Genomic DNA, 54,713 nt, shown 5'->3' on the forward strand with positions numbered 1-54,713 from the left:
CGTCTCGGCCTGACCGGCACGCCGGCCTTCATCATCGGCGACGAGATCGTCTTCGGCGCCGTCGGCCAGGCTGCCCTCAAGGCAAAGATCGATTCGGTGCGCCGCTGCGGCAAGACCGACTGCGCCGGCTGAACCATCGTTTCCATATGCCCAACCGGGCCGGCAGGGTGCTTCAGGCTTCCCCTGCCGGCCTTCAACGTTTAAGAGGGCGGCTCCTGCCGCCCACGCGCGGTGCCGGAATCAACGCCCTCGATGGTCGCCGTCCACGTCCTGAACGGACCCAATCTCAACCTGCTCGGAACGCGCGAGCCCGGAACCTATGGCGCGGTCACCTTGGCCGGCGTCGAGGAACGCCTGCGCCGCAAGGCCGAGGCTGCGGGCGTCGACCTCACCTTCCGCCAGACCAATTTCGAAGGCGAGCTCGTCACCTTCATCCAGCAGGCGGGCCTGGCCGGCGCCGGCATCATCATCAATGCGGGCGCCTATACCCACACCTCGGTGGCCCTGCGCGATGCGATCAAGGGCGTCGATGCGCTGGCGATCGAGGTCCATATCTCGAACGTGCATGCGCGCGAGGAATTCCGGCACCATTCCTACATGGCACCGGTCTGCGTGGGCGTGATCTGCGGCTTCGGCGTCGCGAGCTATGATCTGGCTCTCGACGCGATCGTGCCGCTGCTGGAAAAGCGGGCGGCCAAGGCCGCCTGAACCCTTTTGAACGGGAGCGCGGCCCGATCGTCGCCTCCATCCGAATATCCGAAGAAGACGGTGATACCCGCCATGGCGACCAAGAGCCCGATCGACCCCGAACTTGTCCGCGAGCTCGCCGAGCTCCTGAACCAGACCGATCTCACCGAGATCGAGGTCGAGAAGGGCGACCTGCGCGTCCGCGTCGCCCGCAACATCTCGACGACCGTCCAGGTCCCCGCCGCGGCGCCGATGGTCGCGATGCCGGCCCCGGTCGCCGCAGCCGCCGCTGCGCCCGTCGAGGCCAAGCCGACCGCCGCCCATCCCGGCGCCGTGCCTTCCCCGATGGTCGGCACCGCCTATCGCCGCCCCTCGCCCGATGCCAAGCCCTTCGTCGAGATCGGCAGCGTCGTGAAGCAGGGTGAGCGCATCCTGCTCGTCGAGGCGATGAAGACCTTCAACGACATCGTCGCGCCCCGCGCCGGCAAGGTCACGGCCATCATGGTCGAGGACGGCCAGCCGGTGGAATACGGCGAGCCGCTGCTGGTGATCGAGTGAGCGCGGCGCCTCGCGCTGCCGGGTCCGATTTGGGTTTCAAGATGTTCGACAAGATCCTGATCGCCAATCGTGGAGAGATCGCGCTGCGCGTGCTGCGTGCCGCCAAGGAGCTCGGCATCGCGACCGTCGCGGTGCACTCCACGGCCGACGCCAACGCCATGCATGTGCGCCTCGCCGACGAGAGCGTCTGCATCGGGCCGCCGCCGGCTCGCGAGAGCTATCTCAACATCCCCGCCCTGATCGCCGCCTGCGAGATCACCGGCGCCGATGCGGTCCATCCCGGCTACGGCTTCCTCTCCGAGAACGCCCGCTTCGCTGACATCCTCGACCGCCACAACATCACCTTCATCGGCCCCAAGGCCGAGCATATCCGCTCGATGGGCGACAAGATCGAGGCCAAGCGCACCGCCAAGCGCCTCGGTATCCCCTGCGTGCCGGGTTCCGAGGGCGGCGTCGCCGACGAGGCCGAGGCCATGCGGATCATCCGCGAGATCGGCCTGCCCGTGATCATCAAGGCCGCTTCCGGCGGCGGCGGCAAGGGCATGAAGGTGGTGCGCAACGAGGAGGAGGTTCCCGTCCTGCTCGCCACCGCCCGCAGCGAGGCCAAGGCCAATTTCGGTGACGACGCGGTCTATATCGAGAAGTACCTCGAGAAGCCGCGCCATATCGAGATCCAGGTGCTCGGCGACGGCCGCGGCAACGCCATCCATCTCGGCGAGCGCGACTGCTCGCTGCAGCGCCGCCACCAGAAGGTCTGGGAAGAAGGCCCCTCGCCCGCCCTCAACGCCGGCGAGCGTGACCGGATCGGCGAGATCTGCGCCAAGGCGATGCGCGAGCTGCAATATCGCGGCGCCGGCACGATCGAGTTCCTCTACGAGGACGGCGAGTTCTACTTCATCGAGATGAACACCCGCATCCAGGTCGAGCATCCGGTCACCGAGATGATCACCGGGATCGACCTCGTCAACGAGCAGATCCGCATCGCCGCGGGCGCGCCGCTCTCGCTCAAGCAGTCCGACATCATCATCGAGGGCCATGCCATCGAGTGCCGGGTCAATGCCGAGCATCACGCGACCTTCCGCCCCTCGCCCGGCAAGATCGCCTCGTTCCACACGCCGGGCGGCCTCGGCGTGCGCGTCGATTCGGCGGCCTATCAGGGTTACACGATCCCGCCGCATTACGATTCGCTCGTCGGCAAGCTGATCGTCCATGGCCGCAACCGCGACGAATGCCTGATGCGCCTGCGCCGCTCGCTCGACGAGTTCGTCGTCGACGGCGTCGACACGACGCTGCCGCTGTTCCGCACGCTGGTGCGCAACCAGGACATCCTCAACGGCGACTACAACATCCACTGGCTCGAGAAATTCCTCGCCGCCGGCGGCATGGGCGAGCCGGAGGCCTGAGGCTTCGGCAGCTCCCGAAACGAAAAAGCCCCTCGCGATGCGAGGGGCTTTTTTCTTGTCCGCTGCAATGGGCAGCTCGTTCTCAGATCGTCTCCAGCAGGCCCTTCATCAGCGACTGGCGCGGTGCGATCGAGGAGATGAGCCCGTATTCCTGCAAGGTATGCGCGCCGTCGCCGTCGATGCCGAGCCCGTCGAGGGTGGGCACGCCGAGCGCCGCGGTGAAATTGCCGTCCGAGCCGCCACCCGTCATCGGGCAGTCCTGCAGGTCGAAGCCGACATCGGCCGCAACCTTGCGCGCGAGTTCGAACAAGGCGGCCACCTCCGCCGACTTCTCATAAGGCGGCCGGTTCATGCCGCCGGTGATGCGCAGCGCGACATCGGGATCATGCGGCTTCAGGCTGAGGATGCGGTTCTCCATCATCGTGCCGTCGGCGAGCGTGGTGACGCGGCAATCGACACTGAACCAGGCATGCTGCGGAATGACGTTCGCCGCCGTGCCGCCGCCGACCAGCGCGACGCTGGTGGTGATGCCGCGCGCATAGTCGGTCATGCCCTCGATCGCGAGGATCTGGTGCGCCGCCTCGCGGATGGCGCTGCGCCCGTCGGCATGTTTCGAACCGGCATGGGCCGGACGGCCCTCCAAGCGGACGTCGAAACGGCCGACACCCTTGCGCGCGGTCACGATCTTGCCGCCCTGCCGGGCCGGCTCGGTGACGAGCACCGCCTTCGATCCCTTGCCGATCTCCTCGATCAGCGCGCGGCTGGTCGGCGAGCCGATCTCCTCGTCCGGCGTGAACAGGAAGACCATCGGCCGCTTGGCCGAACCTGCCACCGCGACCTGCTTGAAGGCCTGCAGGGCGAGCCAGGCACCGCCCTTCATGTCGTAGACGCCGGGGCCATAGAGCCGGTCGCCTTCGATCCTGACAGGCAATTCCCTGGCGCTGGTGCCGACCGGGTGCACCGTGTCGAGATGCGACATCACGGCGACGCCAGGCTGGCCGTTGTCGAGCCCGGCACGCAGCATCACCATGTCGCCGAGCCCGTCACGGCCGGGAATGCGCTCGACCGCGATCGGCAGGCCGGCGACCTCCTTCTGGACGAGGTCCATCATGCCGTTCAATCCGGCGGGATGACTGGTGGGGCTCTCAAGCGCGACCCAGACGGAGAGCGCGGCGGCGGCTTCTTGCTGATTCATGGCGCGATGTTCTCCGAAGAAGGCGGTACCGTGCAAGGCAGGCTGCATGCGCCCTATGCAGGGCAGCAGCGCAACCGATATTCGTGTCACGAACGAAAGCGAGCGGAGTTGTGCCCCATGAACGATGGCTGACGACGTTTCTGTGAAGCGTTTCGCATCGACGGTGAATTCTGCTCTTGCCAAGCCGGATCGCATTGATTAGACCCCGGCTCACCAACGCGGCGCTGCACGAAGCGCCCTGTCGTTGGGGGATCGTCTAACGGTAGGACCCCAGACTCTGACTCTGGTTGTCTAGGTTCGAATCCTAGTCCCCCAGCCACTTCCCTAAGTGGTTGATTTTAAAGAGAAATTCAAAAGCGCCGTAACAGCCGTCCGTAACAGTTGGACGTAGCGCGGCCCGGCTGTCGCGGTTTCGCTTGCGACATACTCCCTCCCCTGTAAATTCCAGTCGCTCGTGCGGGGGACTAAAGCGATGCCGTTTTCGACTTTAACTGATCCTGTCGATCTCGCGCGGGCTCAAGCGGCTCTAGAATCAGTTTGGGCTGAGGTGCAGGACGGGGTGCCAGCGGATCGCGTGGCATCCGAACGCATCCGGCTTTCTTACATCATCGCGAACCTCGCCCCGGTCGCTCTCGATGAGGACGAACTTGTGCAAAAGGCGCTGGACCGTTTCCGCACCACTCCCTGAAGCGCCTTGACTCGCACTCGGCTTTTGTTCCTATTTTGTTCTCATAACGAGGACAGAAGTCATGTCAGCGCAGCCGGCCGAGATTGACGACGACAAGGACGCCCTTGAGTGGGAACTGATCGAACTGGTTGAAGAGCATGGCAGCGAGCGTGCGGCGCTTCGGGCGCTTTTGCACGACTTCCATGTGCTGCTTGCCGATGCCGACAAGGCAGTCTCGCGCGGTTTCGTCCGTGGCGTGTTCTCGGAGGGCGCTAGGGCGCCCCACGTTGTCGGGGAGGATCAGTGATGGTCCAGCGGACGAAGCGGTCCCTGCCCCTCGGCAAGATTGAAGAGATGCAGCGCGAGGTAAAGGACTTCGAATGGAAGGTGCGGAGGTGGGCGGCCGAAGTGCCTATCGCGAGCAGCGTCTATCTCGCACTCGATCCACTCAATCACTCACTTCAGTTGATGACGCGCGTCTTGAACGGCGAAAGAGATGGCAGCGGGTTTGAGCGGCGCTATGGGGAGGGAGGCCTTGAGTAGGCCAAGGAACTCCCTGCGAAATCGCTGGGGATAGCTGACTTAGGATCTACGATTAAGTAGCTGCTAGCGTAGATTCAGCTTCATCGGTCGGGGCGAAAGGGCTTTGTATGAACGATATCGTTCCAACCCAATCTGGCCAAGGTATCGGTCCTTGGCTTGGGGAATGGATTGCAAATGGCAAGCTTCCCGGTGCCGTAAAGGCCATCGCGCATGTTGTTGGCGCAACAGGCAACTTGCTAGCGGCCGGAATTGATATCGGCAAAGCGAAGGCTGACCAAATCTCGCAAGGAATTAAGGACGAGACCGAAGCTCGCTCGGTAATGAAAGCAGCGTTGGCACGTCAAGCATCGGAAATGCTTCCCGAACATAAGGAGTTTGCCCATCGCGCTATGCAGCGCTGGTTTGCAGACGAGTTACGGAAGCAATCAAATCGGGAAGCTGTCGCTGAGCTTGCCGCTGAATCGATTGCGAGCGCCCCACCTGAGCAAATCGATCAAGAGCCAAGTGAAGATTGGCTAAATGTCTTCAGTGAGCATGCCGAAAAAGCATCTACAGATAGAGTAAGAACCTTGCTTGGAAAGATACTTGCGGGAGAAATTAGAAAGCCCGGAGAATTTCCTATATCTGCACTGCGGATTCTTGCTTCAACTGATGCGGAAGGCATGATTCTATTCAGTAAAATTTGCTCTGTCACTTCGGAGGCAGGCTATATCATTAGGACGGAATTTTTTAATTCTGGAATTGGATTGGATGATGTCCACGATCTTGAGGCCTATGGCCTTGTTCAGGCCGGCCCTCTTCTAAGTAGAGTTTTTGATTACCAGAAAGGAGACAAATCATTTCTTGTGTATAGTGGCTATTGCATTGCAATAGATGCACTTGTTGATTTCAGAGAGAATATGCCATCTGTATTTCTTACTAAAGCTGGAATGGCTATATATAGGATTATGGACATAGCTCCAGATACAGATGGCGTAAGAGCAGCAGCCGAATTCATTGAAAATAAACTACGTGGAAAAGCTGAAGTGAGCTTTTGTAGTATTCACGAGAGGCGTATACTGGATAGCGTCAAAATCGGGTAATCAGAGAGGCCCGCCGATGTGCACCGGCGGGCTCCATGTCGTAGATCGCCCTGGCCTGCCGGCCGCTATTCGGCCGTCTCGGCATTGAGGGCAGCTCGCATCATCAACAAGAGCTGCCCCTTCGTCGCGTTGTGCAGGCCTCCGCATTCGCTGAGATATTCGCCAATGTGAGCAGCGGTCGGTTCGGCAGCAAGCAGCCCGGCGTCGTCAGCGGGATACTTCGCTGCGGCTTCGGCGACCATCTGGCGAACGGCAGGGTTCAAAGCCATCATTCGCCTTCCTTCAGGTCCGCAGCGATCCAGCCGCGCGCGATGTCGCGCGCCACGAACAGGTTCGCTTCGTCGCTATCGCTAGCCTGAGCCTTTTTCGTCCGCTCGCCATATCGGACTACGATCATCTGACCGTCGCGCTGCCAAGACGCGATGATCTCGCCATATGGCGTCTTCATCTTGAAATGGTTCATTTTCGCTCCTGTGCTGACAGGGGCGTCAGCCTTGGAGCTTATAGCCAAGTCGCGATAGCGAACGCAGTAGATTGCTGACACGCTCCTGCGATTCGCCCTTATTCAAGCCCGCGCGCCCGGCGCCGCTGGCGCTCTTCCAGCCGATCCTCAAGGCACATGATCGGCCAGATATCGGCGTCGCCTAGAATCTCGATGATGGTGCTGCGGAGATCGTAACCGGGATCGACGTGCGCCATTGCGAGGCGGTCAACCAGCGTGCGGTGCGTTTGGTCGGCGAGGTAGGAAGCGTGATTGATCGGGCTCATAGGCTTGTCTCTGGCGCCAGTGATTTGGCAGCCAAAGACTCGCACGGAGGGAACCACTCCGCAATAGCCGCGTATGAAAATTAGCAAATAAAAACAATAACTTAAGTAAGTTCTTACTTACTTTTTTCGCCACGAAAAACCCCTCGCGAGCTTGACCATCGCGAGGGGTTCAATCCGCCATTGCCGGTGAGGACCGGCAATCTGTCTTGGCGGAGTGCCAGCCTCGGCGTTTGAGGGGTGAGGCTGGCGATAACGTTATAGCGCATTCGCCGGTGCGACTGCTGGTGATCGTCAAAACTTTCCGAAGCCCTCGGGCTGGGCTGGCTCGGGCTGGGCCTCCGCCTTCTTCTTCCTGCGCTCGTAACTCGCCTTCGCCCGGTCCCTCGCGGCCTGCTTGTCGGCCTCGATCTGCTCCGGGGTGCTCCGCGCCTCCCGGCGCACGCGCTCGCCCTTCGACTTCGCGGCCTTCTTCTCGGCGCGGCGCTCCGGGGTCTGGCCGCGCTCATAATCGCGAATGGGACGGCCAGCGCTGGCCGCATACGCAATTCGGGAAGCCTCGTTGTTCGCGTCCTTGGTGCCACGCGCCTTGGCGGCTTCGTAAGTGTCCGGGTTGGCGAGGTAAGAACGATGGCGCGCCATTGCCGCGTCAATCGCCGCCTTGAAGCGCCCGGCGGCATGGGAAGCGGCAGCTATCGACTCAGGCTCGTCAAGCTCCGCTGGCTGGGATTCAGGGGCGGCGTCAGGCTGTTCGGCTGGCACCTCAATCGCATCGATCTCCGCAATAATGTCGTTCGGGTCTGCGCGACCAGCATGTTGCGGCCCGGATTCATTCCACATATAATAAACCTATCGCATGGTGAGCGGTGACGGCTGGCAGCCGGAAGAATTCGAAGGCTCCAACGTTCCAGCGTTGGGGCCTTTTCTTTTGTCAGGCCAGCGCCTTTTCGATCTGTCCAACAAGGTCTTCGGCGAGATCAACCGGGAAGCTCGGCGAGTTGTCTAACTTCTGTGCGCCGGTGCCGTAGAACGGGAGCATCAGGCGGATACCTGGTCCCTTCTTCACGACACCGTAGGGGACGGCAGCGAACGGCTCGATGGTGCCGGCGCCGGTGTCGATAGCCGCGCGCAGCGAAGTAACAACCTTCCCCGCCATGTCACGGTCGAGCGCGACAGGCTCGGCGCCGTCGATGGCTATAGTGATGCCGCCTTCCACCTTGCCGATGACGATGCCAGGGATGTCGGCGGGGATCACGCCATTCTCAACGCAAGAGCGAAGCCACTGGCTGATGACGCCGGCAGAAGTCGTATCGATGGCTTCAGCGACGGCCTTCAACTGGGCGAGCCGGCGAGGATCAAGGCGAACGGTGTTTGCGGTCGGAGAATAATGGGCGGTCATGAGTGTCCCTGCTGATTGATGCATCAACATTAACATATACACAAGAGAATATCAATGGCCTCGCAGAATGTCTGCGAGGCCAATTTCCCTTATGTGCTATGAAACAGATTATGAAATACAAGAAGAGGTATATTACCCAAGAAATTGGCCTCGCAGAATTTTGGCCTGAATGATGCGTCGAACACTCGCGCCTACGGCGCTCGCCTGCGCGGCCTTCGGCCTTGCCCGGCCGCTGGCGCGTCCGGAAGGTTCATCCATTTTCTATCCGCAGGAACTCCTCCGGTAGCCGAAGGCGTAGGGTGTGCGGCACCAGATATCCCGTCACCGGATGGAGAGGGCTCCGGTCCGGTCGCTCCGCTCCCGGCCGTCACATATCTCATGGCCGAACGGGACCGTTCCGCCCGGAAGCGTTTAGAGAGTCACCAGCGGGCGCTAGCTTCCGGCCGCCCCTCTGCCACCTGCGCGCGCACGGAGGCGAGTCCTGGGTCTTCCCAAAGACAGCACGGGCCTATCGCGAACGGGTGTTGGCGAAGTTCCCCGGCCGGGTCTGCTTTCTCATCTCATCGGCTACTACCGACCGCATCGTCACCTCAAGTTGTCGCTGCATACGCTTGGCCAAATCGCCGTTCTGCTCCGGTGTGCCGGAAGAGCCGTTGACCGTGATCGGCGCCGAGATGCTGATGGCCTGCACCGGCGCGGCACTGGCGCCTGTAAGTTCCGGCTGGCGAATGGCCGGCGCGCTGCCGACATAGCCGCCGTCCGCGAAGCCGCGCAGGGCTCCCCGGTGCATGGCCTCAAGGTTCTGGACGCCGATGCGGCGGGTCGCGGCCTTGGACATGACGAACTCGCCACGGTGGACGATGCCGGCCGGCTGATACTTCCCGCCGGGCCCGGTGTAACCGCCATCGGCGAAGCCGAAGAGCTTCGGCAGGAAGCCGAACAAGCCGCCGACCGCGCCGTCAGCGCCCTTCGTTCCGAACAGTCCGGCGAGCGGGCCGCTGCCCATAAGCATGGCCTGAAGGGCAGCCTTCAACAGCGCCTTGCCAAGCTGCTGCACAACCTCAGTCGCGTTCTTGCCCTCCACAACCACGTCGATGAAAGAATCGGTGAGCTCGGTCGCGAATAACTTCTGCGCGTCACGGACGCCGTCCATCGCCTCCTTCAGGTCTTCGACCTTCAGCTTCGCGTTGGCATAGCCCTGCGCGGCTTGATCGATCTTCGTCCGCATTTCGTCGGTGACGGTGAGGCCATCGCGCTTCGCGGCCTGCTCAAGCTGAAGGGCGATCTTCGACCGCTCGACTTCCTCGCGGCCCTTGCCGACCATCTGGGCCTCAAGACGCAGGGCTTCGGTGCGGCGCTGGATCGCTTCAAGGTCGCGGTCAAAGCGGCTCTGCTTCTCAGCACCGGAGCCGCCGCCACCACCGCCGCCCTTACCGTCCTCACCGGGGACGGCGTAGTTCTTGAGCGAAACCGGCTTGATATCGCTACCGGCGCCCTTCGGCCGCGCGGGCGGCAGGGTCGTCGTGGTGAGGCGGTTCGAATAGTCGATTTCGGACTGGCGGAAGCCGGCGACGGCCTGCCGGGCGGCAGACTGGGCAGCGGCATCCACGGCAGCCCGCTCGGAGGCCAGCTTTTCGCGGCCACCGGCATTCGCAAGCCCCATCTCGCGGGCCTGCGCCACGCGGGCGGCGCGCTCATCCTGATAAGTCAGCGCGGCGGCGCGCTGGGCGCCGGCATGGGCCTTCGCAAGCTCGCCGACCTTGGCGATAAGCGCCTGCACACCGTTGACGGCGCCGGCAGCGGCCGTGCCGATCCCGCCGATGCTCCCGGCGAGGCCATCAATCGCACCGGCAAGGGCCTGGCTCGCGCCAGTCGCCCGGTCGAACTCGCCAACGGCCTTCGTCATCTCGTTCTGGAAACGCTGCGTCGCCTGCTCGGTCGTCGTCATGGCGCCGGCCAACTGATCCTCGAGAACGGACGACCCAGCGAGGATCGCGCGGAAGAATGCTTCGCTCGAGACCTTGCCGTCCTTCACAAGGGCCGTGAGCTTCGCCACGTCGCCACCCGCTTCGACCAGCCCGGAAGCGGCGGCCTGCAAGAGCGGCCGCATGCCGTCCAGAAGCGAATTGTATTCCTCTGCCTGAATCTTCCCGCCCGCGAGGGCCTGTCCGAGCTGAAGCAAGGCGCCCTGCGCCTCCTTCGCGGACGTTCCGGACACACGAAGGGCCTGTGCGGTGATATCCGTGACCTGCATGACTTCCTGCGAGGAAGCCTTCAACGTGGTCTGGGCAGCAGAGACGCGGCCAAAGAGCGTCGCGAGGGAGTCGAGCGGTGCGGCATTGCGCTGGGCGCTGGCAAACAGCTTATCGAAGGTGCCGGAAAGGTCGGCGTCCTTCACGCCGGCCACCTTCAGCGTGTTCATGACCTTGGTGTATTCGTCGGCGGTCTTCCGAAGCTCGTTCAAGCCGATGCCGGCCGTGATCGCAGCGAACGCCGCGCCGACCTTGCCGGCCGCTGCCCTGCCGAAGCCCTCCAAGCTGCGCGTCATGGCGTTGCTGCTGGTCGCCATGGCGTTTTCGAGGTTACGGCCAGCCCGGCGCGCCCGGCGTTCGATGCCGGTGAAGTTGTCGTTCGCGCTGCGCTGGGCGCGCGCCATGTTCTTTTCGAAGTCCCGGATGCGGGCTTCAAGGGCGACGACAAGCTGTTCGGCGGCTTCGGCCATATCTACTCCTACGCGGCGAGGTCGCGGACCTTGGTCCAGAACTCGGCTCCCTCTTCTTCGGTCATGTCGTGAATGCTGCGGCGGTTGTCGTTCGCAGCGGCGCGGGCAACGGCCATCGCGGCGGCCACAGCACCGTCAATGCGGTCGGTCTTCTTGCCCTTGTGCATACGGACAAGGCCGGTGTCGTTCCGGCTGGCGACGACGCTATCGAAGTGATGGCGAAGAACGGGGTGCCCGCCGTGGCGAAGCAGCCGGCCGTTCACATGGCGCTCAAGGGTGCCGATCGCTGGCCCCATGGTCGTGATGTTCTGGCGCATCTCGACAGCGGGAAAACCATCATCGTGAAGCCGCTGCATCATGGTGCGGGCATGATGCGGGTCGTAAGCGATCTCGCGCACATCGAAGCGGGCGCAAAGCTCGCGGATGTGCTCTTCCACCGTGGCGGGATCGATGATCGGCCCTTCGGTGACGATGATCTCCTTTTCGTCGCGCCAGCGCTCGTAAGGGACGCCGTCACGCTGGGCGCGGCCGATCAGGTCATCGCCGGGGACGAAGAACCAAGGGGCGATAGTGATCCGGCCATCATCATGGCGCCACGCCGCGACAATGGCCGTAAGGTCGCCATTGATGGCCATGTCCACGCCAAGGAAGCACGGCAGCGCCTCAAGCTCGGCGAGGTCCAGCGGGAATGTGCCGGCGTCATAAGTCGCCATATCGAACAGCGGGTCGCGGGAATGCGCCTGCCAGATATTGAGGTTGAACTGAAGGAAAGCGTGCCGGTCGGCAGGCCGATGCTCGGCCTCCTTCGCTGCCGTCCGCAAAGCGTCAAGGTTAGGGAAGCCGTAAGTCAGGCCGGGGTTAACCCGGTGCCAAACGTCCTCATCCTGCCAGTCGCTATCGTTGTCGGCTTCGAAGATGATCGGCAGATAGGCCGGGTTCACGATCTCGCCGCGCGCGACGCGCTGGGCATACTCATACTGCTCGAAACCGATGTTCTCGCTGCCACGCCCGGCTGTAGTCGCAATGACCATGAGCGTGCCGCTGGTCTTGACCATGCCCGACTTCAGGGCCTCCCAAAGGTCGCGGCCCTTCCAAACGTGGATCTCGTCTACAAGAACGAAGCTGGGCGTCTTGCCGTGCTGGGCCGCGCCGTCGCTGGAAATCGCCTGAAGCTCGACGCCCTGCGCCGGATAGGCGATCTTCTTCGCGCTGTTATGGGCGTCGTAAATGCGGGTCGCGCTGACAAGGCGCCTATCCATGCGGACGATGTTCGCGGCTTCCTTGAAGCCAAGGCCGGCCTGCTCGCGATCCGATGCCGCGAAGATGACCTGTCCGGCCGGGACGCGCTCCGGGCCGATGGTGTGAAGCAGGGCGAGCGCAGCCGCGAGGCTGGTCTTCCGGTTCCCGCGCGGGATCATCCAGAAGACAGTTTCCACGATGCGCCGGCCGTCAGTATGGCGCGGGCCGTAGATGCGACGAACAATGCGCTCCTGCCAGTCGTGAAGCTGGAAAGCGTTCTTCGGCGCCGTGCTGTTCGGGTGCTTCAGCGCGCGCAGGAAATCAACGGCGTCTTGCCCATAGCCGAAGGGGTCCGGGATGGGGCTGCCGTCATAAATCCAATGCGGGAACGCGCTCTTGCTCATCGGCGGTTCCTGCCGATCATGAGCGCGTTCGGCTCGTCATCGTCATCAGCCGCGTTGCTGCCAACGCGGGCGCGAGAAACAGGCGACAGGCCGTATTCGGCCGCGAGCTGCCGCGCGGTCTGCATGGCGCGGTTCTGCATTCCGAAAAGCGTCTTATCGAGCGTGCCGGTCGTGGCGAAGCTGCGCTCAATGGCGCGGACGTGCCCGACTGCAACGCAATAGTTCTCGATACCAGTGAGATCGGCCCGCGTGACGATGCGGTCAGCGATCAGGCGCGGCATAATCCGCTTCCACTCGCCGCGCGCGTCCTCGCTCAGCCACTTCGGGACGGGCGGGGTCTTCGTCAGGGGCTCGCGATCAGGGGATAAGGCCGGCTTCACGCCGCGAAGATGGGTCACGACGCCGACGCAACCGCCCTGATTTCGAGGCCAACGCGGCGCCCGATGTCGGCGATTTCCTTGATCTGATACGCCCGGCCGTTGAAGACGATGCGCTCGGCGCCCGTCAGGCCGTCCCGCCAGCGGATACGGAAGATAACGGTGCCCTGCTGGGCTGTGCCGAAGCCGGTGAGAAAGTCGGTAGAGGACGACTTCACCACCTCGGCGCGCGTCGTGGCGATTTCCGTCCAGGCGGATACGGTGCCCCGGCTCGGCGTGCGCGTCTTCGTCTCGCGCTCGATGGTGATGGTGTGGAAGAGAGTGCCGGCCGCGAGCATCAGATGCTCCACCGGATGACGGCTTCCACCGACATGACGCCGTGCCCGTAATCGGGGTTCGGGTCGCGCGGCCAGACAGTGCGGGTGTGCCGGAAAGCGTCGATCTCGAAGCCTACGCCGACAGGCCAGTCCATGAGGCGCCGGGCAACGGCCGCACCGATGGTCTGGGCACGGTCGAGGCCGTCTTCCACTGCCCAGATATGCAGGTCGAGGAACAGGGTCGCGACGAACTGCGCGCCGGATGCGCGACCGTGCATCATGACGTTCCCTGCGCCGAACAGGATCGCCGGAAGCTCCTCGGGGCGGAAGTCGCCGGCCCGGATGTTCTCGGGGTCTACAAGCGCGGTGACGGCCGGGTCAGCGGCGAGATGCGCGCCAAGGGCTTCGCGGAAGGCGATAGTCGGCTCGATCACGGGTTGTTCCACCCGGTGCGGACGGCCTTGCGTCCGTAACGCCTGATGCGGTCCAAGGAACGCCGACGTGCGAAGCGCCAGCCGGGGAAGAAGAATGGGCGCGCCTTCATCTTCGACGTGCCATGCTCGACATGATGCGGATACCGGACATTGCTGTTGCCGGCCGTCACGATGGCCTCAAGCTCGCCGGCCGTCCGGCTGCCACCGGGCTGGGAATAAGGCGGCGTCGTTCCACCGGGCGGCGTGACAGTGATAGAGTCCCGCAAGTCGCCCTCATCCACCGGGGCTAGGCGGCGCTGCATGTCCGCCACCTCGTTCGCGCCCTTCAGGACGGCAGGTGGAAGCATCTCGCGGACGTTCTTAAGCACCGCCGCGAAGCGCCGGTTGAGCCGGTCGAGGTCAGATGTCATCTTCGACTTCCTCGCCGAAGTGCGCCACGCGATGCGAATTCGCGACGTGCTGCACGTCAAAAGGCACCATTCGGACGGCATCGCCGAAGGTAACGCTCTCGCGGACGGCATAGTAGAAGCCGACAAGGTTCAGGATCGCGCGCCGGACATCAGGCGGGACCGGATCGAACTTGGCGAGCTTCCGCCCGGTGAAGTTCTCAAACCAAGCTTCAGCGGCATCGATATAGAGCTGAATCAGCTCGTCCTCGCTGCCGTCATCCACTCGCAAGTGCGCCTTCGCGAGCGAAAGCGTTACGCTACTCATCAGGAATTGGCCTCTTCAGAAAAAGTTATTTCGGGCGTCTCTTGCGCGGTGCTCCCCGCGCCGGTCCCCGAAACAGGCGGAAAATTGGAGACCACCCCCCGGCGCCGCTGCTGGATCGTCGGGACGGTCATGGCCTGCTCTATCGTCCAACCATGGCGGAGGCGTCCGCGCAGGACATTGGCTGGCACGCCAGACATCTCCGCAAGCTCGGCCGTGCTGTAGCGGGTGCCCCGGAAGCTATGCAGTGCGAGGCGCGGCATCAGTGCACCGTCTCAGCGCCGGCCAACTCATCGATGCTCGGTGCGGCAGCGATCAGCTTGATTGCACGCTGGCGAACGGCCTGCGGGTCCAAGCCGGCGAGGTAGCAGACTTCATTGAAGTCCGGGTTGGGCTTGGTGAGGTAGTTGCGTGCGCTCTCGATCTCGCGACGTAGCGAAGATGACGATGTAGAGGTGTTGCGGGTAGTCGCGTCCTTGAGTGTCTGAAGCAACACCTGCGCCCACATATTGCTGAACGCCGATGGCGTCGTAAGATCGTCGCGGTATTCGGCGCTCATTGGCGCGGGTTCCTTTCACGGATGTAGTCGAGGGCGTTGCAGCGACGGCAGCCGGGGCGCCAGTTGGCGGGGCTCATGCGAAGCTCGGGATGCTGGCGGATGCTGATGCGGTGCCGGACAAGGGTGGCGGGTGCGCCGCATTCGCAGCGCTGGTTGCCGGGCTGGCGCAGATAGGCGCGGGCCGTCTCTTCCCACTGGCGATCATAGCCGCGCTGGCGGGCATTCGGGCGGGCACGGTCATGGCGGGCGCCGCGAACGCGATCCTGCTCGCGCTGGCACTGGCAACGGGCGCCATGGGCGACGATGCTACCGCAAGAGCAAAGGCGGGGCGGACGGCGGGTCACTTCTTGCCCCCACCGCCGCCGATGCTACCGCCACCACTTCCGACGATGGAAATGCGCTCGACATCGTAGCCACCGGAGATCATGACGCCGCCGGTGATGACTTCGCCGTAGACCAGCGGAACAGGCACGCCCTGATCGGACGTGTTGCCGGGACCGTTCATGGTGAAGCTGGAATCGTCGCCGTTCTCCTTCTTCTTCTCCTGCGGGGTCAGGAGCGAGGAGACGCCGGCGAGCGCCATGGCGGCGCCGAAAAGGGCAACCTGCGTTCCGGTGATGCCGCCAAGGGCGGTGCTGCTCAGACCAAGGCCGGGGCCGATGGCGCCGGCCAAGGTGCCGCCCGTCAGGGCGAAGGCCGCGCCGATGAGCACGACGCCAAGCACGGTCTTGAGCAAGCCGGCGCGCTTTGAACCGGCAACAACCGGGACGATATGAAGATCGCCGTTGCCGAGATTGAAGCCGGCGATGTCGTCCTTGTCGAGGCTGAAGCCAGTATCGACGTTCTTACCGCGAACGACATGCCAAGCACCGTCGCGGATATCCTTGAGGAAACTGGGGAAGTTCGCACCAAGGGCGCGAACAGCTTCGCCCGCCGTGCGGACATCAAGCTTGAACTTCTTGCCATACTTGCGGCCGATGGCACCGTGAAGGTGGATGGTGCGCATCAGCGCTTTCTCCCATACTTGGCCTTGAGGACCTGAAGGCCAGCGCGATCAAATTCGGGGTCGAGGCCAGCGGCCTCATTGCGGGCGGCCTGCTCGGGATCGTGCTGGCGGCCTTCCGGCTTGTCGTCGGCAGCACCGTGGATCGCCTTCAGCATGTCGAAGTGACCGGACAGGGCGTCGGTTATCTCGGTCGGCGTGGCGTTCCAAGCCTGATCCGGGGACCAGTGAAGCCAGCCGGTCGCACGGCGATACATGTCGCGGTAAAGCTCGCGCAGTGGCACCATCTTGCCCTGCGAGGGCTTGGCGGCGGGGTCAGGCTGGGGAACGAAGCCGATGACAAGGCGGGCAAGCTGGGCCTGCGCGATCTCGGCAAAGCGGCTGATCGGTAGGCGCGACATGGAATTGAGGAAGGCAGCCGCATCCTTCCGGTCGGTCGTAGCCGTCAGGATGATCTCGCGCACGGTTCCGGTGTGGAACTCGGCGAGACGCTGCATGAGCGTGGCGAAGCCGTCATGGCTTCGCTCAAGGGTGCTGGCGGCCCGCAATGAGGGGCGCAGGATCACGGCATGGCTGCCGTGCTCCAAAACGATCTCATCGTATGCGGGCCGCAAGGTCATGGCTTACGAAGTGGCCATCTTCAGCTTGCGGAAGACATCCGTGCGGACGACGCCGGCACCGACGCGACGGCGAGCGTGGAAGCGCACCAGACCTTCGGTTGCGAGCAGATACGGGTTCGGGCGAACCGCAAGCTCGATCCGGTCATAGATACGATAGCCGGCCTTGAAGTCGCCGAAGATGACCGGGAAAGCGTTGGCGGCAACGTCCGGCATGTCGATCAGCTCGACAACCGGGCGGCCAAGGATCGTCTCGGGCTGGCCGGCCTGATAGCTGGGCTGCCACAGATAGTTACCCTGGCCATCCTTCAGCTTGCGGATAGTCGCAAGCGTCGAGCCGTTCATGGCCCAAGTGCCACGGCCACGATAAACGCCCGGCAGGGCATACATGAGCGAGATCAGCGCATCGGCCGAGAGGTTCGTCGCGTGACCATTGAGGGACTGCGCGATGCCGGTTTCGGTCATGAAGCCCTTCGGCTCAGCGGCAGCGCTTCCGTTGACGAGGGCGGCGCCTTCCTTGGCGCCGAAGTCCTCGGCGAGGGCAAGGCGAACCTCGGATTCGACGTTCTGCGCGTCCTCCAGAAGCCAGTTCGAAATATCGACGTGGGTATTCAGCTCCTTGATGGCGATTTCCATCTCGCCGAAGGTCGGCTCGGATGCTTCCGACGCGACGGCTTCGCCCTTCCACTTCGCATTCGTGACCGAAAGGCGCTTCGGCAGGACCACGGTGTGCGAGCCGGCAGACTTCACGTCCGCGATGGCGCGCACCGGGGAGAACTCGACAAGGTTGCGGATGAACTCGCTGCTGGTCTCTTCCGGCGCCAGCACATAGCTCGGGGCGTCGTTCGCGACCGTCAGGGCCTTGCGCTCCGCGCCGTCGCCCGAAATCTGCCCGGTGCGCAGGAAGTCGGTGAACGCCTTGCGCTCGATATTGTCATTCGACTGATTGTCGTTCGAAGCCGGGAGGCGATTGGCCTTGGCCTCGGCCTTGTCGGCGCGGACCTTCAGGGCTTCCACCTGCGCCGCCAGAGCGTCGAACGCCTTCTGATTGGTGACGGCTTCACCCACGGCGACATTGCCGAGGCTGGTATTCTCTACTGCTTCATTCGCCATATCGGGTTCCTCTGTCATGGCCTTTACGATGGTGACGCGGGCGCCCGGATGGACCGGGCTCCTGCAAAGGGAGATTTCGTTGATGGTGATGTCGGTGAATTCGCGCCCGCCGTCCGCGCGTCGCTCGTAAAAGCCGCCCGTCCACGCAATCGAGAGCCCCTTGTAGGAGCCGGACTTCAGATGACGGTGAGCGCTACGGGCGGGGCTGATGCCTTCGACAAAGAGCCGGCCCGAAACCTCAAGGCCGGCATCCGTCTCGGTGAAGTCTTCCCAGACGCCGACAATCTGCCGGCCGTCATGTTCCATCACCATGGGGACGGCCTTGGCGAACTTGAACGCGCCGGGGCGGATGGTGTCGCCGACGCGATCCGGCGAACCGAAAGGCCAAGCAAGCCCCTTCACCGTGCCGGCGTCGTCAAACGAGACATCGGCCTTGATCTCAAGCCGCTCAGACATCGGGCACGTCCGCATAAGCGGCCTTGATCGCGGCGGCGAGATCGCCCTTTGCGGCTGCTCGGTCGATATCGTCGGGCTCGATGTCGTCCTGGCCCTCATCGTTGACGGCCTCGCCGTTCCAGCGGGCGAAGAGGATATCCATGGCGAGGTTCGCCAGCGGCATAAGGGGCTGATCTGGGGTGTAAGCGTCGATAAGGCTCTGGGCCTCGGTCGGGGACGTGCCGCCGCCAATCAGGCCGAGCCGGATGATTTCCACCACGTCGCCGACATGGAACTGAAGGGTGAGCGCGACACGCTGGTAAAGCGCGCCGATACCGATGCCGGTCTTGCGCTCAAGCTCGGCAATCATGGGCATGGTGAGGGCGAAGGTCTTCTCACCGTCCCCGAAATAGGCGACGTGCTTCACCGGCGAGCCTCGGCGAGACTGTTCTTAAGGTCTTCGACCTTGGAATGGGCTTCGCGGAATCCGATGATCGCGTTGCGGAGCGCCGTCTGGAAATTGCGCTCGAAATCGCCAATGCGGCGCTCAAGGCTGGCGATCGGCTTTTCAGTCTCGTCGTTCACGCGGCTTCCTTGTCGGTGTTGGGGTTGTCGTTCGCGCCGGCAGCGGGGCCGGTCGTCGTGTAGGGATTGGCAAGCTCGTCGCCGCCTTCGATGGCCGGCAGATTCATTGCGGACCGAACCTCGTTCGGCGTCATGGCGCGCATGGCGACCAGCTTGCCGAAGATTTCGGCCCGGCCCGCTGCATCGGCGCGCTGAAGGTCGTCAATGACGAACTCGAAATAGAGGCTGTCCTGCTCGTCCTCGTTGAGCAGCACGGTCGCATAGGCGTCCTGCCAGCGGTCGAGCCAAGGCCGAAGGCAAAGCTGAAGGAAGCTCGCGGCCATCTGCTCCGCGTTGCTCCACGTCGCCCGGCTCAGTTCAAACAGCATGGAGGACGGAACGCCGAAGATGCGGGCAATCTCGCGGACCTGCTCAACGCGATGCTCAAGGAACTGAGCATCGGTGCTCTTCATGGTCTGCTGGTCGAGCTTCCAGCCGGCATCAAGGATAAGGGGATCGCTGCTGCTACCGGCGAGCCAGTTGCGGAACGACTTACGGATGTTTCCGATGGTCGTCGCGCCCTGTTCGCCACCCTGCGGCTTCTCATTCGAGAGGACCGAAGCCGGGCGGGCGCCAGAGCCGAAGAACTGCGCAGCGTGACGCTCCAACAGCATCGCAACGCCGATGGCTTCCTTGCCAAGCTGGACCGGGGACGTGTCGCCGAAGGCTGGGACATAGAGCACGTCGCGGAAGGAAAGCTCGCGCCGGACGTTGTTGGCGAAGGTGACGACATAGAACAGCTCGCCATCTTCACGGAAACGGCGCTGGACCGTGCCGGGCTGAAGGCGGTTCATCTCGTAGGGGCGCCCGTCGCTGGTGCGGACGACATGGGCATAGCCAGCGCCGTGAAGCAGGGCGTCGGTCGTGAGCAGGGCGCGGAGATGGCCGGCACTCGTCCAGCCGTTGACGCGGTTATGGGCCAGCCGGTTGCTGGCATGATCCTTCGCAGCTTCCTTGCTGCCGTCAGCGTCGCGATAGAGCTTGCAAGGAAGAGAGCCGATTGTTTCGGCGATCAGGCGCACGGCCTGAAGAACGGCGGGAACGCGAAGCGCGGTGTGCGCAGTAACGGAAACACCGGAAGCAGTCGGCAGCGCGCCGAATAGCTCAGAGATCGAAGGATCAGAAAGGGCGATCGCCTTTTGATCGAGCTGAAATCCGAGTGACTTCCTTACGCTGCCGACTAACTCGCGGAACACAACTCAACCTTCACCTTACGCAACGGTGAAGATTCTCTCACGGCCAGAATCGCGAGGCAAGCAGAAAAAGGAAATTGATCCTATAGAAATAGGATCAATGTCATATCCCTTACTACGAGGCGTCTTCTAAGACGCGCGCCGTAGCGCGGGCAAACGCCAACAAGGCGGTGTCCCGATCAGCCTCTAGCATTGCGCGCGCCAATTCCTCAAAGATGGCGGGGGTCAACCCAACTACTATATGGGAGACACCGCTCCCCGCGGTCACTTCAAGGTCGATGCGTGCACCAGAGAGGACGGGGCTTTTAAGGAGGGTTCGCGGCCACTCGGCACACGAAACTTTGGCGACGCCGGACCACTCCCAACTACCACCGCCCGACTTCCCCGTCCTCCACACATGGCTCTTGTGCTCATCGTTAGCCATCTATTCGTTCCCCGGCTCGCCTGATGTAGAAGGCATCAATCCCTTCAGCCCCAAATCCATAAAGCTGACTTCCTCAACAAGCCGCTTCCGGTGTTCAACGGTGCCCTGCGGCAGTGAACCATACCGGCCGGTGGTCGATTTGAAGCGGTCGCCGTGGCCGAGCACGAAGCCGAACTCATGATCTAGGTGGCCGGCGTTGCGCAGGCGATCCGTGAACAGGTGCCGGAAGCTATGCACGGCCAGCCGCTCGGTCTTCACGCCGATGCGGTCAAGGTAGACGTTCAAGAACTTGGACGGCACGCCACTCATGAACCCGCGCGCGTCCGGCTCGATCTCGGGGAACAGTCGGGCGCCCTCACCCTTCGTCCTGGCCTTGTGGTAATCGAGGAAGCCAAGCGCGACCAATTCGGAATGCACCGGAACGACGCGCCGCGAGCCTACGGTCTTCAAGGTCTTGTCGGGGTCGCCCTCGTCGGTGACATACATCACCCACGTTCCCTCGATCTCCCGCACGTCATTGGTTAGAAGCTGCGCGATCTCGCCAAGGCGCATGCCGGAATAGAGCGCGACCAGTGGAATCCAGTAGCGCCAGTCTCGAATGATGACGTTGCCGGGCTTGTGCTCGACATCATCGGAAAGACAGCCACGGAACAGCGGCGAGGCGAACAGCGCCGTCACCTGATCGTCGGTGAAGGGATCGCGTTTCCGCTCCCGGTCGAGCCGAATATACATCTCGTCTGATATAACAGGCGCCGGAATGTGCCCATTCGACAGGAGCCATTTGAGGAACGGCCCGACAGCAGAGAGATACTTATTGATCGTCTTCGGATCGATCGTCTTCCGGCCAAGCTCCTTGTTCTTGGTGATGATCTCTTTGAATTTCAGGCCTTTTAACTCGCGTATCTGCTTGGCCTTGGCCGGGAGCAGATACAGTTGATCGCGCCAACCGGCGACGTGCTTACGCTCCAACTTGTCGAGCGGCATATCCTCGCCGAAGAACTCCGCGAAAAGCTGGACAATCCCCTCGTTCTGGTCGCGGGTGTCGTCCTTCAGGCCGTTCCCGCGCTGCATAATGAAGAGCTTGTAAAAGTCCATGAGCCGGGAGCCAGCGGGCGCAGCCTTCGGCTTCTCGGCACGCTTGATAAGGGGATCGGTCGGAACACCACCCCAATCCATCACATCGCGCTCATCAGCACGCTTCAACCCCTCGATCTCGGCGCGGGCAACCGCTTCCGCGACCTTCCGATAGACCGGGCTCGTCTTCGGCAGCACGGCGCGATAGGCGGCGACATGCTCGTCAACGCTCTCCGCAACTGCCTCCAGTCTCTTGTTTAGGTCGCCGCTCGTCAGGAGGGACCGCGACCGTTCTCGGAGCTGCCTGTAGGTTTCGATTCGGTCGCGGATTTCGGCAAACGCCTTGTAGGCGCCGATGTCGTATTCGCCGAACTCGGCTTCCATCTCTCGCCAAAGCTGGTCTAGCTGGTCGTCGGTGAGGTTCTGTTCGCGGAACCGCTCGTCGTTCTCGACAAGCTCGGAATAGTGCTTCCATGCGATGGCAGCGACATCGCCCTCAACAATCTCCCTAGCCCGGCGCCGCGCGGCGAACTCGTCCTGTATCGCCATGTAGACGCCGGGCGCCTTCACCTTGGCTTCGGCCGGTGAGGCAGTGCCGAGCGACTTCCAAATCTCAGTGCGGCCGTAGTCCTTGGCGAGGTCCGAAGGCACCGTGACGCGGACGTAGTAGCGGGCCGATCCGGCGCGCTTATGGATGTAGGTTGCGAGGGCCAATTCTCAGATTCCCAGCCGTTCCGTAACACCTCTCCGTAACAGTTCTCCGTAACAGTGCAAGGAGAAATATGCTAAGTAATTGAGGTATTTATGGAGAATTGCCTCTGGGCAGAGAATCCTAGTCCCCCAGCCACTTCTTGGTGGCCCGGCAAATCTAAACCTCACCATTCGGGAACAGATTTAGGCATGCGCTTCTGCGTGCCTGTTAGCCGTCAGCTCGCTCCGGTCTCACCTAGCCTTCGTCGCTGCGCCCTCCAGAAACACCTCCAGGCACAATCGCGCGTGGCGGGCGCGGTCCTCGACCGTCAGCAGCCGGTCGCCGGGAAAGCGCTTGATCAGCACCGAAAAGATCATGTCCATCAACATGCGGGCCAGCGCATCTGCCGGAAAGGCGCGGAGCGCGCCGCGCGCCTGCTGAGCGGAAAGCCAGTCTTCGAGCAGGCGCCGCGCCGGCTCCGCTCCCTCCTGTACGATCAGCTCGCCGATCTCGCTGAAGCGGTCCGAATCGGCCAGGACGAGCCTGACGAAGGCCAGCCGCTCGCGGTTGTCGATCTCGTCGATGTCGAGGCGGAAGATCGCGGCGAGCGCCTCCAAAAGCGGCAGGTCCTCGCCTTCCGGTCGCGGCAGGGCCAGCATGGAACGCCGGTGGTCCGCCATCATCGCGCGAAACAGGTCCGTCTTGGCCGGGAACAGCAGGTAGAGCGTGCGCTTGGAAACGCCGCAGCGCGCCGCAACAGCGTCCATCGTCGTGCCGCCATAGCCGACATCGAGAAAGAGCTCGCGCGCCGAGCGCACGATCCGGTGCCGCTCGGCCTCGTCGGACCGGGTCTTGGGGCGCCCGCGTGTGCGTGCCTGCCGCTCAGCGGTCTCGCCATTTTTATCGCTTGTCATCGTCGCGTCCGTCATCGCGCCGCATTCTTGGATTTGACAGGCAGAGAAATCAAGAGATAAGAAACTCATCAGTTTCCGAAAAGAGAGCCCGCATGCTGGCCGAGCGCGCCCCGTCGTCAACCCGTTACGCCCTGCCGGGCGCCCTCCTCCTTGCGGCGGCCTTAGCCGGCTGCAACTCGGAGAAGGCGGCGGCGCCTCCGCCGCAGGCGCAGCTCCAAGTCAGCGTCGTCTCGCTGCACCCGCAGCCGGTCGCGATCACGGCGGAGTTGCCGGGCCGCGTCTCGGCGAGCCTCACGGCCGAGATCAGGCCGCAGGTCAGCGGCATCATCAAGGCGCGGCTCTATCGCGAGGGCAGCGAGGTCAAGGCCGGCGACGTGCTCTATGAGATCGATCCGGCGCCCTATCAAGCCGCCCTCGACAGCGCGCTGGCCGCCCAGCACAAGGCCGAAGCCGCCGTTGCCAACGCGCAGGTGCGGGCAGACCGGTATCGCGAGCTGCTTCAGCGCAATGCCGGCAGCAAGCAGGATGCCGACGACGCCGCCGCCACGCTTGGCCAGGCCCAGGCCGATGTCGCGGCCGCCAAGGCCAATGTCGAGACGGCCAGGATCAACCTCGCCTATACGAAGGTCACCGCGCCGATCGACGGGCGCATCGACAAGTCGGCGCTGACGCAGGGCGCGCTCGTCACCGCCAACCAGGCGGCTGTCCTGACCACGATCCGCAAGCTCGATCCGATCAATGTCGACGTCACCCAGTCGAGCACCAATCTGCTGAAGTTCCGCAACGACATCGCCTCGGGCCGGCTGAAATTCACCGGCCCCAATGTCGCGGTGAAGCTGAAGCTCGACACTGGCGACGCTTATGCCCAGTCCGGCAAGCTGGAATTCGCCGAGGCCAATATCGACGAGACCACCGGCACCTTCACGGTCCGCGCCGAATTCCCCAATCCGGAGCGAATTCTGCTGCCCGGCATGTTCGTCCGCGCGGTGATCCAGGAAGGCATCGCCGAGAACAATTTCCTGCTGCCGCAGCGCGCTGTCGGCCGCAATACCAAGGGCGAGGCGACGGCCAGGTTCGTCTCGGCTGAAGGCAAGGTCGAGGAGCGCGTGCTCGTTACCCGCCGCAATATCGGCAACAACTGGCTGGTCGACAGCGGCGTCAAGGATGGCGAGCGCATCATCGTCGAAGGCGGCCAGCTCGTGCGCCCCGGCCAGACCGTGACCGCGAACGAGGTCAGCGTCGACGAGGCCACCGGCGAGCTGAAATCGGCCAATCGCCGGGCAGAATTGCCGGCTTCCGGCAACACGGCGAAGAACTGACGCCATGTCGCGCTTCTTCATCGAACGCCCGATCTTCGCCTGGGTCGTCGCCATCGTCATCATGCTGGCGGGGCTCCTGGCCCTGCGCACCCTGCCGATCTCGCAATACCCGCAGATCGCTCCGACGACCGTCCAGATCAGCGCCAATTATCCTGGCGCCGACGCGCAGACCGTCGAAAACTCGGTGACCAAGGTCATCGAGCAGGGCATGACCGGCCTCGACAACCTGCAATACATGACGGCGACCTCGACCTCGACCGGCAACGCCCAGATCACCCTGACCTTCAACAGCCAGGCCGATCCCGACGTCGCGCAGATGCAGGTGCAGAACAAGCTGCAGCTCGTCACGCGGCAGTTGCCTTCGGTGGTGCAGAGCACCGGCATCTCGGTCGCCAAGGCCTCCACCGGCTTCCTGATGGTCGTCGCCTTCGTCTCCAAGGACGGGCGGATGTCGACGACCGATCTCGCCGACTATGTCGACTCGACGCTGAACGACACGCTGAAGCGCGTCGAGGGCGTCGGCACGACCCAGCTCTTCGGCGCCGGCTACGCCATGCGCATCTGGCTCGACCCCGACAAGCTGCGGAAATACGCGCTGATGCCCGCCGATATCGCCGCGGCGATCGAGGCGCAGAACACGCAGGTGTCGGCCGGCCAGCTCGGCGGCTTGCCGCAGGTCAGCGGCCAGCAGCTCAACGCCACCGTAACGGCGCTCTCTCGCCTGCAGACGGTGCAGCAGTTCGAGAACATCATCCTCAAGAGCGGCTCGTCCGGCTCGATCGTGCGCCTGAACGACGTCGCCCGCGTCGAGCTCGGCGCCAAGAGCTACGACACCTCCTCGCGCTATAACGGCCAGCCGACGACCGGCCTCGCGATCAGCCTCGCCACCGGCGCCAACGCGATCGACACCGCCAAGGCGGTGACCGCGACGATCGAGCGGCTGAAGCAGACGCTGCCGGAAGGCGTCGAGGTGACCTACCCCTACGACACCACGCCCTTCGTGACGCTCTCGATCGAGAAGGTCGTGCACACGCTGTTCGAGGCGATCATCCTCGTCTTCATCGTGATGTACGTCTTCCTGCAGAACCTGCGCGCGACCTTCATCCCGATGCTGGCGGTGCCGGTCGTGCTGCTCGGTACCTTCGGCGTGCTGGCGCTCGCCGGCTACTCGATCAATACGCTGACGATGTTCGCGATGGTGCTCGCCATCGGCCTGCTCGTCGACGATGCCATCGTCGTGGTCGAGAATGTCGAGCGCGTGATGCAGGAGGAGAAGCTCTCGCCCAAGGAAGCGACGATCAAGTCGATGGGCGAGATCACCGGCGCGCTGGTCGGCATCGCGACCGTGCTCTCGGCCGTGTTCGTGCCGATGGCCTTCTTCGGCGGCTCGGTCGGCGTGATCTACCGGCAGTTTTCGGTGACGATCGTCACCGCGATGGCGCTCTCCGTCGTCGTCGCGCTGGTACTCACCCCGGCGCTGTGCGCGACGCTGCTGAAACCGGTGGGCGACCATGGTCCACGCAAGGGCTTCTTCGGCTGGTTCAACCGCAATTTCGAGCGCACGACCAACGGGTATCGCTCCGGCGTCGCGGCGATGATAGCCCGGCCGATGCGCTTCCTGATGGTCTTCCTGCTGATCGGCGGCGGCATGGCCTGGCTTTTCGCCCGCATGCCCTCCTCCTTCCTGCCCGACGAGGACCAGGGCATCCTGCTGACCAGCGTGCAATTGCCCGTCGGCGCAACACAGGACCGGACGCTGCGCGTGCTCGATCAGGTGCAGAAGCACTATCTCGAGAACGAGAAGGATCTCGTCGAGGGCGTGCTGACCGTTGCCGGCTTCGGCTTCGGCGGCCAGGGCCAGAATGTCGGCCTCGCTTTCGTGCGCCTCAAGCCCTTCGCCGAGCGCGTCGGCAAGCAGGCGACGGCACAGGCCATCGCCGGCCGCGCCATGGGTGCCTTCCGCAGCATCAAGGACGGCACGGTCTACGCGCTGGCCCCGCCGGCGATCCAGGGCTTTGGCAATACGGCCGGCTTCGACTTCTACCTGCAGGACATTGCCGGCGCCGGCCATACCCGCCTGATGGAGGTTCGCAACCAGCTGCTCGGCCTCGCCGCGCAGAGCAAGCAGCTCACCGGCACGCGCCCGAACGGGCAGGAGGATACGCCGCAATACGCCGTCGAGATCGATCAGGAGAAGGCGAGCGCGCTGACATTGCCGCTGGCGGCGATCAACAACACGCTGTCGACGGCCTGGGGCTCAGCCTATGTCAACGACTTCATCGATCGCGGCCGGGTGAAATCGGTCTATGTCCAGGCCGATGCGCCGTTCCGCATGCAGCCCGGCGATATCGGCCGCTGGTATGTCCGCAACCAGGGCGGCGAGATGGTGCCGTTCACGGCCTTCTCCTCGGGGCGCTGGACCTACGGCTCCCCGCGGCTGGAGCGCTATAACGGCGCTGCGGCGGTCCAGATGCAGGGCGCGGCCGCGGCCGGCGTCAGCTCCGGCGCGGCGATGGAGGAGATCGACCGGCTGGTGGCGCAGCTGCCGACCGGGTTCGGCCATGAATGGACCGGCCTGTCCTTCCAGGAGCGGCTCTCCGGCAGCCAGGCGGTGGCGCTCTACGCCATCTCGATGCTGGTCGTGTTCCTCTGTCTCGCGGCGCTCTACGAGAGTTGGGCTATTCCCTTCGCGGTCATGCTATCGGTGCCGATCGGCATCTTCGGTGCCCTGCTCGCGGCGACGCTCTTCGGCCAGACCAACGACGTCTATTTCAAGGTCGGCCTGCTGACGACGATCGGCCTCGCGGCCAAGAACGCGATCCTGATCGTTGAATTCGCGATCGAGCAGGAAGCCAAGGGCAAGGGCCTCGTCGAGGCGACGCTGGAAGCGGCGCGCCAGCGCCTGCGGCCGATCCTGATGACTTCGCTCGCCTTCGTGCTGGGCGTGACGCCGCTCGCGGTCGCGACCGGCGCGGGTTCGGGCAGCCAGAACTCGATCGGCATCGGCGTGATGGGCGGCATGATCGCCGCGACCGTGATCGGCGTGTTCTTCGTGCCGCTGCTCTATGTCGTGGTGGTGCGCCTCGTACGGCGCTGGCGCCGCGCGGAGCCGGTCCCCGCGACCTCCGCCGAGTGAATGGGCGGGGCGCGGCCGGCGACGGCTGCGCCCTCCCCGCGAAGCTGTTAGACTGGTGTCATGACCGATTTCCCCGACATCATCCGCTCCCCCCTGTCGCAGACCTTTACCCATGACGGCCTGACCGTGCGCGTGGAGATCTACAAGATCGAGGGCACCGACGGCTGGACCCTTGAGCTCATCGACGAGGAAGGCGGCTCGACCGTCTGGCAGGATTCCTTCGCCACCGATGCCGACGCCTTCGCCGAGTTCACCGATGGCGTCGAGCAGCTCGGCCTCGACCGGCTGATCGACCCGGACGACGACGACCTCGCCACCGTGCACTGACCGGCGCCCCGTTTCGCATGCGCTATACCGACGAACTCGATGCGCTTCGCGCCGCCCGCGACGACCTTCGCCACCGGATCGCGGAGCGGCTGGCCCTGGAAGCGGGGGCGCCCTTCGATGGCGCATCCCTCGAAGCCTGGCTGACGGCTGCCGACGAGGCGGTCGAGGCCTGGGAGAACGAGGGCGAGGAAGCGCAGGATTCGCGCGCCTTCCGCCCGATCGGGCCGCTCCAGGACCTGCTGGCGGACCATGCCGCACTCGTCGAGCGGATCGCGGACACGCTCGACCGGCGTCTGTCCTAGCCCAACCCCAGCATCCGCCGCGCCAGCCCGGGATCGCCACCGCCGGCGAAATCGTCGAAGGCGGTCTCGGTCACGCGGATGATGTGGTCGGCGATGAAGCGGGCGCCCTCGCGCGCGCCGTCCTCGGGATGCTTCAGCGCGCATTCCCATTCGAGCACGGCCCAGCCGTCGTAGCCGTATTGTGCTAGCTTGGAGAAAATCGCCTTGAAATCGACCTGCCCGTCGCCGAGCGAGCGGAAGCGCCCGGCCCGGCCGATCCAGGGCGAGAAGCCCGAATAGACGCCTTGCCGGCCATCGGGCCGGAACTCGGCATCCTTCACATGGAAGGCGCTGATGCGCTCGTGATAGATGTCGATGAAGGCGAGATAATCGAGCTGCTGCAGCAGGAAATGCGAGGGATCATAGTTGATCCGGCAGCGCCTGTGCCCGCCGAGCCGGTCGAGGAACAGTTCGAAGGTTGCGCCGTCGAAGACATCCTCGCCGGGATGGATCTCGAAGCCAACGTCGACGCCCTCCTCCTCATAGGTATCGAGGATTGGCCGCCAACGTCGCGCCAGTTCGCCGAAGGCTTCCTCGACGAGCCCGGCCGGTCGCTGCGGCCAGGGATAGAGGAAGGGCCAGGCCAGCGCACCGGTGAAGCTGACCGAGCCCGACAGACCGAGCCGGCGCGAGGCTTTCGCAGCGAGCCCCATCTGCTTCACCGCCCAAACCTGCCGCTCCTTCGGCTTGCCGCGCAGCTCCGCCGGGGCGAAAACGTCGAAGGCCGCGTCATAGGCCGGATGGACAGCAACGAGCTGGCCTTGCAGATGGGTCGAAAGCTCGGTGATCGCGATGCCGTTCTCGCGCGCGACGCCGGTGATCTCGTCGCAATAATCCTGCGATGAAGCCGCCTGCTCCAGATCGAAGAAGCGCTTGTCGCCGCTGGGGAGTTGTACGCCGCGATAGCCGAGACCCGCAGCCCAGGCGGTGATGCCGACCCAGCTGTCGAACGGCGCCTTGTCGCCGGCGAACTGGGCAAGAAAGATCGCGGGGCCCTGCATCGTCGCCGGCATCGGCTATTCCTCCATCGTTGCGCACAGCTTCGCCCAGGGATCGGCCAGGCGTCCAGATCGCGGGCGCCCGATCTCCGCCTCGCCTTCAATTTAACTTCCGCCTGAATTAGGCTGAAGTTCGGTCTTGAGCCGTTTCGAGGCCGTCTCATAGCCTGCATTCAACGGCCATCTAAAAGGCCGAGCGGGAAACGACAGGAGGCTGCGATCGCCCTGCCCTGGCACAGGCTGAGCCCGGATGAGCTCGCGCTGCTCGAGGCCACCTTCTGGTCCGGGGGCGCCGCCCGCCATGCGCTCGCCGACAGCCTGCAATTTTCGCGCAGCAAGACCAATGCGATCGCCGCCGGTTTGATCGAGGAAGGGCTGCTCGACGAGGCCGGGGTCCAGCACTCCACAGGCGGGCGACGCCCCGAGACCCTCTGTGTCCACCGCCGCATCGGCGTGCTCGTCGGCATCGATATCGGCGCGACCAGCCTCGATATCGCGCTGCTCCGCCCCGATCTCGGCATCATCGCCCGCCATGCGCAGGAGGCCGATGTCCAGGCCGGCCCCGGCCCGATCATGGCGCGGTTGCGCACGCTCCTTCCGGCAATGCTTGCACAGAACGGCATCGCGCCCGACCGCGTGCTCGCCGTCGGAATCGGCGTGCCCGGCCCGGTCAATTTCGTCGCCGGTCAGCTCGTCAATCCGCCGCTGATGCCGGGCTGGGACAGTTATGCCATCCGCGAGGACCTGCGCGAGATCACCGACGCCCCGATCTTCGTCGACAACGACGTGAACCTGATGGCGCTCGGCGTGCTCTGGCGCCAGCGCAAGCAGATCGAGAATTTCCTCGTCATCAAGGTCGGTACCGGTATCGGCTGCGGCATCGTCTGCCATGGCGAGCTCTATCGCGGCTCCACCGGATCGGCCGGCGATATCGGCCATATCTGCGCCGATCCCGAAGGTCCGCTCTGCCGCTGCGGCAATCGCGGCTGCGTCGAGGCGATGGCTGCCGCCCCCGCCATCGTCGGCATGGGGATGGAGGCTGCCCGATCGGGCCGCAGCCCTGCCCTGGCCGAGCGCCTCGCCGCCAGGGGCCTGCTGGAAGCCGGCGATATCGGCGCCGCCAGCCGGGCCGGCGATGCCGAGGCCGATGCGATCGTGCGCCGGTCCGGCCGCCTGATCGGCCAGGTGCTCGCCGCGCTCGTCAATTTCTACAACCCCTCGCATATCTTCATCGGCGGCGGCGTCTCGGCGATCGGCCCGATGTTCCTCGCCGCGATCCGCCAGAGCGTGAACCAGCGCTCGCTCGCCCTTTCGACCCGCCATCTCGAGATCACCTCCGCCCCGCTCGGCCCCGAGACCGGGCTGATCGGCGCCGGCGTGCTTGCGATGCGCGAGGCGCTCCGCAGCGGAGGCCCGGCATGATCGCGACCGCCGGCCTTGCCGTCGCCTTCGACGGCATCGTCAAGCGCTTCGGCCCGGTCGAGGTGCTGCACGGCGTCTCCTTCGACCTCGAGCCCGGCAAGGTCTACGGGCTGCTCGGCGAGAACGGCGCCGGCAAGTCGACCCTGATGAAGATCCTCTCCGGTTACGAGCAGCCGAGCGAGGGGCGCGTCCTGATCGACGGCGAGCCCGTCACCTTCGCCGGCTCGCGCGCGGCCGAGGCGAAAGGCATCGTGCTGATCCACCAGGAATTCAACCTGGCCGAGGACCTGAGCATCGCGGGCAACATCTTCCTCGGCCATGAGCGCCGCAAGGGCTGGCTGCTCGACGAGGAGGCCATGCGGAGCGAGGCGCAGGCCGCGCTCACCCAGGTCGGGCTGGCGCGGACGCCCGATACGCCGGTGCGCCGCCTGATCGTCGCCGAGAAGCAGCTCGTCGAGATCGCCAAGGCCTTGTCGCGAAAAGCCCGCCTGCTGATCATGGACGAGCCGACCGCGACGCTGACGCCAGCCGAGGCCGGCCGGCTCTTCGCCCTGATCGAGCGGATGCGGGCGGAAGGCATCACCGTCGTCTACATCTCGCACAAACTCGACGAGGTCGAGCGCATCACCGACGAGGTCATCGTCATGCGCGACGGCCGTTTCGTCGGCCGGGCTCCGACCGCCTCGCTCACCCGCCACGCCATGGCGACGATGATGGTCGGACGTGAGATCGCCGACCTCTTTCCGGAGAAGATTCCTGCTGATCCCGCTCTGCCACCGGCCTTGTCGGTCGAGAATTTCTCCGTGCCGGGCTGGGCCAGCGACATCTCGTTTGCGGTGCGGCCGGGCGAGATCCTCGGCTTCGCGGGGCTGGTCGGCGCCGGACGCACCGAGCTTTTCGAGGGCATTCTGGGCCTAAGGCCGGGCAGTGGCACGATCAGGCGTGACGGCAAGCCAATCCAGCTCGGTTCACCGCGCGAAGCCACCCGCCACGGGTTCGCCTATCTGAGCGAGGATCGCAAGGGCAAGGGCCTGCATGTCGACTTCCCATTGCGGCCCAACCTCACGCTGATGGCGCTCGAACGCTACGCCAAGCCGCTGCTCGACCATGAGGCGGAGCAGCGGGCGCTGGAAGCTGCCGTAGGCGAATTCGGCATCCGCGCCGGCTCGCTCGGCATGAAGGCCGCCTCGCTCTCGGGCGGCAACCAGCAGAAGCTTGCGCTGGCCAAAGTGTTGCACCCCGCGCCGCACGTGCTGGTGCTCGACGAGCCGACGCGCGGCGTCGATGTCGGCGCCAAGCGCGAGATCTATTTCCTGATCCAGAAGCTCGCGGCCCAGGGCCTCGCCCTGATCGTCATCTCTTCGGAGCTGATCGAACTGATCGGCCTTGCCCATCGCGTCGCAATAATGCGCGAGGGCCGGATCGTCGCGACGGTGGAGGGCGACGAGATTACCGAAGCGACCATGATCGCCCATGCCACGGGGACCCGCCATGTCGCAGCCTGAAGCCGTCCAGCGCGCCGAGGGCCGCGCCCGCGAGGCCACCGTCCCGCTCGGTGACCGCATCGCAGCCTTCGGCCCGATCATCGGCCTCGTGCTGCTCTGCGGCGCCGGCGCCATGCTGAACAGCGATTTCGCCACGCTCGACAACGCGCTGAATGTGCTCACCCGCACGGCCTTCATCGGCATCATCGCAGTCGGCATGTGCTTCGTCATCATCCTCGGCGGGATCGACCTCTCGGTCGGCTCGATGGCGGCGCTGATCGCGGGCTGCGTCATCCTCTTCATCAACTGGGCGGCCGGCGCCTTCGGCTCGCCGTTGATGGCGGTGATCGGCGGTGCCACACTCGCGGTCGTGCTCGGCAGCGTCTTCGGGCTGCTGCACGGAATCCTGATCGCGAAGGGGCGGATCGAACCCTTCATCGTCACCTTAGGAACGCTCGGCATCTACCGGGCATATCTCACCTATTTCGCCGATGGCGGCGCACTCACGCTCGACAATGCCCTCGCCGATCTCTACGCGCCGGTCTATTACGGCAGCTTCCTCGGCGTGCCGATCCCGGTCTGGGTCTTCCTGCTGGTCGCACTCACCGGCGCGCTGATCCTGAACCGCACGATCTTCGGCCGGCATGTCCAGGCGATCGGCTCCAACGAGACCGTGGCGCGCTACGCCGCCGTCGATGTCGAGCGCGTCAAAATCCTCACCTACATGCTGCTCGGCCTCTGCGTCGGCGTCGCTACGCTGCTCTATGTGCCGCGACTGGCCTCGGCCTCGCCGACCACCGGCCTGCTCTGGGAGCTTGAGGCCATCGCCGCGGTCATCGTCGGTGGCGCGGCCCTCAAGGGTGGCCATGGCAGCATCACCGGCACGGTCATCGGCGCGATCCTGCTCTCGGTGATCAGCAACATCCTCAACCTGACGAGCCTGATCAGCGTCTACCTGAACGCCGCCGTGCAGGGCTTCGTCATCATCACCGTCGCGTTTTTGCAGAAAGGCCGCCGCTGAAGGCGGTCAAACAGGGAGAGAAGCGATGTCCATGCAGACCAGACGCAGCCTCATGCTTGCCACCGCCGCGGGCCTCGCCTTCGCAGCGAGCGGTGCCGCCGCCGAACCCGTCCATCTCGGCGTGTCCATTCCCGCCGCGACGCACAGCTTCATGGGCGGCATCAACTACTGGGCGAACCAGGCGAAGAAGGACCTCGAGGCCAAGCACAAGGACCTCAAGATCACCATCCGCACCGCGGCCAACGCGACCGAGCAGGCCAACCAGCTCCAGGACCTGAGCACTGTCAGCAAGATCAACGCGCTCGTCGTCTTCCCCTTCGAATCCGCGGCGCTGACCCGGCCGGTCGCCAATGTGAAGGCCAAGGGCGCCTATGTGACGGTGGTCGACCGCGGCCTGACCGACACCTCGGCGCAGGATGCCTATGTCGCGGGCGACAACACCGCCTTCGGCAAGATCCCGGCCGAATACATCGCCAAGACGCTCGGCGGCAAAGGCAATGTCGTGGCGCTTCGCGGCATCCCGACCACGCTCGACAACGAGCGCATGGATGCCTTCAACGCCGTGCTGAAGGGCCATCCCGACATCAAGCTGCTCGACGCCAAATACGCCAACTGGAACCGCGACGACGCCTACAAGGTCACGCAGGATTTCCTGACCCGCTTCAAGGATATCGACGCGATCTGGGCCGCCGATGACGACATGGCCTTCGGCGCGATCCGCGCCATCGACCAGGCCGGGCGCAAGGACATCAAGGTGATCTTCGGCGGTGCCGGCGCCAAGGACATGGTCAAGACGATCCTCGACAACAAGGATCCGCGCATCCAGGCCAATGTCAGCTACTCGCCGAAATTCATCTATGAATCGATCAAGTTGACGGCAGAAGCTCGCCTGAAAGGCGAGAAGCTGCCGGCGACCACGATCATTCCCTCGGTGCTGATCGACAAGAGCAACGCCAAGGACTTCTACCACCCCGACTCGCCGTTCTGAGCGGGCTGAACACGCCGTCATCCCGGGCTTTTCTCGGGATGACGGAGCTTCTTCGAGACCTGTTCCGTGAGTTCTGCCGGCATGAACCAGTATCCCCCGCGCAAGTTGCGCTATGCCATGATCGGCGGCGGCCGCGATGCCTTCATCGGCGCCGTGCACCGCCATGCCATCGCGCTCGACGGGCAGGCGGAACTGGCTGCGGGTGCGCTCTCGTCGACGCCCGAGAAGGCCCGCGCGTCCGGGCGGGCGCTGGGGCTCACGGATGCCCGTAATCACGCATGCTGGCAGGTCTTGCTCGAAGCCGAACTCGCCCGCCCGACGGCGGAGCGCGTTGACCTCGTCATCATCGTCACGCCGACCGACACGCATTTCCCGATCGCGCAGGCCTTCGCGGAAGCCGGTTTCCATGTCGTCTGCGACAAGCCGCTGACCCATACCGGCGCGCAGGCCACGATGCTGGTCGAGACGGTCGCCCGCCAAGGCACGGTGTTCGGCGTCACCTATAACTATACCGGCTATCCGATGGTCCGGCAGGCCCGCGAGATGGTGCGCTCCGGCGCGCTCGGCCGCATCCGCAAGGTCGTGGTCGAATACAATCAGGGCTGGCTCGCGACCGCGCTGGAAGCGACCGGCAACAAGCAGGCGAGCTGGCGCACCGACCCGGCCCGCAGCGGCATCGCCGGCGCGCTCGGCGATATCGGCTCCCATGCCGAGAACCTCGTCTCGACCGTGACCGGGCTTCAGATCGAGGAGCTGGTCGCCGATCTCGGAGCGCTCGTATCCGGCCGGGCGCTCGACGACGATGCCAGCATGCTGCTGCGATTCAAGGGCGGCGCGCGCGGCGTGCTCGTCGCCTCGCAGATCAATGCCGGGCTGGAGAACGACCTGCGCCTGCGCGTCTCCGGCGAGGACGGCACGCTGGAATGGCGGCAGGAGGAACCGAACCGGCTCATCCATCACCGCCGCGAGGGGCCGACCGAGATCTTCACGCGCGCCTCGCCCTGGCTCTGCGAATCGGCTCGCCGCGCCGGGCGCATCCCGGCAGGGCACCCGGAGGGCTTCATCGAGGCCTTCGCCAATGTCTATCGCGGCGTGTTCGCCGATATCCGGGCCCGCAAGGCCGGCACGACGGCCGGCCCGCTGGATGCTGATTACCCGACGGTCGAGGACGGCGCACGCGGCGTGCGCTTCATCGAAAGCGCGGTCGCGTCCTCGGCCGAGCGGCGCTGGCTGCCCTTCTCAGGTTGAACTCAGCGTCCGCCTGACGCTGTCGCGCCAGCCCGTGACCTTGCGCTTGCGCTCGCTGGCGGCCATGGCGGGCGAGAAGCGCCGCTCCAGCCGCCACAGGTCGGCGAAGCGATCGGGTTCGGGCAGGAGGCCTGCGTCGAGCCCGGCGAGATAGGCCGCGCCCAGAGCCGTCGTCTCCAGCACATTCGGCCGGTCGACCGGCAGGTCGAGGATGTCGGCGAGGCGCTGCATCGTCCAGTCGGAAGCGACCATGCCGCCATCGACCCGCAGGACCGATTGCTTACCGGCACCCGCATTCGGCCAGTCGGCCCGCATCGCCTCGATGAGGTCGAGCGTCTGGTAGCAGACGCTCTCCAGCGCGGCCCGTGCGAATTCGCGCGGCCCCGAATTGCGGGTCAGGCCGAACAGGGCGCCGCGCGCATGGGCGTCCCAATGCGGCGCGCCCAAGCCCACGAAGGCGGGCACCAGATAGACGTCCTGCTCGGGATCGGCCGCCTCGGCCAGCGGCCCGGTCTCGCTCGCCTTTTCGATAATGCCGAGCCCGTCGCGCAGCCATTGCACGGCAGCACCCGCGATAAAGATCGAGCCTTCCAGCGCATAGGTGCGCTTGCCGCCGAGCTGATAGGCGACCGTGCTGAGCAGGCGGTGCTTCGAGCGCACCGGCGTGTCGCCGGTGTTCAACAACGCAAAGCAGCCGGTGCCATAGGTCGATTTCACCATGCCCGGCGAGAAGCAGGCCTGCCCGATCGTCGCCGCCTGCTGGTCTCCTGCGATGCCTCGCACCGGGATCGCCGCACCGAACAGGTCAGGCACCGTATCGCCGAAATGCGCGGCGCAGTCGCGCACCTGCGGCAGCAGCGCGGTCGGGATGCCGAACAGGTCGAGCAGGTCGGAATCCCAGACGCCGCGGCCGATATCGAACAGCATGGTGCGCGCCGCATTGGTGGCGTCGGTCGCATGCACGGCCCCGCCGGTCAGGCGCCAGAGCAGGAAGCAGTCGATCGTGCCGAAAGCGAGCTCGCCCGCTTCCGCCCGGCGCCGCGCGCCCGGCACGTTGTCGAGCAGCCAGGCGATCTTGGTAGCCGAGAAATAAGGATCGATGCGCAGGCCGGTGCGCTCCGCGACGAGGTCCTCATGGCCGGCGGCGACGAGATTCGCACAGGCCTTCGCCGTGCGCCGATCCTGCCAGACGATAGCGCGATGGATGGCGCGGCCCGTCCGGCGGTCCCAGATCAGTGTCGTCTCGCGCTGGTTGGTGATGCCGATGCCGGCGATATCCGCCGCGCTCAGGCCGCCCTTGGCGATGGCCTCGCGTGCGGTCGCGAGCACGCTCTCCCAGATATCCTCAGGCTCGTGCTCGACCCAGCCCGAGGCCGGGAAGTGCTGCGGAAATTCGCGCTGGGCGCTGGCCACCACGCCGAGCGACGCATCGAACAGGATCGCCCGCGACGAGGTCGTGCCCTGGTCGATGGCGAGGATATGTCTGGCGGCCATGTCGGTTCCCTGCCCGGTCTCTTTGGTCGGCGGAGACTGGCCGATCAGCCCGCTCCCGCGCAAGCGCGTCCCAAGCGAATGTCAGGCAAGTCTCCCAGCCGGCAAGGTTCCGCTTGGCATGTCGCCTGCCCTGTAGTTAGCTTCGTCACGAAGCAGGGCCGCGCCGGGTCGTGGCCCCTGTCGGTGCCCCAGGTATCGGACAGGTTGAGAGGTTGGATCAGTGGCGGTCGAGGACCGGCAACAACGGGATGTCGCGCCTATTGCGCGGCCGCAGAGACATGACGCCGATCCGCAACGGAACGGCGCGATCCCGGTTGGTGCGCCCTTCCGAAGCTTCGCTCAGCCCACCGACAACCGCCCGCAGCCCACGACCTATGCCGCGCTCGACCTCGGCACCAATAATTGCCGGCTGCTGATCGCCCGGCCGGCTCAGCATGGCTTTCGCGTGGTCGACGCCTTCTCCCGCATCGTGCGCCTCGGCGAAGGCCTGGGCGCGAGCAGCCGCCTCGCCGATGCCGCGATGGACCGCGCCGTGGAAGCCCTGAAGATCTGCCGCGGCAAGATGGCGAATCGCGGCGTCACCCGCGCCCGTCTCGTCACGACCGAGGCTTGTCGCGCCGCGACCAACGGGCTCGACTTCATCCGCCGCGTCGCGAACGAGGCTGAACTCGCCCTGGAGGTCATCGACCAGCGCACGGAAGCCGCACTCGCCGTCTCCGGCTGCGCGGCGTTGGCCGATCCGGCGGCGGAAAGCGTCATCGTCTTCGATATCGGCGGCGGCTCGACCGAGATCGTCTGGCTCGGCGGCCGCAGCGAGGCGCGCGATCCCGCCGCCCGCATCCGCGAATGGGCTTCGCTGCCGATCGGCGTCGTCACGGTGGCCGAACGCTATGGCGGCATCGAGGTCAGCCGCGAATTGTTCGAGAAGATGGTCGAGGATTGCGCGCAGGCGCTCGCCCCCTTCGCCAAGAAGGCGGCCGGCGCCCGCGACGCCCGCAGCTTCCACCTGCTCGGCACCTCCGGCACAGTTACCACGGTCGCCGGCATCCATCTCGAGCTGCCGCGCTATGACCGGCGCGAGGTCGACGGGCTGTGGATGCATCAGCGCGACATCCTCGCGGTGATCGACCGCCTGATCGAGATGGACTATGCCGCCCGGGCGGCGAATGCCTGCATCGGCCGCGAGCGCGCCGATCTGGTGCTGGCCGGCTGTGCGATCTTCGAGGCGATCCGCCGCGCGTTCCCGAGCGAGCGCGTCCGTATCGCCGATCGCGGCCTGCGCGAGGGCATCCTGCTGCGCATGATGCATGAGGACCGCGCCTGGTGGCGACGGAAATAGGTTCGACACAATGAGCACCGGAAAATCGGGCGGCAACAGCGGCGGCAAGCCCGCCGGCGCGCGCGACATGCGCGTCAAGGTCAAGAAGGCCGGGAAGCTCAAGCATTCCTCGCAGCTCTGGCTCGAGCGCCAGCTCAACGACCCCTATGTGAAGCGGGCTCGGGAGATGGGCTATCGCTCGCGCGCAGCGTTCAAGCTCGAGGAGATGGACGACCGCTACAAGTTCCTGAAACCCGGCCAGCGTCTCGTCGATCTCGGCTGCGCGCCGGGCGGCTGGTGCCAGATCGCGGCTAAGCGCATCGGCCTGGAACAGGGCAAGGGCCATATCGTCGGCATCGACCTGCTGGCCGTCGATCCGATCCCCGGCGTCGACCTGATCCAGCTCGATTTCATGGCCGAGGAGGCGCCTGCCCTGCTGACCGAGCGTCTTGGCGGACGGGCCGACGGCGTGATGTCGGACATGGCCGCCAACACCACCGGCCACAAGAAGACCGACCATCTCAAGATCATCGCGCTGGCCGAGGCGGCCGTCGAATTCGCCCATGATGTGCTGGCGCCGGGCGGCTTCTTCCTCGCCAAGCTGTTCCAGGGCGGCGACAGCGCCGAGCTCCTCGGCATGCTGAAGCGCGACTTCACAACGGTGCGCAACGTCAAGCCGGCGGCGAGCCGCGCCGATTCCTCCGAGCTTTACGTGCTCGCGACCGGATATCGCCGGCAGCAGCGGCCGGAAGGCGATAACGCCTGACCGGTAACGCTGAAGCCGTGGCGCAACCCGTCCCACGCATGGCCCCGACGCTTCAAGTGATTCTCGACGCCGAGATCGCGCGGGGGAATTCCATCCTGAGCGTTGGTGACTGGCCGCCGGATTGCCGGCTCTTCGTCCAGCTCGCCCGCCCCTTCAGGAAGCGCTATCCGGCGCCGCCCGGCATCATCTTTGCGGCGCTGAACGACCCGCATTACTGGAAGGCGGAGTACCGCACGGTCGATGGCAGCGAGTGCCTCGCCTGCGGATTCTGAGTTGCGTTCACTCCGGGAAGATGTCCCGGGGCAGTTGGCGCGGGTCATATGTCCCTGGTGCGCTCTTCACGACCGAGGCCAAGATCCAGAAACCGAGGCCGCCGACGCCGATGAGCGGCCCGATGACCTCGAAGAAGCCGGCCCTCCCGCTCAGGCCGATATAGAGAACCATCAGGCCGGCACCGCCGAAGACCACGGCGGCGATGAGCGCGACCACGATCAGGAAGCGATGGCGCCCTTCCGGGATGCCGCGCCGGAACGCGATAGGGCCGTGCCCGCCGGCAACGAGGCGACGGTGCAGGTCCTCGATGAAGGCGGTGAAAACCGTGTCGCGCTTCGGATCGTCCACGCCCCAGGGGCTGCTCGAATGGACGAAAAGTGGCCGGCCGGACGAAAACGTCAGCTCCGCCAGCGCTTCCCAGGGCGATCGCGGCCCGCCATTGACCGCCTGCAATCGCACGCCGGTCAGCTTGGCGAAGGGCCGCAGGCCCGCACGGCCGTCGAGTTCGTAGGCGATGCCCTCGTCGCTGAGCGTCAGTTCCGCCTCGGCGAGCTTCAGCCTGGCCGCGCCGTTGCCGACGCAGAGCGTGTAGCGCGTCTCGTTCGAGGGCGCGGGCTCAACCTGCATGCCCTGACCGTGCGGCAAGCCGCCCGGGCTGACAAGCTATTCGAGCGGCTTCTGGTCCGCGATTGCCTCGGCCGTGACCTTGCGCGCGCTGACAGGGACATGGCCGGAGACCTCGGCGCCGGCATCCGGAGCGAGCCGCATCATCCATAGCGCCGACGAGGCCGAGATCAGCCCGACGATCAGGAAGGCCGGCCAGAAATCGCCGGCACCGAGCGCCTTGCCGCCATGGAGCAGATTGGCGCTCTCCAGCGCGAAGGCGCCGATGGTGACGCCCATGCTGAGCGAGAGCTGCTGGGCGACGCTCGACAGGCTGGTCGCGCTCGACATCTCGCGATTGGAGACGTCGGCGTAGCTCAGCGCGTTGATGCCGGTGAACTGCAGCGAGCGGAAACAGCCGCCGACCAGCAGCACCGCGAGCATGATCGCGTGCGGCGTCGTCGGCGTGAACAGGCCGGAAGCCGCGAGGAAGGCCGCACCGATCACGGCATTGGCGACGAGCACGCGGCGGAAGCCGAAGCGCGCCAGGATGGTCCGCGCCAGCGTCTTCATGATCAGCGCGCCGGCGGCCGACACGAAGGTGATCAGGCCGGATTGCAACGCATCGAGCCCGAAGCCGAGTTGCAGCATCAAGGGCAGCAGGAAGGGAATCGCGCCGATCCCGGTGCGGAAGATCGAGCCGCCGATCACGCCGATCCGGAAGGTCGGAATCCGGAAGAGCGCCAGGTTGAGCACCGGATAAGGCACGCGCCGGGCATGGAACCAGTAGGCCACCAGAGCGGCGGCGCCCGCCAGGACGCAGCCATAGGATACGACCTGCGGCACCAGATGGCGCCCGCCGGTGGCCAGGCCCAGCATCAGGCTGGCGAAGCCGAAGGAGGAGAGCAGGAAGCCCTTGACGTCGAGCGGCGCGACATCCTCCTCGCGGATATCCTCGAAGAACAGGCTCGCCAGCACGATGCCGACGAGGCCGATCGGGATGTTGATGAAGAAGATCCAGCGCCAGTCGAAATAGGTGGTGATGAAGCCGCCGAGCGGCGGCCCGACGACGGGGCCGACCAGCGCGGGAATCGTCAGATAGGCGAGCGCGCCGACGATCTCGGACTTGCTGACGCTGCGCAGGATGACGAGGCGCCCGACCGGCACCATCATCGCCCCGCCGATGCCCTGGACGAAGCGCGCGCCGACGAAGGCACCGAGCGAACTCGACACCGCGCAGAGGATCGAGCCGAGCATGAAGACGACGAGCGCCGAGCGGAAGATGGTGCGGGCGCCATAACGATCCGCCATCCAGCCGGAGATCGGGATGAAGACGGCAAGGCTGACGAGATAGGAGGTCAGCGCCAGCTTCAGCGCGATCGGGTCCTCGCCGAGCGAGGCGGCGATCACCGGCAGCGAGGTCGCGATCACCGTCGAGTCGGTGTTCTCCATGAAGAGCGCACAGGCGACGATCAGGGGCAGGAGTTTGGCGCGCTGCAAGGGCTCGAACCTTCCACGCCCGGTCAATTAGGCGCGTTTGAAATCATAAGCTCGGCTATTAATCCGATGCATCGGGAGTGACGAGTGCGAATTCGCGGCCCGGTGCCCGATTTGCCCGCTGCGGGCGCGCTTCCGCAATGCACTGCACTCATGGCCTGGCGGCACGCACAACGCCGCCATGCGCCGTCATCACTGCTTGGCGCCTTGTCCCAGCACCATCTCCTTGATGTCCGGCTGAGCCGGAGCGTCGCGAGGGGCGCGGGTCGCCAATCTCTGGAGAAGCGCCATGATCATCGTTTCACCCGTTCTCACTGCAGCGCGCCGCGTCATGCCCGGGCTATCCGCCCTCGGGCTCGCCCTGGCTGCCGGGCTGGCCGGGGCGCCAGCCCCGGCTGCCGCGGCCTCCGACAGCTGGCAGAGCAGCTGCCAGTTCAAGAATATTCCCGGCAGCGGCGGCGAGGGCCTGCGCTACGACGCCTGCCTGCGCCTGGAGACCTGCCGGCGCATGACCGATGCCACCGGACACGCGGTCATGCAGGCCGGCTGCTTCGAGATGGCGCCGAGCGCGCCGTCCCTGCCGGCGGCCGGCCGCGCGGCCCGCTGACAGCCGCGACGCAAGGGAAACGGCGCCGTCATGCACCGGCGCCGTTTCCGCACTGCAAAATAATCCAGCCCGGCGCACTAGCGGACCCGCCGCGCCCATGCTAACGGGCCTCGTCAACTCGGCACTGGGCCTCTTGCCCTGCCCCCTTGAAAAGCCGGCCTCGCCCGGCGGTCGGAGTTGACGATGACGCTTTCCCTCGACGGTCTGATTCGCGACGGTTTCACCTTCGACGACGTGCTCCTCGAGCCCGGCCCGTCCGAGGTCATGCCGGCGGATGTCGACATCCGCACGAAGCTCACCCGCACCATCTCGCTGAACCTGCCCATCATCGCCTCGGCGATGGATACGGTCACCGAGGCCCGCATGGCGATCGCGATGGCGCAGGCCGGCGGGCTCGGCGTCATCCACCGCAATCTCGATGCCGACCAGCAGGCCGCCCAGGTCCGCCTCGTCAAGAAGTTCGAATCGGGGATGATCGCCAACCCGATCACCATCCACCCGGACGAGACGCTGGCCGACGCGCTGGCGCTGATGAAGAACAACGGCATCTCCGGCATCCCGGTCGTCGAGCGCGGTCCGCAGGGCCATAACGGCAAGCTCGTCGGCATCCTGACCAACCGCGACGTGCGCTTCGCCCAGAACCCGGCACAGCCGGTCTCCGAGCTGATGACCAAGGAGCGCCTGATAACGGTGCGCGAGGGCGTCAACCCCGAGGAGGCGCGCCGCCTGCTCCACCAGTTCCGCATCGAGAAGCTGCTGGTCGTCGACGACCATTACCGTTGCATCGGCCTGATCACCGTCAAGGACATGGAGAAGCAGGTCGCCCATCCGAACGCCGCCAAGGACGTGCATGGCCGCCTGCTGGCCGCCGCCGCGACCACGACCGGCGACCAGGGCTTCGAGCGCTCGGAAATGCTGATCGATGCCGGCGTCGACCTTATCGTCGTCGATACCGCCCATGGCCATTCGGCCAAGGTGCTGGAAGCCGTCAGCCGGGTGAAGAAGCTCTCGAACTCGGTCCAGGTCATCGCCGGCAACATCGCCACCGCCGGCGGCGCCCAAGCCCTGATCGATGCCGGCGCCGACGCGATCAAGGTCGGCATCGGCCCGGGCTCGATCTGCACGACCCGCATTGTCGCGGGCGTCGGCGTGCCGCAGCTCACCGCTATCATGGATGCGGCCTCGGCCGGCGCCAAGGCCGGCGTGCCGGTCATCGCCGATGGCGGCATCAAGTATTCGGGCGACCTCGCCAAGGCGCTGGCGGCCGGCGCCTCCTGCGCCATGGTCGGCTCGCTGCTGGCCGGCACCGACGAGACGCCCGGCGAAACCTTCCTGTACCAGGGCCGCTCCTACAAGGCCTATCGCGGCATGGGCTCGGTCGGCGCGATGGCGCGCGGCTCGGCCGACCGCTACTTCCAGCAGGACATCAAGGACTCGCTGAAGCTCGTGCCGGAGGGCATCGAGGGCCAGGTCGCCTACAAGGGCCCGGTCTCGAACGTGCTGCACCAGCTCGCCGGGGGCCTGCGCGCCGCCATGGGCTATGTCGGCGGCAAGGACCTCGAGGACTACCGCAACAAGGCCCGCTTCATCCGCATCACCAGCGCCGGCCTGCGCGAGAGCCATGTCCATGACGTGACCATCGTGCGCGAGAGCCCGAACTACCCGACCCGCTCTTGAGTCAGCGCGGGCATTGTGCAGCACTGGCCCGACTCATCCGGGCCGGTGCGACACGAGGCGACGCGTAACCATGACTCTCAAGCTGATCTATCCGACGCTGGCGATGATCTTCTGGATCTTCGTCGTCGGCGTCGTTCTGGCAATGCGCCGCAAGACCGCCTTCACGAGCGGCGCCGTCCGGCCCGCGGATGTGTCGGTTTCGACAGAGCGCTACCCTGTGCCCGCCCGGCTCGCGGCCGCCAACTTCACCAACCAGTTCGAAACGCCGGTGATCTTCTTCGCCGTGGTGATGGTCGCGATGGAGACCGGCGCCACCGGCTATGTCATGGCGATCCTCGCCTGGCTCTATGTTGCGACACGCGTGCTCCACACGCTGATCCATGTCGGCCCCAACCGGCTGCCCCTGCGCGGCGCGGTCTATGGCGTCGGCATCATTGCGCTGTTCTGCATGTGGCTGGGCGTGCTGATCTCGGTTCTCTGAGCGGCAAGCCCAAACTCACCGCACTCCCGTTAAGCATTCCGCCCGTTTCCGCCGGCAACGGAGCCGGGGCCGTTGAAGCTTAACGAAAAGTAAACTACACCCACTCAGGCGGCGGACGGTGGACAAGCGTAGTTTGGAGTGACGCGATGTTGCGTGTCCGTGAAGTCCCGGCGCGGGTGTTTGCCCGTGACGGTGAGGTGATGCCTGCCGCTTCCGGCAAAGCGAACATGTCCCGGGCCGGCCGCAAAGGCCGCCTGCTGGCGCTCGCCGCCCTTGGAGCCGCGCTGGGCTCGGGCGGCATCGTGCTGACCGCCTCCATGGTTCAGGCCGAAGGCGACGCTGGCGCACGCGAATTCATCATGCAGGAGGCCGCGCGCCGCAGCGAACAGGGCCGCGTGCAGAACGCCGCCTATGCCTCGACGCGCTACGCTCCGCAGGCCAGTGCCTATGCGCCGGCCGGCAATGGCTGGCGCCTGCCGCTGCTGCAGATGCAGCCCAACGGCCAGCTCGCGCAGCCGCCGATCGATCTCAACCCGTTCCGTACGGCCCCCAGGAAACTCGCCGACCGGCAGCGCAGGCCGGCCGGCACGACCGCGGCCTCCCTCGACACCGTCACGGGCGCGGCGGACAGGGCCCAGACCTTCTGCGTGCGTCTCTGCGACGGCTTCCACGCGCCGATCGGCTATCTGCGTTCGTCCGGCGATCTCAAGGCGCATGAGGCGATCTGCAAGGCGATGAATCCGGGCGTTCCGGTCAAGGTCTTCAAGGCCGCCGCCGGCGTGACCGATATTGCCGATGCGGTCGCCGCCGACGGCAAGCGCTATGGCGCCCTGCCGATGGCCTTCAGCCATGCGAAGGCGGCTGATCCCGCCTGCCGGCCGGCCATCGCCCAGGCCGGCGAACGTCGCGTCTCCCTGTTGCGCGACATCACCTTGCGACCGGGTGACAGCGTCGTGCTCGACGGCAAGGTCTCGACCTTCACCGGCAGCTCGAGCTGGCCTTACAGCCGGCGCGACTTCCGCGATTTCCGCACCGCTTCCGAGCTCAGCAAGGCGCAGCGCCGGCAGATCGACGAGCAGGTCGGCATTTCCCGGATGGAGGCGCAGGCGCGCAGCGTCCGGCGCCAGATGCGGGTCCGCGAGGCACAGCTCCAGGATGACGGCATCGCCAGCGACGCGATCCTGCGCGGCTCGGTCGATCCGACGATGCGCGAGCCGGTGCGCCTGATCTCGCTCTCGCTGCCGACGCGCTGAACCGCTGTTTCCGCCGCTGCCTTCGGGGGCCGAGCTATCTTATTGGAGACTAGCGGCGCGATTTCGCGCCGTGGTGTCATCACTCCGGCGTGACGAGGCTGACCTAAAGGCAAGGCCGTCGACCGCGACAGGTCGCCTCAGCCGAAAGGCGTACGACCCCGGCCACCCCGAAATCTCGCCGTGTTTCCAATGGAATGCCCCATTTATTAGAATTCGTCAAAATAAGAAGAACTCTAGAATTCCTATAAGACATTGATATCAAAGGATTACTTCATTGACGCTCCGCAGGCGTGGCTCTATCGCTCACCTGTCGCGCTGATCGCGCCCATCGACGGAGCAGAAGAATGACCGCAAAGACCTATCTCCACGCCTTGGCGCTGTCTTCCTGCCTTCTGGCCGCCCCCGCCTTCGCGCAGGGCGTCAACCTCTACACCACCCGCGAACCCGCCCTCCTCAACCCTGTGCTGGAAGCCTTCACCAAGGATACCGGCATCAAGGTCAACGCCGTTTTCCTGAAGGACGGCCTGCAGGAGCGCATCCGCGCCGAGGGCGCCAACAGCCCGGCCGACGTCATGCTCATGGTCGATGTCGGCGAGATCAATGCCGCCGTCGAGGCCGGCATCACTCAGCCGATCAAGTCCGACCTCGTCGACAAGACCGTCCCGGCCCAGCTGCGCCCCGACAACAACTGGGTCACGCTTACCAAGCGCGCCCGCGTCGTCGTCGTCTCGAAGGAGCGCATCAAGCAGGACGCGATCACCTATGAAGACCTCGCCGATCCCAAGTGGAAGGGCAAGTTCTGCATCCGCGCCGGCCAGCACCCCTATAACAACGCCTTCTTCGCGGCCTATCTCGCTCATCACGGCGCCGACAAGACCGAGACCTATCTGAAGGCGCTGCGCGCCAATGCCGCCCGCAAGCCCGGCGGCGGCGACCGCGACGTCGCCCGCGACATCCAGTCCGGCCTCTGCGACATCGCCATCATCAACACCTACTATATCGGCCTGATGAGCGAGGCGAAGAACGAGCAGAAGGGCTGGTTCGACGCGATCAAGCCGCTCAAGACCACCTTCGCCAATGGCGGCACGCATGTGAACGTCTCGGCCGCGGCGCTGGCCAAGAACGCCCCGAACAAGGACAACGCCGTCAAGCTGGTCGAGTACATGCTCGGCGACAAGGCGCAGGCTCTCTACGCGAACGGCAATTTCGAGTTCCCGGTCAATGCGGCCGTGACCGACTCCGCCGCCGTCAAGCTGCTCGGCGCCGTCACGCCGGACAAGCTGCCGCTCTCCGAGGTCGCCAAGCAGCGCAAGGCCGCCGCGAACCTCGTCGACAAGGTCGGCTTCGACAATTGAGCCTGAGCCAACCGCTCAGCCATCAGCGACGGTCGCCACTCGCGTGGCGGCCGTCGACCCGTTTTGCCTATGCCGCGATCGGCGGGGCGGCGCTCGTGCTGCTGCCGCTGCTCGCGCTGCTGGCCACCGCGATCTCGTCGCCGCAGGCGGTCGAGATCTGGCCGCATCTCGCCGCCAATGTCCTGCCGACAGCCCTCGTCCAGACCGGACTGCTGCTGGCCGGCGTCGGCACGACCTGCGCCGTCATCGGCGTCGGCACGAGCTGGCTGGTGACCCAGTATGATTTTCCCGGCCGGCGCTCGCTCGAATGGCTATTGGTGCTGCCGCTGGCGCTGCCGACCTATCTCACGGCCTATATCTACGTCGAATTCCTCGGCTTTCAGGGGCCGCTCCAGAGCGCGCTGCGTGCCGCCACCGGCTGGCGTTCGCTGCGCGACTATTGGTTCCCCGACCCGCGCAATCTGCCGGGCGCGATCGCGATCATGGCGATCGTGCTCTACCCTTACGTCTATCTCAGCACGCGCGCGCTCTTCGGCGTGCAGGGCGCCAGCATCGTCGAGGCCGCGCGCAATCTGGGCGCCGCGCCCGGCCGGCTGTTCTGGCGCATCGGATTGCCGCTCGCGCGCCCGGCGCTGGCAGCGGGGCTCACCCTCGTCCTGCTGGAGACGCTGAACGATATCGGCGCGACCGAATATCTCGGCGTGAGATCGATGACGCTCTCGATCTACACGACCTGGGTCAATCGCGGCTCGCTGCCCGGCGCGGCCCAGATCGCCTGCGTCATGCTGCTCATCGTCTTCGCGCTGATCCTCGTCGAGGTGAAGCTGCGCGGGCAGCGGCGCTTCGCTCTGCCCGTCCGGCAGCCGCGGCCGGTCACGCGCCGCCCGCTGCACGGGCGCGCCGCGATGCTGGCCACACTGGCTTGTGCCTTGCCCGTGCTCTTCGGCGCGGCCCTGCCGATCGGCTACCTCGTGGTCGAAATCCTGCAGCGCGGCCTGTTGGCACAGTTCGACGTGGCCCTGCTCCGGCTCCTCGGCAATGCCCTGCTGCTATCGGGACTGGCGTCGGTCCTCGTGGTCGCCCTCGGGCTCGGCATCGCCACGGCGGCCCGCTCCGGCCGCGAGACCTGGCTGAAGCCCCTCGCCCGCATCGCCAGCCTCGGCTACGCGGTGCCGGGCACCGTGCTGGCACTCGGCCTGCTGATCCCGATCGCTGCCTTCGACAACCTGCTGGCGAATGCCGCCTCCGCCTTGTTCGGGCTCAAGCCCGGCCTGATCCTGATCGGCTCCGGCGCGGCTCTGGTCATCGCCTATACCGTGCGCTTCCTCGCCATCGGGGTTTCCGGCGTCGAGAGCGGCCTGTCGCGCGTCTCGCCGCGCATCGACGATGCCGCCCGCGCGCTTGGCGCCGGCGGCACGGAGGTCACGCGCCGCATTCACTGGCCGCTCGCCCGCCCGGCCATCGCCGCCGCGGCGCTGCTGGTCTTCGTCGACTGCCTGAAGGAACTGCCGGCGACGCTGCTGCTGCGCCCGCTCAATCTCGACACGCTGGCGACCGTGGTCTACGGCCATGCTTCGCGCGGCGTCTTCGAGGACGGGGCACTGGCGACCCTGCTGATCATCCTCGCCGGGCTCTATCCGGCCTTCGTCCTCGCCAAAACCGGTGCAGATCGAACGGGATAGCCGGCTCTCAGCCTCGACAAGCCCTCCAGATCGGCCTAAACCCTCTGCCGCCAGGGGGCTGGCTGACTTTCGGCCCGTGCCGATTCGGAAGTCCATGACCAGACGCGCAGCGATCCTCGCTTTCAGCCTCGTCGTTACCATCGGCCTGCTCGGTTTGCAGTCCTGGGACGTTGCGCTCGGGCGCGTCCAGCGCAGCGCGATCAGGGCGATCGAGGAACGGACTGGCTTCGTCGTCAAGGCGATCGAGCGCGCCGAGTTCGCCCTGCTGCCCCTGCCCCGCATCAGCCTGTCTCAGGTCGCCTTCACCCAGCGCGACGGCGCTCTTGCCGGCGAGGCCGTACGGGTCAAGGCGCATCTGCGCCTCCTGCCGCTGTTCAGCGGGCGGATCAGCTTCGACCGCGTCGATCTCGTCGCCCCCCGGATCGATGTCGCCGCTCCTGCCGGCAGCGACGGTATCACCGAATGGCTCAGCCCCGCGCTTGCCGAATTCGAGCAGTTGCAGAGCCAGAGCAAGATCGTCGTCAGTTCAGGTTCGGTCTTCCTGCGGGCCGACGGCGCGATCCAGAGCGTCGTGCGCGACCTCAATCTCGTCATCGACGAACGCGACCGGAACGAACCGCTCAGCCTGTCCGGCTCGCTGAGCTGGCGCGGCGTGCCCACCGAGGTGAACCTGCTCTGGCCGATGGCCGGCGGCAACGCCAAGGCTGCCCTGTCGGCCACCTCCCCTCTGTTGAAGCTGCGCTTCGAGGGCAACCGCTCCGGCCCGGGCGAAGCCGTGATCAGCGGTCCCCTCGTTCTGTCCACCCCCTCGCTGCCGAAGCTGCTGGGCTGGTTCGGCGAGAAATCGCGGCTGGGCTCGGCGCTCGGCGCCGTCGCCATCTCGTCCGAGATTCAGGTGAAGGCCCGCGAGGTCTCGTTCAACAGCGCGATCGTCAATCTCGACGGCGAGCGCCTCGACGGAGCGATCAAGCTCGCGGAAACCGGCGGACGCTTCGCGCTATCGGGCACGCTCGCCGGCGCGACGCTCGATCTCGGCCGCCTCGTCGACCGCTTGCCGGTCCCGGCCGTCAATGCGGCGGACACCACTCCCTTCGACCTCGACGCCTGGACCTCACGCGATATCGACCTGCGCATCTCCGTCGATGCCGCCCGCCTGAAGGGGGCCAGGCTCAGCGATGTCGCGACCTATCTTCTGATCAAGAAGGGGCGCTTCGAGACAGGCCTGCTCCGCGCCAGCGCCTATGGCGGCAACGTCAAGACCCGGCTGCTCGCGATCGGCACGCCCGCTGGCGTCGACGTCAAGATCCAGGCCGGGCTCGACAAGGTGAATATCGGCCAGGCTGCTTCCGACCTGCCGCAACTGGCGCGCCTGAGCGGCACGGCGGGCGTTCAGCTCGCGCTGGACGGCATCGGCCGCACCTTCGACGAATTGCTGGGGTCGTTCACCGGCCGCGTCAACCTGGCCGCGCGGCAGGGCGAAATCGGTGGCATCGCCTTTGCCGAATTGCTCCGCCGCGCCGAGCGCAGCCCGGCCCAGGCGCTGCGCGACTGGCGACAGGGCAAGACGCCGTTCGAGACCATCTCGGCCAATGCCGGGATCGCCGGCGGCATCCTCGCCCTGACCGAAGCGCAAATGACCGGCCAGAACTACCGCTTCAACCTCGCCGGCAGCGCCTTGCTGCGCTCCCGCACCCTCGACATGACGGCGCTTCTCACCTCGCCGAACGGGGCCCTGAAGCTGCCCTTCGTGCTCAAGGGGCCGGTCGACGCGCCGGTGTTCGAGCTCGAAACCGAGGCGTTCCTGAGCCCGGCCGGCGCGACGCTGCTCACGCGCTGACTTAAGCCTAGTTTCGCATTCTCCCGAAATCCGCTCTCATGCCGCCGGGCTTGTTGCGGCAGCGCGAAGGATGCGGCGATGAAGATGTGGATCATGGGCGCGCTGGCGCTCGCAGGATGGATGACGGCAGGCATGGCCGAGGCGCAGGATCTGGCGGTCGAGAAGAAGATCTTCGAGATCCCGAGTTTCACGACCCAGAGCGGACGCACGCTCCGGAATGTCCGGGTCGGCTGGGAGAGCTACGGCACGCTCAACGCCGACAAGTCCAACGCCATCCTGATCTGCCATTTCTTCTCGGGCAATTCGCATGCCGCCGGCAAATACGCGGCCAATGACGCGGCGCCGGGCTATTGGGACGCGATCATCGGCCCGGGCAAGGCGATCGACACCAACAAGTATTTCGTCCTGTCGTCCGATACGCTGGTGAACCTCAACACCGGCGATCCCAAGACCACCACGACCGGCCCAGCCTCGACCAATCCCGACACCGGCAAGCCCTATGGGCTCGACTTCCCCGTCGTCACGGTGCGCGACTTCGTCGAGGTCCAGAAGGCGCTGGTCGAGAGCCTCGGCATCAGGAAGCTCGCGCTGGTCGCCGGCCCCTCGATGGGCTCGCTCCAGACCTTCGAATGGGCCGCGAGCCACCCCGAGATGGTCGCCAAGGCGATGCCGGTGATCGGCGCCGGCGAGGCCGATGCCATGCTGATCGCCTGGCTCGACGTCTGGGCCGCGCCCATCCTCGTCGATCCCAACTGGAACAATGGCGATTATTACGGCAAGACCCCGCCGCTCGCCGGCCTCGCCAAGGCGCTGACGGCGGTGACGCTGCAGGCCAACCATCAGGACTGGGCCAACGCCACCTTCGGCCGCCGCCCGGCCAAGGAGGGCGATGATCCCGCCAAGGCGCTCGCCAACAAGTTCCAGGTCCAGAGCGTGCTCGACAATGCCGGCATGGCCCGCGCGAAGGTCTCCGACGCCAACCATTTCCTCTATCTCGTCAAGGCGAACCAGCTCTTCGCCGCCGGCGGCACCTCGCTCGCTGACGGCATGGCGAAGATCAAGGCGCCGATGCTGCTGATCACGCAGCCGAAGGACCTCGTCTTCACGCCCGATATGGTCGCAACCACGGTGAAGGCCGCGAAGGCGGCCGGGCGCGACATCACCCACACGACCATCGACGGCTCGCGCGGCCATCTCGACGGCGTGATGTCGATGAAGCAGGCCGAAGGCGCGATCCGGGCCTTCCTGGAGAAGTGACGGGCTACGCCGCGGCCGGCTCCTCCATGCGGTGGACGATCCGGTCGATCAGACCCCATTCCAGCGCTTCTTCGGCGGTCATGAAGCGGTCGCGGTCGAGCGTGCGCTCGACCTCCTCGTAGCTGCGCCCGCAATGCTCGGCATAGAGCCGGGTCATCCTATGCTTGGTCTGCCGCATCTCCTCGGCATGGATGAAGATGTCGGAGGCCTGCCCCTGGAAGCCGCCGAGGGGCTGGTGCACGTGCAGGCTGGCATTGGGCAGTGCCCCGCGCTCGCCCGGCTCGCCGGCCATCAGCAGGAACGAGCCCATCGATCGCGCCGTGCCCATGCACAGCGTATGCACGGGCGAGCGGATGTAGCGCATCGTGTCGTACATGGCGAAGCCGCTGGTCACCACGCCGCCCGGCGAGTTGATGTAGAGATGGATCGGTTTCTTCGGGTTCTCCGCTTCGAGGAACAGGAGCTGCGCGCAGACCAGCGCGCTCATCGCGTCGTTGACCTCACCGTTCAGGAAGATGATCCGCTCGCGCAGCAGCCGCGAGTAGATGTCGAACGAGCGCTCTCCGCGGCTCGACTGCTCGACGACCATAGGGACGAGTTGCATCGCTTCGCGCATCGGCGAACTCCAAAGTCTCGGGAAAATGGATAGAGGTTTTCGCGCCGCCTCAGGCGGCGGCACGCATTACCGACGGCGCATTGCTGTTCGCCGGGATCAGCTCCCGCCCGACGCGACGATTGGTCAGTTCGTGGACCACATGCAGGCTGCTTCCGCCGGCCTCGCTGGCATCGATACGGAAGGTGACCACGCTTTCCAGAAAGGGCGGCTCGCTGTCGCGCATGCGGTAGCGCAGCGCCTCCCCCGGCGTGACGACGCTCGGCTCGGGGTCGGCCAGTTCGGCGTCGGGCAACCAATGCTCGCGTAGGCCGGGCGTGCTGAGGGCGCGCCAGAGCTTCTCCGGCGGCTCGTCGAACCGGAACTCGAAGACGAGAGGGTCGGCCGCCGTTTCGCTGTCCTCGCCGCTCATTGATCCATCTCCTTGAGCAAGGTCCTGAGATCGTCGATCCGCGCCGGCCAGAAGGCGCGGTATTTCGCCAGCCATCGTGCGACCAGTGCCAGCCCCGCCGGGTCGACCCGGTAGTTCACGAAGCGCCCCTGCCGCTCCTCGCGGACGAGGCCGGCGCCGCGCAGCACCGCGAGGTGCTGCGACATCGCCGGCTGACTGATCGCGATGCCCTCGCGCAGCTCGCTCGCATTCATGCTGCCAGCCGCCAGCTTGTCGAGGATGGCCCGCCGCGTCGGATCGGCCAGCGCCTTGAATATCTCGTTCTCGATCATGATGGCACATAAGCATTGACTTATATGAATCGCAAGAGCGCTTTCGTGCACCAGCCACGGAAGCTCTTTCCAAGAGCGGCCCGGCCCAATTCCGCGGGATGCGAAACAGCGGCGCCGTGCTAGCGTGTCGCGAGGACCGATACGGGCCGCGAGAGGGCATGCCATGAGGATGACGGGGCTAGCCATTCTCCTGATATGCTCCCTGTCGTCTCCCACCGCGCAGGCCGCCTGTACGGAGCCACAAGCCGGCTCGGATCAGGCCCCCGCCTTGTCGCCGCCGCTGAGCCAGGTCGTGACCGGCACCGGCCGCCTGCAATTCCATTCGGCGCCGGACAGCGCCTGCCCGATGAAAGGCGTCTTCATCATCCCGAAGGACGAGGTCATCGCCTATGCGCAGACGCGGGATGGCTGGTCGTCGGTGATGTATCTTAATCCCCGGACCGGCCGCGACGTCAGCGGCTGGGTCAGGTCGGCTCGGTTAAGGACGGTCGGGACGATGGGGCCGGGGCGCTGATTGCCGCGCGCTGCGCTACGGGTCTGTAATGGGTTGGAAGCAGACCATGAACGTCGCGGTGATCAAGATCGGGCAGGTCATTCGGGCGAGGGTTGGGAGCGGGCTTTCCGAGCGCGGTTGAAACCACTCTCAGTCCTCGATATCAAAGGTCAGAATCCAATTCTCGCCACGGTGTAAGCGAGAAAATGATGGCTCCGATTGGGGTTTCGCAACCGATAATGCTAAGAGCGATAATCAGTAATTTTTTTAAGCTGGCTATCCTGAATATAGCACTGACTGGCTGCGCACCAAAATTTCAACTGAATCACGATCAATTTAATGAGCGCCTGAGAGAATCTTACCCTTATGGAAGCAGCTATCTTAAGATGAAAACCGAACTGATCTCCCATGGATTTCGTATGGAAGTAGACAACAATAATAGAGGGACATTTTCTTTCTCAAACACTGGCGGACTTGCCGATTGCGGCCAGATAATAGACGGGTCAACGAATCCTACCGGGGAGTACGGTTCTACCCGCAGGGCGACCGATAAGATTACTCACATAAGCGGAAATCAGGGGTGTTTTCGAACTTTCGTGCCCTGAGACCGCGATGGATCGGAAGAAGTAACGCTATTCGCCATCGACCCGAAACCAGTTCCCATGGATAGGGCAGCCATCGAGACGAAAGCTTGCAGCTTTGGGCGCCAAGGTGAGGCGGCATACATAACGAGACCGAAGCTTGCCGTCCCGGCCCGGCCACCCATCCGAAGGCCTGGGATCGGTCGTCATCACAAGGCGACGCCCCTTGACCTGGTAGCGCCCATTGGCAGCAAGCGCCTCCCCCACCCTGGGGCCCAGCCCATTGCGCATCGACACCATCGCCTCAACGTTACCGCCGCTCCCGAACTTCAGCGTGTACCCCCCGCTCTCCCGAAACGATTTCTTGAACGTCCCCGCGGGCAGATATTCATCATTCCACGCCCATTCGCCAACCAGCGCAGACTTAGCTGCGGAAGAGCCGTAGGCGAGGTTGAAGGTCGAAACCGTTAGCAGAGCGCCCCCTAGAATCGCGTGCACTTTCATGAAGCGCGCTTTCTGCCGCCCGCGGACATTCATCCTGACCATCCCGCTGTTCACCGTCGTCCCGGCAAGCCACATATCGGCCTCACCCATCACGGCCTTGCTTTGGCAACACAGGGAAAAGATGTCCGCTGCGGGTCGAAAGCCCCTTCCAATCACCGTCTACCCCGCCTGCGCCGCAGCCTTGATCCCGTCGATCACGAACTGCACGGCGAGCGCGGCCAGGATAACCCCGAGCAGGCGCGTAAGCACGATATTGCCGGTGACG

General features: G+C 65.3%; 61 protein-coding genes and 1 tRNA gene (2 of these 62 running past the window's edge). 30 read left to right on the top strand and 32 right to left on the bottom strand.

Annotation, left to right across the window (positions count from 1 at the left end; translation table 11 throughout):
* The 4 genes from WFK61_RS18100 to accC all read left to right on the top strand — a co-directional run.
* On the top strand, positions 1–132 hold the 3' portion of the coding sequence (locus WFK61_RS18100; protein ID WP_336813473.1) for a DsbA family protein. It extends 675 nt beyond the left edge of the window; only the last 132 of its 807 coding nucleotides appear in the window; its start codon lies beyond the left edge, outside the window; it ends in the stop codon at positions 130–132.
* Between the two features lie 120 nt (positions 133–252).
* Positions 253–708 carry a type II 3-dehydroquinate dehydratase gene (aroQ, locus tag WFK61_RS18105; RefSeq protein ID WP_336813474.1) on the top strand — a complete coding sequence of 152 codons (456 nt, stop codon included), beginning with the start codon at positions 253–255 and terminating at the stop codon, positions 706–708.
* A gap of 72 nt (positions 709–780) precedes the next feature.
* On the top strand, positions 781–1,245 hold the full coding sequence (accB, locus tag WFK61_RS18110) for an acetyl-CoA carboxylase biotin carboxyl carrier protein (RefSeq protein WP_336813475.1): 465 nt from the start codon (positions 781–783) through the stop codon (positions 1,243–1,245).
* A gap of 41 nt (positions 1,246–1,286) precedes the next feature.
* Positions 1,287–2,648 carry an acetyl-CoA carboxylase biotin carboxylase subunit gene (accC, locus tag WFK61_RS18115; protein ID WP_336813476.1) on the top strand — a complete coding sequence of 454 codons (1,362 nt, stop codon included), beginning with the start codon at positions 1,287–1,289 and terminating at the stop codon, positions 2,646–2,648.
* Positions 2,649–2,730: 82 nt separating this feature from the next.
* Here the strand turns inward: accC and WFK61_RS18120 are convergent, their stop codons facing one another.
* Positions 2,731–3,843 carry a M20 family metallopeptidase gene (locus tag WFK61_RS18120; protein WP_336813477.1) on the bottom strand — a complete coding sequence of 371 codons (1,113 nt, stop codon included), beginning with the start codon at positions 3,841–3,843 and terminating at the stop codon, positions 2,731–2,733.
* Between the two features lie 245 nt (positions 3,844–4,088).
* On the opposite strand from WFK61_RS18120, the gene WFK61_RS18125 reads away from it, so the two are divergent.
* The 5 genes from WFK61_RS18125 to WFK61_RS18145 all read left to right on the top strand — a co-directional run bounded on the left by WFK61_RS18125 (position 4,089) and on the right by WFK61_RS18145 (position 6,135).
* Positions 4,089–4,162: transfer RNA gene (locus WFK61_RS18125), tRNA-Gln, on the top strand.
* Positions 4,163–4,315: 153 nt separating this feature from the next.
* On the top strand, positions 4,316–4,531 hold the full coding sequence (locus WFK61_RS18130; RefSeq protein WP_336813478.1) for a hypothetical protein: 216 nt from the start codon (positions 4,316–4,318) through the stop codon (positions 4,529–4,531).
* 61 nt (positions 4,532–4,592) lie between these two features.
* Positions 4,593–4,817: a hypothetical protein gene (locus WFK61_RS18135; protein ID WP_336813479.1), complete on the top strand. Its 225-nt coding sequence runs from the start codon at positions 4,593–4,595 to the stop codon at positions 4,815–4,817.
* Positions 4,817–5,053, top strand: coding sequence for a hypothetical protein (locus WFK61_RS18140; protein WP_336813480.1), 237 nt, complete (start codon positions 4,817–4,819; stop codon positions 5,051–5,053). Before WFK61_RS18135 ends, WFK61_RS18140 begins: the two co-directional genes overlap by 1 nt.
* Before the next feature lie 107 nt (positions 5,054–5,160).
* On the top strand, positions 5,161–6,135 hold the full coding sequence (locus WFK61_RS18145; protein WP_336813481.1) for a DUF2806 domain-containing protein: 975 nt from the start codon (positions 5,161–5,163) through the stop codon (positions 6,133–6,135).
* Between the two features lie 65 nt (positions 6,136–6,200).
* On the opposite strand, the gene WFK61_RS18150 is transcribed toward WFK61_RS18145, so the two are convergent.
* The 22 genes from WFK61_RS18150 to WFK61_RS18255 all read right to left on the bottom strand — a co-directional run bounded on the left by WFK61_RS18150 (position 6,201) and on the right by WFK61_RS18255 (position 23,270).
* Entirely contained in the window at positions 6,201–6,407 is a 207-nt protein-coding gene (locus WFK61_RS18150; protein ID WP_336813482.1) for a hypothetical protein, read from the bottom strand.
* A complete protein-coding gene (locus WFK61_RS18155; RefSeq protein ID WP_336813483.1) occupies positions 6,404–6,598 on the bottom strand; it encodes a hypothetical protein in 195 nt (64 codons plus the stop codon). Before WFK61_RS18155 ends, WFK61_RS18150 begins: the two co-directional genes overlap by 4 nt.
* Before the next feature lie 98 nt (positions 6,599–6,696).
* A complete protein-coding gene (locus tag WFK61_RS18160) occupies positions 6,697–6,903 on the bottom strand; it encodes a hypothetical protein (protein ID WP_336813484.1) in 207 nt (68 codons plus the stop codon).
* Positions 6,904–7,194: 291 nt separating this feature from the next.
* Positions 7,195–7,740 (bottom strand): hypothetical protein, encoded by a 546-nt coding sequence (locus WFK61_RS18165; RefSeq protein ID WP_336813485.1) that lies wholly within the window; start codon positions 7,738–7,740, stop codon positions 7,195–7,197.
* Positions 7,741–7,831: 91 nt separating this feature from the next.
* Positions 7,832–8,299 (bottom strand): hypothetical protein, encoded by a 468-nt coding sequence (locus tag WFK61_RS18170; protein ID WP_336813486.1) that lies wholly within the window; start codon positions 8,297–8,299, stop codon positions 7,832–7,834.
* Between the two features lie 508 nt (positions 8,300–8,807).
* Entirely contained in the window at positions 8,808–11,021 is a 2,214-nt protein-coding gene (locus WFK61_RS18175; RefSeq protein WP_336813487.1) for a tape measure protein, read from the bottom strand.
* Between the two features lie 8 nt (positions 11,022–11,029).
* Entirely contained in the window at positions 11,030–12,664 is a 1,635-nt protein-coding gene (locus tag WFK61_RS18180; RefSeq protein WP_336813488.1) for a terminase large subunit, read from the bottom strand.
* Positions 12,661–13,062 (bottom strand): phage terminase small subunit P27 family, encoded by a 402-nt coding sequence (locus WFK61_RS18185; RefSeq protein WP_336813489.1) that lies wholly within the window; start codon positions 13,060–13,062, stop codon positions 12,661–12,663. The genes WFK61_RS18180 and WFK61_RS18185 overlap by 4 nt, the downstream gene beginning before the upstream one ends.
* Positions 13,059–13,379, bottom strand: coding sequence for a phage head closure protein (locus tag WFK61_RS18190; protein WP_336813490.1), 321 nt, complete (start codon positions 13,377–13,379; stop codon positions 13,059–13,061). Before WFK61_RS18190 ends, WFK61_RS18185 begins: the two co-directional genes overlap by 4 nt.
* Complete coding sequence (locus WFK61_RS18195) at positions 13,379–13,792, bottom strand: DUF3168 domain-containing protein (protein ID WP_336813491.1); 414 nt, start codon at positions 13,790–13,792, stop codon at positions 13,379–13,381. The genes WFK61_RS18190 and WFK61_RS18195 overlap by 1 nt, the downstream gene beginning before the upstream one ends.
* Entirely contained in the window at positions 13,789–14,202 is a 414-nt protein-coding gene (locus WFK61_RS18200) for an HK97-gp10 family putative phage morphogenesis protein (protein ID WP_336813492.1), read from the bottom strand. Before WFK61_RS18200 ends, WFK61_RS18195 begins: the two co-directional genes overlap by 4 nt.
* On the bottom strand, positions 14,192–14,506 hold the full coding sequence (locus WFK61_RS18205) for a head-tail connector protein (RefSeq protein ID WP_336813493.1): 315 nt from the start codon (positions 14,504–14,506) through the stop codon (positions 14,192–14,194). The genes WFK61_RS18200 and WFK61_RS18205 overlap by 11 nt, the downstream gene beginning before the upstream one ends.
* A 259-nt stretch (positions 14,507–14,765) precedes the next feature.
* Complete coding sequence (locus tag WFK61_RS18210; RefSeq protein WP_336813494.1) at positions 14,766–15,062, bottom strand: hypothetical protein; 297 nt, start codon at positions 15,060–15,062, stop codon at positions 14,766–14,768.
* A complete protein-coding gene (locus WFK61_RS18215) occupies positions 15,059–15,406 on the bottom strand; it encodes an endonuclease (protein WP_336813495.1) in 348 nt (115 codons plus the stop codon). The genes WFK61_RS18210 and WFK61_RS18215 overlap by 4 nt, the downstream gene beginning before the upstream one ends.
* Positions 15,403–16,068 (bottom strand): tail assembly protein, encoded by a 666-nt coding sequence (locus WFK61_RS18220; protein WP_336813496.1) that lies wholly within the window; start codon positions 16,066–16,068, stop codon positions 15,403–15,405. Before WFK61_RS18220 ends, WFK61_RS18215 begins: the two co-directional genes overlap by 4 nt.
* A complete protein-coding gene (locus WFK61_RS18225) occupies positions 16,068–16,652 on the bottom strand; it encodes a hypothetical protein (protein ID WP_336813497.1) in 585 nt (194 codons plus the stop codon). The genes WFK61_RS18220 and WFK61_RS18225 overlap by 1 nt, the downstream gene beginning before the upstream one ends.
* A 36-nt stretch (positions 16,653–16,688) precedes the next feature.
* Complete coding sequence (locus WFK61_RS18230; protein ID WP_336813498.1) at positions 16,689–18,251, bottom strand: phage major capsid protein; 1,563 nt, start codon at positions 18,249–18,251, stop codon at positions 16,689–16,691.
* Entirely contained in the window at positions 18,244–18,657 is a 414-nt protein-coding gene (locus WFK61_RS18235; RefSeq protein WP_336813499.1) for a gene transfer agent family protein, read from the bottom strand. Before WFK61_RS18235 ends, WFK61_RS18230 begins: the two co-directional genes overlap by 8 nt.
* Entirely contained in the window at positions 18,654–18,815 is a 162-nt protein-coding gene (locus tag WFK61_RS18240) for a hypothetical protein (RefSeq protein WP_336813500.1), read from the bottom strand. Before WFK61_RS18240 ends, WFK61_RS18235 begins: the two co-directional genes overlap by 4 nt.
* Positions 18,812–20,050, bottom strand: a complete 1,239-nt coding sequence (locus WFK61_RS18245; RefSeq protein WP_336813501.1) for a phage portal protein — start codon at positions 20,048–20,050, stop codon at positions 18,812–18,814. The genes WFK61_RS18240 and WFK61_RS18245 overlap by 4 nt, the downstream gene beginning before the upstream one ends.
* A 421-nt stretch (positions 20,051–20,471) precedes the next feature.
* A complete protein-coding gene (locus WFK61_RS18250; protein ID WP_336813502.1) occupies positions 20,472–22,259 on the bottom strand; it encodes a site-specific integrase in 1,788 nt (595 codons plus the stop codon).
* A 228-nt stretch (positions 22,260–22,487) separates the two neighbouring features.
* Positions 22,488–23,270 (bottom strand): TetR/AcrR family transcriptional regulator, encoded by a 783-nt coding sequence (locus WFK61_RS18255; RefSeq protein WP_336813503.1) that lies wholly within the window; start codon positions 23,268–23,270, stop codon positions 22,488–22,490.
* Here WFK61_RS18255 and WFK61_RS18260 point away from each other — a divergent pair.
* The 4 genes from WFK61_RS18260 to WFK61_RS18275 are packed head-to-tail and all read left to right on the top strand — an operon-like array spanning position 23,243 to position 28,234.
* Positions 23,243–24,469, top strand: coding sequence for an efflux RND transporter periplasmic adaptor subunit (locus WFK61_RS18260; RefSeq protein ID WP_336813504.1), 1,227 nt, complete (start codon positions 23,243–23,245; stop codon positions 24,467–24,469). The two genes, WFK61_RS18255 and WFK61_RS18260, sit on opposite strands and share 28 nt — an antisense overlap.
* A 4-nt stretch (positions 24,470–24,473) precedes the next feature.
* On the top strand, positions 24,474–27,605 hold the full coding sequence (locus tag WFK61_RS18265; RefSeq protein ID WP_336813505.1) for an efflux RND transporter permease subunit: 3,132 nt from the start codon (positions 24,474–24,476) through the stop codon (positions 27,603–27,605).
* A 60-nt stretch (positions 27,606–27,665) separates the two neighbouring features.
* The gene (locus WFK61_RS18270) at positions 27,666–27,932 is read left to right on the top strand and encodes a hypothetical protein (protein ID WP_257734789.1); all 267 of its coding nucleotides are present in this window, start codon (positions 27,666–27,668) and stop codon (positions 27,930–27,932) included.
* A 17-nt stretch (positions 27,933–27,949) separates the two neighbouring features.
* Positions 27,950–28,234, top strand: a complete 285-nt coding sequence (locus tag WFK61_RS18275; protein ID WP_336813506.1) for a hypothetical protein — start codon at positions 27,950–27,952, stop codon at positions 28,232–28,234.
* Here WFK61_RS18275 and WFK61_RS18280 read toward each other — a convergent pair.
* A complete protein-coding gene (locus WFK61_RS18280; RefSeq protein ID WP_336813507.1) occupies positions 28,231–29,286 on the bottom strand; it encodes a sugar phosphate isomerase/epimerase family protein in 1,056 nt (351 codons plus the stop codon). The genes WFK61_RS18275 and WFK61_RS18280 overlap by 4 nt on opposite strands.
* Before the next feature lie 345 nt (positions 29,287–29,631).
* Here WFK61_RS18280 and WFK61_RS18285 point away from each other — a divergent pair, with 345 nt between their 5' ends.
* The 5 genes from WFK61_RS18285 to WFK61_RS18305 all read left to right on the top strand — a co-directional run bounded on the left by WFK61_RS18285 (position 29,632) and on the right by WFK61_RS18305 (position 35,434).
* Positions 29,632–30,693 (top strand): ROK family protein, encoded by a 1,062-nt coding sequence (locus WFK61_RS18285; protein WP_336813508.1) that lies wholly within the window; start codon positions 29,632–29,634, stop codon positions 30,691–30,693.
* Positions 30,690–32,198, top strand: coding sequence for a sugar ABC transporter ATP-binding protein (locus WFK61_RS18290; protein ID WP_336813509.1), 1,509 nt, complete (start codon positions 30,690–30,692; stop codon positions 32,196–32,198). Before WFK61_RS18285 ends, WFK61_RS18290 begins: the two co-directional genes overlap by 4 nt.
* A complete protein-coding gene (locus WFK61_RS18295) occupies positions 32,185–33,198 on the top strand; it encodes an ABC transporter permease (protein ID WP_336813510.1) in 1,014 nt (337 codons plus the stop codon). Before WFK61_RS18290 ends, WFK61_RS18295 begins: the two co-directional genes overlap by 14 nt.
* 25 nt (positions 33,199–33,223) lie before the next feature.
* On the top strand, positions 33,224–34,186 hold the full coding sequence (locus WFK61_RS18300; RefSeq protein ID WP_336813511.1) for a substrate-binding domain-containing protein: 963 nt from the start codon (positions 33,224–33,226) through the stop codon (positions 34,184–34,186).
* An 81-nt stretch (positions 34,187–34,267) separates the two neighbouring features.
* The gene (locus tag WFK61_RS18305) at positions 34,268–35,434 is read left to right on the top strand and encodes a Gfo/Idh/MocA family protein (protein WP_336813512.1); all 1,167 of its coding nucleotides are present in this window, start codon (positions 34,268–34,270) and stop codon (positions 35,432–35,434) included.
* Here WFK61_RS18305 and glpK read toward each other — a convergent pair.
* Positions 35,426–36,928 carry a glycerol kinase GlpK gene (gene glpK / locus WFK61_RS18310; RefSeq protein ID WP_336813513.1) on the bottom strand — a complete coding sequence of 501 codons (1,503 nt, stop codon included), beginning with the start codon at positions 36,926–36,928 and terminating at the stop codon, positions 35,426–35,428. The two genes, WFK61_RS18305 and glpK, sit on opposite strands and share 9 nt — an antisense overlap.
* A 220-nt stretch (positions 36,929–37,148) precedes the next feature.
* Here glpK and WFK61_RS18315 point away from each other — a divergent pair, with 220 nt between their 5' ends.
* Genes WFK61_RS18315 through WFK61_RS18325 form a run of 3 tightly spaced genes read left to right on the top strand, consistent with a single transcriptional unit; the run spans position 37,149 to position 39,284 of the window.
* Complete coding sequence (locus WFK61_RS18315) at positions 37,149–38,267, top strand: Ppx/GppA phosphatase family protein (protein WP_336813514.1); 1,119 nt, start codon at positions 37,149–37,151, stop codon at positions 38,265–38,267.
* A gap of 10 nt (positions 38,268–38,277) precedes the next feature.
* Positions 38,278–39,012 (top strand): RlmE family RNA methyltransferase, encoded by a 735-nt coding sequence (locus WFK61_RS18320; protein WP_336813515.1) that lies wholly within the window; start codon positions 38,278–38,280, stop codon positions 39,010–39,012.
* Positions 39,013–39,068: 56 nt separating this feature from the next.
* Entirely contained in the window at positions 39,069–39,284 is a 216-nt protein-coding gene (locus WFK61_RS18325) for a hypothetical protein (protein ID WP_336813516.1), read from the top strand.
* Between the two features lie 7 nt (positions 39,285–39,291).
* On the opposite strand, the gene WFK61_RS18330 is transcribed toward WFK61_RS18325, so the two are convergent.
* The gene (locus WFK61_RS18330) at positions 39,292–39,912 is read right to left on the bottom strand and encodes a hypothetical protein (RefSeq protein ID WP_336813517.1); all 621 of its coding nucleotides are present in this window, start codon (positions 39,910–39,912) and stop codon (positions 39,292–39,294) included.
* 36 nt (positions 39,913–39,948) lie between these two features.
* Positions 39,949–41,388: an MFS transporter gene (locus tag WFK61_RS18335; RefSeq protein WP_336813518.1), complete on the bottom strand. Its 1,440-nt coding sequence runs from the start codon at positions 41,386–41,388 to the stop codon at positions 39,949–39,951.
* 286 nt (positions 41,389–41,674) lie between these two features.
* Here WFK61_RS18335 and WFK61_RS18340 point away from each other — a divergent pair, with 286 nt between their 5' ends.
* The 8 genes from WFK61_RS18340 (at position 41,675) to WFK61_RS18375 (ending at position 51,534) form a co-directional block, all read left to right on the top strand.
* Positions 41,675–41,992: a hypothetical protein gene (locus WFK61_RS18340; protein ID WP_336813519.1), complete on the top strand. Its 318-nt coding sequence runs from the start codon at positions 41,675–41,677 to the stop codon at positions 41,990–41,992.
* Between the two features lie 183 nt (positions 41,993–42,175).
* The gene (guaB, locus tag WFK61_RS18345; protein ID WP_336813520.1) at positions 42,176–43,669 is read left to right on the top strand and encodes an IMP dehydrogenase; all 1,494 of its coding nucleotides are present in this window, start codon (positions 42,176–42,178) and stop codon (positions 43,667–43,669) included.
* Positions 43,670–43,739: 70 nt separating this feature from the next.
* The gene (locus WFK61_RS18350) at positions 43,740–44,150 is read left to right on the top strand and encodes an MAPEG family protein (RefSeq protein WP_336813521.1); all 411 of its coding nucleotides are present in this window, start codon (positions 43,740–43,742) and stop codon (positions 44,148–44,150) included.
* Positions 44,151–44,296: 146 nt separating this feature from the next.
* Positions 44,297–45,403 carry a DUF2865 domain-containing protein gene (locus tag WFK61_RS18355; protein WP_336813522.1) on the top strand — a complete coding sequence of 369 codons (1,107 nt, stop codon included), beginning with the start codon at positions 44,297–44,299 and terminating at the stop codon, positions 45,401–45,403.
* A gap of 344 nt (positions 45,404–45,747) precedes the next feature.
* Entirely contained in the window at positions 45,748–46,758 is a 1,011-nt protein-coding gene (locus tag WFK61_RS18360) for an extracellular solute-binding protein (protein ID WP_336813523.1), read from the top strand.
* Positions 46,755–48,440, top strand: coding sequence for an ABC transporter permease (locus tag WFK61_RS18365; protein WP_336813524.1), 1,686 nt, complete (start codon positions 46,755–46,757; stop codon positions 48,438–48,440). Before WFK61_RS18360 ends, WFK61_RS18365 begins: the two co-directional genes overlap by 4 nt.
* A gap of 94 nt (positions 48,441–48,534) precedes the next feature.
* Positions 48,535–50,277, top strand: a complete 1,743-nt coding sequence (locus WFK61_RS18370; RefSeq protein WP_336813525.1) for an AsmA family protein — start codon at positions 48,535–48,537, stop codon at positions 50,275–50,277.
* A gap of 78 nt (positions 50,278–50,355) precedes the next feature.
* Positions 50,356–51,534, top strand: a complete 1,179-nt coding sequence (locus tag WFK61_RS18375) for an E22 family MetX-like putative esterase (RefSeq protein WP_336813526.1) — start codon at positions 50,356–50,358, stop codon at positions 51,532–51,534.
* Positions 51,535–51,538: 4 nt separating this feature from the next.
* On the opposite strand, the gene WFK61_RS18380 is transcribed toward WFK61_RS18375, so the two are convergent.
* The 3 genes from WFK61_RS18380 to WFK61_RS18390 are packed head-to-tail and all read right to left on the bottom strand — an operon-like array spanning position 51,539 to position 52,870.
* Complete coding sequence (locus tag WFK61_RS18380) at positions 51,539–52,150, bottom strand: ATP-dependent Clp protease proteolytic subunit (protein WP_336813527.1); 612 nt, start codon at positions 52,148–52,150, stop codon at positions 51,539–51,541.
* Between the two features lie 49 nt (positions 52,151–52,199).
* A complete protein-coding gene (locus WFK61_RS18385; RefSeq protein WP_336813528.1) occupies positions 52,200–52,559 on the bottom strand; it encodes an SRPBCC family protein in 360 nt (119 codons plus the stop codon).
* Positions 52,556–52,870: an ArsR/SmtB family transcription factor gene (locus tag WFK61_RS18390; RefSeq protein ID WP_336813529.1), complete on the bottom strand. Its 315-nt coding sequence runs from the start codon at positions 52,868–52,870 to the stop codon at positions 52,556–52,558. Before WFK61_RS18390 ends, WFK61_RS18385 begins: the two co-directional genes overlap by 4 nt.
* Before the next feature lie 268 nt (positions 52,871–53,138).
* On the opposite strand from WFK61_RS18390, the gene WFK61_RS18395 reads away from it, so the two are divergent.
* The gene (locus WFK61_RS18395) at positions 53,139–53,384 is read left to right on the top strand and encodes a hypothetical protein (RefSeq protein WP_336813530.1); all 246 of its coding nucleotides are present in this window, start codon (positions 53,139–53,141) and stop codon (positions 53,382–53,384) included.
* 611 nt (positions 53,385–53,995) lie between these two features.
* Here the strand turns inward: WFK61_RS18395 and WFK61_RS18400 are convergent.
* Together WFK61_RS18400 and WFK61_RS18405 are read right to left on the bottom strand one after the other, a co-directional pair.
* Complete coding sequence (locus WFK61_RS18400) at positions 53,996–54,538, bottom strand: hypothetical protein (RefSeq protein WP_336813531.1); 543 nt, start codon at positions 54,536–54,538, stop codon at positions 53,996–53,998.
* Between the two features lie 69 nt (positions 54,539–54,607).
* Positions 54,608–54,713, bottom strand: partial view of a MarC family protein gene (locus tag WFK61_RS18405; RefSeq protein ID WP_336813532.1) — the end only. The gene runs 527 nt beyond the window's last position; 106 of the gene's 633 nt are visible here — the last part of the coding sequence; the start codon falls outside the window, past its right edge; the stop codon is at positions 54,608–54,610.

It is taken from the genome of Allobosea sp. MMO-172 (assembly GCF_037147855.1).
Lineage (GTDB): Bacteria > Pseudomonadota > Alphaproteobacteria > Rhizobiales > Beijerinckiaceae > Allobosea.

What these genes read in the sequence shown, in the direction of transcription:
- aroQ (WP_336813474.1), top strand. Translation starts at nt 253, where the DNA reads ATGGTCGCCGTCCACGTCCTGAACGGACCCAATCTCAACCTGCTCGGA.
- accB (WP_336813475.1), top strand. Translation starts at nt 781, where the DNA reads ATGGCGACCAAGAGCCCGATCGACCCCGAACTTGTCCGCGAGCTCGCC.
- accC (WP_336813476.1), top strand. Translation starts at nt 1,287, where the DNA reads ATGTTCGACAAGATCCTGATCGCCAATCGTGGAGAGATCGCGCTGCGC.
- WFK61_RS18120 (WP_336813477.1), bottom strand. Translation starts at nt 3,843, where the DNA reads ATGAATCAGCAAGAAGCCGCCGCCGCGCTCTCCGTCTGGGTCGCGCTT.
- WFK61_RS18130 (WP_336813478.1), top strand. Translation starts at nt 4,316, where the DNA reads ATGCCGTTTTCGACTTTAACTGATCCTGTCGATCTCGCGCGGGCTCAA.
- WFK61_RS18135 (WP_336813479.1), top strand. Translation starts at nt 4,593, where the DNA reads ATGTCAGCGCAGCCGGCCGAGATTGACGACGACAAGGACGCCCTTGAG.
- WFK61_RS18140 (WP_336813480.1), top strand. Translation starts at nt 4,817, where the DNA reads ATGGTCCAGCGGACGAAGCGGTCCCTGCCCCTCGGCAAGATTGAAGAG.
- WFK61_RS18145 (WP_336813481.1), top strand. Translation starts at nt 5,161, where the DNA reads ATGAACGATATCGTTCCAACCCAATCTGGCCAAGGTATCGGTCCTTGG.
- WFK61_RS18150 (WP_336813482.1), bottom strand. Translation starts at nt 6,407, where the DNA reads ATGATGGCTTTGAACCCTGCCGTTCGCCAGATGGTCGCCGAAGCCGCA.
- WFK61_RS18155 (WP_336813483.1), bottom strand. Translation starts at nt 6,598, where the DNA reads ATGAACCATTTCAAGATGAAGACGCCATATGGCGAGATCATCGCGTCT.
- WFK61_RS18160 (WP_336813484.1), bottom strand. Translation starts at nt 6,903, where the DNA reads ATGAGCCCGATCAATCACGCTTCCTACCTCGCCGACCAAACGCACCGC.
- WFK61_RS18165 (WP_336813485.1), bottom strand. Translation starts at nt 7,740, where the DNA reads ATGTGGAATGAATCCGGGCCGCAACATGCTGGTCGCGCAGACCCGAAC.
- WFK61_RS18170 (WP_336813486.1), bottom strand. Translation starts at nt 8,299, where the DNA reads ATGACCGCCCATTATTCTCCGACCGCAAACACCGTTCGCCTTGATCCT.
- WFK61_RS18175 (WP_336813487.1), bottom strand. Translation starts at nt 11,021, where the DNA reads ATGGCCGAAGCCGCCGAACAGCTTGTCGTCGCCCTTGAAGCCCGCATC.
- WFK61_RS18180 (WP_336813488.1), bottom strand. Translation starts at nt 12,664, where the DNA reads ATGAGCAAGAGCGCGTTCCCGCATTGGATTTATGACGGCAGCCCCATC.
- WFK61_RS18190 (WP_336813490.1), bottom strand. Translation starts at nt 13,379, where the DNA reads ATGCTCGCGGCCGGCACTCTCTTCCACACCATCACCATCGAGCGCGAG.
- WFK61_RS18200 (WP_336813492.1), bottom strand. Translation starts at nt 14,202, where the DNA reads ATGACATCTGACCTCGACCGGCTCAACCGGCGCTTCGCGGCGGTGCTT.
- WFK61_RS18205 (WP_336813493.1), bottom strand. Translation starts at nt 14,506, where the DNA reads ATGAGTAGCGTAACGCTTTCGCTCGCGAAGGCGCACTTGCGAGTGGAT.
- WFK61_RS18210 (WP_336813494.1), bottom strand. Translation starts at nt 15,062, where the DNA reads ATGAGCGCCGAATACCGCGACGATCTTACGACGCCATCGGCGTTCAGC.
- WFK61_RS18220 (WP_336813496.1), bottom strand. Translation starts at nt 16,068, where the DNA reads ATGCGCACCATCCACCTTCACGGTGCCATCGGCCGCAAGTATGGCAAG.
- WFK61_RS18230 (WP_336813498.1), bottom strand. Translation starts at nt 18,251, where the DNA reads ATGTCTGAGCGGCTTGAGATCAAGGCCGATGTCTCGTTTGACGACGCC.
- WFK61_RS18260 (WP_336813504.1), top strand. Translation starts at nt 23,243, where the DNA reads ATGCTGGCCGAGCGCGCCCCGTCGTCAACCCGTTACGCCCTGCCGGGC.
- WFK61_RS18265 (WP_336813505.1), top strand. Translation starts at nt 24,474, where the DNA reads ATGTCGCGCTTCTTCATCGAACGCCCGATCTTCGCCTGGGTCGTCGCC.
- WFK61_RS18270 (WP_257734789.1), top strand. Translation starts at nt 27,666, where the DNA reads ATGACCGATTTCCCCGACATCATCCGCTCCCCCCTGTCGCAGACCTTT.
- WFK61_RS18275 (WP_336813506.1), top strand. Translation starts at nt 27,950, where the DNA reads ATGCGCTATACCGACGAACTCGATGCGCTTCGCGCCGCCCGCGACGAC.
- WFK61_RS18280 (WP_336813507.1), bottom strand. Translation starts at nt 29,286, where the DNA reads ATGCCGGCGACGATGCAGGGCCCCGCGATCTTTCTTGCCCAGTTCGCC.
- WFK61_RS18290 (WP_336813509.1), top strand. Translation starts at nt 30,690, where the DNA reads ATGATCGCGACCGCCGGCCTTGCCGTCGCCTTCGACGGCATCGTCAAG.
- WFK61_RS18295 (WP_336813510.1), top strand. Translation starts at nt 32,185, where the DNA reads ATGTCGCAGCCTGAAGCCGTCCAGCGCGCCGAGGGCCGCGCCCGCGAG.
- WFK61_RS18300 (WP_336813511.1), top strand. Translation starts at nt 33,224, where the DNA reads ATGTCCATGCAGACCAGACGCAGCCTCATGCTTGCCACCGCCGCGGGC.
- WFK61_RS18305 (WP_336813512.1), top strand. Translation starts at nt 34,268, where the DNA reads ATGAACCAGTATCCCCCGCGCAAGTTGCGCTATGCCATGATCGGCGGC.
- glpK (WP_336813513.1), bottom strand. Translation starts at nt 36,928, where the DNA reads ATGGCCGCCAGACATATCCTCGCCATCGACCAGGGCACGACCTCGTCG.
- WFK61_RS18320 (WP_336813515.1), top strand. Translation starts at nt 38,278, where the DNA reads ATGAGCACCGGAAAATCGGGCGGCAACAGCGGCGGCAAGCCCGCCGGC.
- WFK61_RS18330 (WP_336813517.1), bottom strand. Translation starts at nt 39,912, where the DNA reads ATGCAGGTTGAGCCCGCGCCCTCGAACGAGACGCGCTACACGCTCTGC.
- WFK61_RS18340 (WP_336813519.1), top strand. Translation starts at nt 41,675, where the DNA reads ATGATCATCGTTTCACCCGTTCTCACTGCAGCGCGCCGCGTCATGCCC.
- guaB (WP_336813520.1), top strand. Translation starts at nt 42,176, where the DNA reads ATGACGCTTTCCCTCGACGGTCTGATTCGCGACGGTTTCACCTTCGAC.
- WFK61_RS18350 (WP_336813521.1), top strand. Translation starts at nt 43,740, where the DNA reads ATGACTCTCAAGCTGATCTATCCGACGCTGGCGATGATCTTCTGGATC.
- WFK61_RS18355 (WP_336813522.1), top strand. Translation starts at nt 44,297, where the DNA reads ATGTTGCGTGTCCGTGAAGTCCCGGCGCGGGTGTTTGCCCGTGACGGT.
- WFK61_RS18360 (WP_336813523.1), top strand. Translation starts at nt 45,748, where the DNA reads ATGACCGCAAAGACCTATCTCCACGCCTTGGCGCTGTCTTCCTGCCTT.
- WFK61_RS18370 (WP_336813525.1), top strand. Translation starts at nt 48,535, where the DNA reads ATGACCAGACGCGCAGCGATCCTCGCTTTCAGCCTCGTCGTTACCATC.
- WFK61_RS18375 (WP_336813526.1), top strand. Translation starts at nt 50,356, where the DNA reads ATGAAGATGTGGATCATGGGCGCGCTGGCGCTCGCAGGATGGATGACG.
- WFK61_RS18380 (WP_336813527.1), bottom strand. Translation starts at nt 52,150, where the DNA reads ATGCGCGAAGCGATGCAACTCGTCCCTATGGTCGTCGAGCAGTCGAGC.
- WFK61_RS18385 (WP_336813528.1), bottom strand. Translation starts at nt 52,559, where the DNA reads ATGAGCGGCGAGGACAGCGAAACGGCGGCCGACCCTCTCGTCTTCGAG.
- WFK61_RS18390 (WP_336813529.1), bottom strand. Translation starts at nt 52,870, where the DNA reads ATGATCGAGAACGAGATATTCAAGGCGCTGGCCGATCCGACGCGGCGG.
- WFK61_RS18400 (WP_336813531.1), bottom strand. Translation starts at nt 54,538, where the DNA reads ATGGGTGAGGCCGATATGTGGCTTGCCGGGACGACGGTGAACAGCGGG.